The sequence below is a fragment of the Xenorhabdus santafensis genome (genome assembly GCF_033949405.1).
In the GTDB taxonomy this organism is placed as follows: domain Bacteria; phylum Pseudomonadota; class Gammaproteobacteria; order Enterobacterales; family Enterobacteriaceae; genus Xenorhabdus; species Xenorhabdus santafensis.
Genome location: NZ_VCDN01000003.1, coordinates 57,672 through 115,342, shown reverse-complemented (window position 1 = coordinate 115,342; position 57,671 = coordinate 57,672). Strand labels below are relative to the sequence as shown.

Sequence of the window (57,671 nt, the reverse complement as noted above, 5' to 3'; positions counted from 1 at the left end):
AATGAATACAACAATATTGGCATTCGATGAAGCAGTTCGCAGTCGTTTTTCTCCTCGTGCATTTTTACCAACTCCTCTGACAGAGGAACAAATACGTCAAATAATTACGGATGCACAATATTCTCCGTCTAACAGTAATACCCAGCCATGGCATGTACATATTACTTCTGGTGAAACAAAAAATGCACTAGAGAAGGGCATGATGAAAAACAATTCGGCAGGTATTACTACCCCTGATTTCACCTATAACTACGCTGATTTTTATGGAGATTATTTTGATAGAAGTCAAGAGCAGGCTAGGATCTATTATGAGGCTCTGGGCATAGCTCGTGGGGATACGGCTAAAAGATATGAGGCCTATTTAAAAAACTTCAGTTTTTTCGGTGCCCCTCATGTAGCCTTTTTGTTCATGCCTTCATTTGGGGATAACGTACGTGTTGCATCAGACATGGGGATGTATGCTCAGACATTCCTTTTATCACTCGCCGCCAGAGGTTACGCGGGAATTGCGCAGACTTTGCTCGGTTTTCATGCTGATGTAGTCAGGCAAATACTCGGGGTATCAGAGCAATACCGTTTGCTATTCGGTATCTCGTTTGGATACGCTGATCCAAATGTTCCCACATATCATGTTCGTATGGGGCGTGTTACTGTTGACGAAAGCGTGCGTTTTCACAATTAATAACAATGAATACCTTATCCTATTCATCAGATAAGGTTTCAGAACATTCAGTGGATTAAGCCGGTTTTTGCCGGCTTTTTTAAATAAAATAATTTTTATCTATTTAATCGTTTATTTTCCAATACTCAATATTACGTTATCAATCACCTTATTTTCAATAAAGGAGAATATTCCACAGGCACCCAAGAATATCCTTTTTCATCTTTACGAACATTCCCGATACCGGGGAAAGGCAAATGTGCTGAGCCAATTAACCATTTATCTTGTGACACTATTTTGAAAACGTTCTTACGTGCTTCAATCGCTTTTGCATTATCTATATCAAAATCGATGGAAACTTCCGGACGAATAAATTGCACGGTGTGAGAGTGGATAATATCACCTAAAATTAACATGTTGCTGTTATCTGAGTGTATCCGGAATGATGTATGTCCCGGGGTATGGCCAAAAGTAGGCATGGCTTTGATGCCAGTAACGATATTCTCTCCTTTTTTGAAAGTGCGGAATGCATGTTTGGCAATATAGGGAGCGATAGCGTCTTGTACCATTTTTATGGAAGGGAGGTCTTTTTCAGATATAGCGCCACGGTTCTCAGGATTGAGCCAGTAGTTTTCTTCTTCTTCAGCCACATAAACGGTTGCATTAGGGAACGTGGCTTTTCCATCATCTGATTTTAAACCGCAAACATGATCTGTATGCAGATGTGTCAGCAATACAGCTTTTACATCTTCGGGGGTGTAGCCTGCGGCATGGATATTATTAACGATATTGCCCATGGTTGAACCTAAGCATTTGGCACTGCCCGCATCAACTAATACCAACCCCTCTTTTGTATGGGCAAGATAGGCATTTATCGCTGTCTGGACTCCCTCTTTTCCTTCAACGATAAACATGCGTGAAAATAATGCCTGAATATCTTTTTTCGTAATTCCTTGTAATAACGAAGACGGAAGGTAGATATAGCCATCATAAAGCGCCGTGACCATAATATTTCCGACCATTTGGTGATAATAACCCGGTGCCTGGTTAATTTTTGGTTGGTCTGGGGATTTGGCAAAAGCGGCGGGTATTATTGACGTTGTAGCAGTTAATGTGAGTGCTAAGGCAATATGAGAGGCTTTTAAAAGTTTTTTCATTAAATACTCCCGATAGTTTAGAGATAAATAATTCAGTTATCTTCATTTAATATTCAGGCTAATATTTTCTTTATGTTTTTATGCAACATTGAAAATGTTTTTTTGGATATTGATATAATTTCTTGATGGTTAATAAAAAAATTAAAAATGGCAATTTTATCTTTTAAAAAGAGATGAATAAAAAACATTGATATAAGGTGGATTATAATTCACCCCATGAATGATTTATTAAATTATTTGGTATGGGATGAATTATTTTAAATTAGCCTGAAGAACGGTTCAAGATTGGCTTAAGAGCAGTTGTCTCTGGATATTTCGCTGGCAAAATTGCTTTTTATTTTAACATTCGCCTCTTCGCTGACATCAACTTTAGTTCCTGCTGTCAAATTACCTGTGATTTCAGGGATATGGCAAAGAGAAGCCCTCGCTCCCATACTCAACTTGATTTTAGCGGAATCAGCACTGAACTTGGTCGATGTTTGATTAAAAACAGCGCCTGCTTCCAAATTAAGATCCAGATGTTTTGTTTTGCCTTCAATAGTTATTGCACTTCCCATCATACCGCTGACCGTCAGATTTTCGCTGCCAACGGCGCAAGCATCCACATCCATTTTTACACCAGACATAGTGGATAGATTATTCAATGGCTTATTGGTATATAAAGTTATAGTAACAGTTTTAGTTAGTATGTTGTCGTTTTCATTGGATTCATTAGATAAATTAAGTGTATTGGCATCATAACTGATATCGAGTTTATCTATCGCCGATTGTGCGCCTTTGGCTGTTAATGACGATTTTTCAGCGCATTTGATCGTTAGTTTAATGCCTTTTTCTGCACTTAAGGCGGTGAAGTTCTGAAGTTCAACCGTTTTCTCTGCCGCCATTGCGGAATTAAATAAGGCTCCTGAGAATAATGTGGCTAAAATAGCAATCTTTTTCATGAAATACCTTTTGTAGAGTTAATTTTTTTGTGTTCTATACCTATTGAGTTCTTGCATCATTGGGCTTCAATATTCAGCGAATAAAGATACCAACAGGTATAAGGTATGAAAAATATCATGATTCTCATAGGATAATATGAAATTAATGAGAGTCTATACCTAATATAAGATATATCTGACCTTTTAAATGCCTTTTAAAATAATTTCCACCGTTACTTTTTCTCCTGAAATATCGTGCGGATTGCGTAAAAGGCAGTCAGTCAACGAGAGACAGCCACAGCCGATGCGGCTATTCAAATGGTTGCACAGTTTGGTCAGCATATTGATGCATTTATTCAGCGTATCCCGCCATTGAGAAGAGATTACCTGCCATTGTTTCACTGTTAGGTTACTGTTGGGCGGGAATTGGCATAAAGTTTCCTGAATCTCTTTCAGCGGGATCCCTGCACTTTGGGCCACTTTGATAATTGCAAGATCGCACAGGCAAACGCAATAGCAATATAAGATCCTTTCAGGATGTTTTAAGTATGTTAAAAAATATCTAACGTTATATGTCTATTAATAGCCCATATTTCAATATTTTTTATATATGCCTCGGGCACTCCCTTGCCATTTTGGCGAAACTCTAAATCCATAGGGTATAATTCTACTCTGCAACTTGTTCTGAAATATTTCTCAAGATAAAATCAGCTAGCCAATTTTTAATTGAAATATTAAAATATATTAAATAATAATTATATTATCACTATTACTTAATTGTAACATGTCCAAAATTCAGGATTACCTGCATCTTGCAGTACAGTGCCTTTTGGAGGTTGAGTGAGAATAATTTCCCAGCCACTGTCTGATTCACGCATATTACTTGTTCTATAATTGTACATATAATAAAGAGGTGCTGTTGGTATTGGTTTAGAATTAAAAGTCGTTTTGATGAAAGGCGGAGGGGCAGGCTCGTCCGAATCCGGACTCAGCTCGTCCAAACGTACTGGGCAATATTGTTTTTCAAAAAATAATCCATAAAAATAAGAGGGGTCAATATATCCATCTTTTTGCTCTATCATTCCAATTCTGCTGGTCCACAATAGCTTATTGTCCTGTGTGATAAATTTAAAAGATGTAAATTTTTCCTCAAAAAAACAAGAGCTAATATTATCGCTATCCTCCCAGATAAAAACGCCTTTTTTTCTTGGAGGTACAGTTGTAATAGCAGGCTTATTGCCTCCCGGCTTATATGTACATCTTCCCCAAGACGGAGGTGAATAGACGGTTATTGTATAATTTGTTTGATTATCAATAGATATCGGATGTTCTTTTGAAGCAAATGAGTATGGTGAAGTAAATAGAAATGAAAGAAATAAACCGTATAATGAAATAAATCTTGTTTTTATACTTTTCATAGTAATTCCTTGATGTATATATAACTTTTACGAGCTTGGATTTATTTTTATGACTTGTTTAATAGTTATTTAAAAAGTTTTCTGTTGTGAGATTGTTATTAAATGTTTTAGGAGACCTTAAGATGAAATTAATGTTGCTATAAAAGGCACATCTTTTAATTAACTAAGAGATATTTATTTTGAGAATGCCTGGATTCTATTTTTGGTAATATAAATTTTAGTCTAAATAAAATTTTTTTCCATTAATGAATGGCAGATTTTATATTATATTAATTTAGTTTTATTGGCTAATAGGGGGTTGTTAATGAAATTACATAACCATTTATTTTTCAATGTGATTTTTTTAACAAAATTATGTGCAACTAACTCATTAATTGAAAATATTTTAGTTTTCATGGAATGTAAAATGGGTTTTATGATTTTGTATCTGTAGTCTTTCGAATTACAGCTTTGTTAGTTGCACTCACTAATCCCAATCACGAGTTATCTATTCTTCTGGGAATTGTGAGAGGCTTCTGCCTCTCACCGGGGGCTAGCCCTTGGCTGTTCAAATTTGTTCCCGACGAATTTGTCATTCCCTTGCTGTCACACTGCATCCTGAAATCCATCGGGCATAGTGCCTTAAATGTCTTTTAAAATAATTGCCCCCGTTCCTTTTTCTCCCAAAATATCGTTCGGATTGCGTAAAGGGCAGTCAGTCAGCGAGAGACAGCCACAGCCGATGCAGCTATTCAAATGGTTGCGCAATTTGGTCAGCATATTGATGCGTTTATTCAGCGTATCCCGCCATTGAGAAGAGATTACCTGCCATTGTTTCGATGTTAGGTTACTGTTGGGCGGGAATTGGCATAAAACTTCCTGAACCTCTTTCAGTGGGATCCCTGCACTTTGGGCAACTTTGATAATTGCAAGATAACGCAGGACGACGGAAGGAAAACGGCGTTGATTACCGTGGCTGCGCGAACTTGTAATTAGCCCCTTAGATTCATAAAAATGAATAGCTGAAACTGCAATTCCACTACGTTTTGAAACTTCACCAATAGTTAAAGCCCTATTTAAATCAATGCCTTTATCTTTTGCCATGCCTATTGACCTCAAGTTAACTTGAGGTTTTATAGTGCACCACTGTTACGTCTGTCAATTAAAAAATTTATCCGGCTGTTTTGATAGTGAAGAAAAAAGCAGGGTTATTTTTTATTTATTTATCAGGAAAATAGATGATGCAACGTTTTATCGAAAATGCATTGAATAGTAAGTGGTTGGGGTTAAGTGCCTGTCTGCTTCTTCTAGTGATGTTTATTTCTTCCGGACTTGCAAAATTCATTGATTTTGATGGCGGGTTGGCAGAAATGCGTGGATCCGGATTGCATTCGGATTGGTTCTTTAATATCCCCTCTGTAATCGTTTTGTTCACTAAGTCTTCATTGGTTTTATTTGACCACGTTGTTTGGCTCGGTGCCGGAATACTTTCTGTTTTCCTTATTTTGCCTCTCGTTATTGCAACTTCCTGGCTATTTTCAGGAAGGCTCTTCAAAACTTCACTCTATTTTGCGCTTGAACTTATCACCGTTATTAAAGGCCTGCTGGTAGCCGCAATTGCCAGCCATTTTAGAAAAAAAGACAAAGCGTAGTTAAATATTTCACAGTAAAAAAGGTAGAAGTGAATTATGAGAAAAAAAATTCTTATTGGCTTGGGAACTGCCTTGTTGGTGGCTATTATTGGACTGTCTATCTATAACGTGAATGGTTCAACGCCGGATAAACCGGAAAACTCAGCATATCCGCCAGTTAAAGTTGCATTGGCAGAAGTAGAAGAAGCCCATATTCCAAGAATTTTACATGGTGTGGGAGATCTTGAGGCGGCAAAACAGGTTCATGTTGCATCAGAAGCGGGGGGAATGATAACGAAAATTGCCTTTGAATCCGGGCAATATGTTGAAGCAGGCCAATTATTGGTACAACTAAATGATGCAGTTGAGCAAGCTGAACTTATTCGTTTGCAGGCGCAATGGAAAAACGCGGACAGATTATATCACCGCACCAATAAGCTATTTGCCAATAAGATAATTTCCGAAGCTCAGCTCGATAATGTACAGGCGGAACGAGATATGGCACAGGCCTCTATCCGTCAGGTGCAAGCTCAAATCGCCCAGAAAAAAATCCGGGCGCCATTCTCCGGCACTATAGGCATTCGTCAGATCCATGAAGGGCAATATCTGCGGGCAGGCGATCCCATCGTCAGTCTGGTTGATGCCAAGCATCTCAAACTCAATTTTTCATTGGACGAGCAGGAAAGCCCTGAATTGCATATTGGGCAAGACGTCAATGTTTCAGTTGATGCTTATCCAAAACAAATTTTCACCGCGAAGATAAATGCCATCGATCCTTTAGTTGGCAAATCACGCATGGTATCCGTTCAGGCGCTGTTAAATAACAGTGATAATCAGCTAAAAGCGGGGATGTTTGCCAATATTCAGGTTAAACGCTTAGATAATGCGCCAGTATTAACAATTCCAGAAACAGCGGTGACTTATACCGCTTACGGAGATACTGTTTTTGTGGCACAGGCCGGGCCTGATAGCAAGTCCATGATTGCCAAGCGTGTTTCCGTTGAGGTCGGCCAGCGTTGGCAAGGGATGGTTGAAATTAAGAAAGGCGTCGTTCAGGGAGAGCAGGTCGTTACTTCTGGTCAATTGAAGTTGAATGATGGCTCGCCTGTGACTGCGGTCGCGAAGGATACATTAAAAATAACCAAAGCCTCCACCGTGGAGGCAAAAAAATGACCTTTACTGATCTGTTTGTCCGTCGTCCGGTACTTGCATTGGTTGTCAGTGCATTGATCGTATTATTGGGCGCGTTTGCCTTAAGCAAATTGCCCATTCGTCAATATCCCCAACTGGAAAGTTCAACAATTACCGTCTCAACAGAATATCCGGGGGCATCTGCAGATTTGATACAAGGGTTTGTTACGCAACCTATTTCGCAGGCTGTTTCTTCTGTTGAAGGTATCGATTATCTGTTCTCTTCATCGGTACAAGGCAGAAGTAGCGTAACCATCCGTATGGAACTGAACCACGATTCGACTCAGGCATTGACGCAAGTCATGACCAAGGTGAATCAAGTCAGGTACAAGTTGCCGAAAGAAGCCTATGACCCGGTAATTGAATTGTCGTCCGGTGAATCGACGGCGGTTGCGTATGTGGGATTCTCCAGTGATACCTTGCCGATTTCATCGGTCACGGATTATTTATCGCGCGTCGTGGAGCCGATGTTTTCCTCAATCGAGGGGGTATCAAAAGTACAGGTATTTGGTGGGCAGCAATTATCGATGCGCCTTTGGTTGGATGCTGACCGTTTGGCCGGGCGCGGTTTGACGGCGGCTGATGTTGCTGCTGCCGTCAGGAAGAATAACTATCAAGCCGCACCGGGGAAAGTGAAAGGCGAATTTGTTGTTTCAAATATTTATGTCAATACCGATCTTACTAACGTAGAAGAGTTTCGCGATCTGGTGATCCGTAATGACGGCAATGGATTAGTTCGCCTGAAAGATGTAGGAACAGTCGAGTTGGGGGCCGCATCAACCGAAACCAGTGGTTTGATGAATGGCAAGGTCGCGGTTCATTTAGGTGTGTTTTCAACACCAACCGGTAACCCGCTGGTTATTGTCGATGGTATAAAAAGCCAGTTGCCGGAAATCCAAAAAACGTTGCCACCCGGTGTGAAAGCTGAATTGGCCTTTGAAACGGCACACTTTATTCAAGCCTCTATTGATGAAGTGGTCAGCACACTGATAGAAGCCCTGATCATTGTTATTGTGGTGATCTATCTGTGTTTAGGATCATTCCGCAGTGTATTGATTCCCGTTGTTGCCATTCCCTTGTCAATACTCGGCGCTTCGGGGTTGATGCTGGCATTCGGATTCAGCATTAATTTGTTAACCCTGCTGGCGATGGTGTTGGCAATTGGTCTGGTTGTCGATGATGCCATTGTCGTTGTTGAAAACGTACACCGCCATATTGAAGAGGGAAAATCTCCGGTTGTCGCGGCGCTTATCGGAGCCCGGGAAGTTGCGGTACCAGTCATTGTCATGGATATCACGCTTGTGGCTGTTTATGCGCCGATTGGCTTGATGTCTGGCCTGACAGGGGCGCTGTTTAAAGAGTTCGCCCTGACATTGGCCGGAGCGGTTGTGATATCCGGTATTGTCGCCTTAACCCTATCGCCAGTGATGAGCTCCTTTTTGTTGCAACCAAAGCAAAATAATGGGTTCGTGGCACGTAAGGCAGAGGCGTTTTTTGAGGGATTATCACATTATTACTCCCGCGCCCTGGATTTTTCCCTGCACCATCGGTGGGTCACCGGGGGAATCGCTGTACTGGTGTTTATCAGCTTGCCTTTCCTTTACCTGCAAGCCAAACAAGAATTAGCTCCGGTAGAAGATCAGGCAAACTTACTGGCTGCAATTAAATCTCCACAACATGCCAATCTGGATTATGCGGAACGATTTGGCTACAAATTGGATAGCGTGTTCAACACGATCCCTGAAAAGAAAAGCACGTGGATAATTAATGGAACTGATGGCCCTTCATCGAGTTTTGGTGGTGTTGACTTGACTGACTGGGGTGAACGCGAGCGTTCTGCATCAGAAATTCAAGCTGAATTGCAAGCCGCAGTGGGAGATGTTGAAGGAAGCAGTGTTTTTGTGTTCCAGCTTCCTCCATTACCCGGATCAACTGGCGGGCTTCCTATCCAGATGGTATTGCGCAGTTCACAGGATTATTCAGTTTTGTACCAGACAATGGAAGGCATTAAGCAACAGGCACGTGAAAGCGGGTTATTTGCTGTTGTAGACAGTGACCTTGACTATAACAACCCGGTGGTACAAGTACGTATCGATCGCGCAAAGGCCAACAGTCTGGGGATCCGCATGCAGGATATTGGTGAATCTCTGACATTCTTGGTGGGAGAAAGCTATATCAACAGATTTGGCATGGAAGGACGTTCCTATGACGTTATCCCACAAAGTATACGCAGCCAGCGTTTAACGCCGGAAGCCTTGGCAAGGCACTTTGTCAGAGCTGAAAACCAGAGCATGATTCCATTGTCTACCGTTGTTTCTGTTTCAACGAAAGTTGAGCCTAATAAGCTGACTCAATTTAATCAGCAAAACGCGGCAATTTTTCAGGCCATCCCTGCGCCGGGTGTGACATTGGGGCAAGCCGTGTCTTTCCTTGAAAATGTGGCTGAGAGCTTACCGGCGGGATTCAGTTATGACTGGCAGTCAGATTCACGTCAGTATAAAAAGGAAGGGAATACGCTTGTCTTTGCTTTCCTGTCGGCTTTGATCATTATTTATTTGGTGCTGGCGGCTCAATATGAAAGTCTTGTCGATCCCCTGATTATTTTGATTACCGTCCCGCTTTCAATTTGTGGTGCTTTGCTCCCATTGGCAATGGGGCATATTACATTAAACATTTATACCCAAATTGGTTTGGTTACCCTGATTGGTCTTATCAGTAAGCATGGGATCTTGATGGTGGAATTTGCCAATGAATTGCAGGTGATGGAAAAAATAAGTAAACGGGCTGCGATATTAGAAGCAGCGAAAATCCGTTTACGCCCAATATTGATGACGACATCAGCAATGGTTATCGGGTTGATACCGCTATTGTTCGCCAGTGGCGCCGGTGCAAATAGCCGTTTTGGCATTGGCTTGGTGATCGTCTCCGGTATGTTGATAGGAACATGCTTTACATTATTTGTACTGCCAACAATATATACCTTGCTGGCGAGAAACCATTCTGCTGTGACAGCCAGAAAACAGGATCTTATCGAGGCTGACGAGCTAATGAATAAATCAGTTGAGCGTTATTTGAAGTAAAAGCTGATAGTTCCTATATAGTTAATATATAGGAACTTTTTTCTTCACTTGTATAAATCATCGCGTATTAATTTTGAGTTTATTTATCAATAGAGGGAATATCATGGATTACCCAAAACTGTTCGCAACATTATTGCCGTCCCCGCCTCTTCCAGCAGCTTTACTTCCGTTAACGCTGATGACTCTGGATGACTGGGGAATGGTGACTGCGACCGGTGATGACAGCAAAAAATACTTACAAGGTCAGGTGACTGCGGATATCAATTTGCTTGGTGATAATCATCATGTGCTGGCGGCTCACTGCGATGCGAAAGGAAAAATGTTAAGTAACTTACGGTTATTTCACCGTAATGAAGGGTTCGCTTATATTTTGCGTCGTAGCCTGCTTGAAATGCAGCTCAATGAATTAAAAAAATATGCTGTATTTTCCAAGGTTGAATTTGCAGAAGACAATGAAAGCCTGCTGCTGGGGGTAGCCGGCAAAGGGGCCCGTGATGCATTGGCCACGTTTTTCCCCGTTCTCCCTGATGCGGATAACCCTGTCATTCAAGATGGTTCCACGACATTGCTCTATTTCCCATTGCCGGCAGAACGGTTTTTACTCGTCACCGATACAGAGAAGGCAACCAAGCTGGCGGAAAAACTCCAAGCGTCTCTGAATGACAGCCAGCAGTGGCTGGCGCTGGAGATGGAAGCCGGCTTCTCCGTGATTGAAACCGAAACCAGTGCCCGGTTTACGCCGCAAGCGACTAACCTTCAGGCTATTGAGGGGAGTATTAGCTTTGAGAAAGGGATGTATATGGGGCTGGCGACAGTCGCGCGGACTAAATACCGCGGTGTGAACAAGCGGGCAATGTATTGGTTAGCCGGCAGTGCCAGCCATCTTCCTTCGGTCGGCGATGAGCTGGAATGGCGATTAGGAGAGAGCTGGCGCCGAACCGGGGTCGTGCTTTCTGCGGTGAAAATGTCAGGTGATACGGTTTGGATTCAGGTCGTTATGAGCAATGATATGAATGTGGAGAATGTCTTCCGGCTGCATAATGATGAGGGGCATTCACTGGCGATTCAAATGTTGCCTTACTCGCTGGATGAAGATGAATAGCTTGCCCCATCAGGCTATGTTACTGGTCATACAGTGCAATGATTAATTCAATTTCTATCTGTAAATCTGGATGGATAAGATTCGACACTTCAACCAGCGAGCAGGCCGGAAGGTGGTTTCCATAAAAATCAAATAATAATGGGCGAATAAGGGGAAGTTGGCTGATATCTTTAACAAAAATCGTGAATTTAACCAGATCAGATCTACTTCGTTTTTCCTGATCGAGTATTAAATCAATTTGTTGAAGGATGGCGAGGGTTTGCGATTCAACATTATGCTCTTGAGCTGCTGTACCCAGAGCCGTTAAGCCTGAAACATATAGCGAGCCATGATGTTTGGTGGCATGTACGTAAGGGCCTTTGATTTGAGGTAAATCGTCATAATTTATTCGAGTAATCAAAATTAACTCCTTAACGATTAGTATGTTAACTGCTCAGATTGCAGTGTTGCTGCTTGTACTGCAATCTGTAACTTATTGTGCTAATCACATCTTGCGATAAAAAAGCTCTGCTAAAATTAAATCGTATCCGTAGTGAAAACTTGTACGATCTCGGTTAATTCTAAGGACATGTAATATTTCGTATGTTCATACTCAAAAGTGCTTCTTCAAGGCGTCATTATCAATAAATTTTTCCCACAAAATAAATGTGTGAGGGTTTTCTCTGGATTGTTGGATGAAGAAAATTTCACAGCCCGGTTCTAACAGTGTTTTTTGTTGTAGATTTTTAAGTTCTTTAACCACGAAATCGAGGTCTGCATGCTCTTTTGCTTTAATTTCTGCGGTAACGAAATATCCATTTTTATACATAAATATCGCCTTATCATTCCTAATGAAATATTCAGGTGAAGTAATTAACCTGAATATTTGGATAAAAAAATTTAATTCAGTATCTGTTCAAGACTGTGTGAAATACCAGGAGAAGAATGGTGTTTATTGCCGTGATTATTAGATTATTAGTTCGATTAAAATAAGCCACTGAAACTATAATGGCAATGTGTTTAAAAATTTCTCTGATAATAAAAGAGTGATTAAAAATAAAATCACTACGTTTATTATTTGTATCAATCTTAAATTAACTTAAGGTTTTATGATATGTCAACACTGGGTCTGTAAATGCATAAAGATAATCCCCTGTCATTTTGGGGATGAAAAAGGCAAAACTGTTTTTGTTTTATACTCAGGAAAATAGATGATGAAACGTTTTATTGAGAACACCCTTGAAAGCAATTGGTTGTGGTGGGTTGCCCGTTTATTGATTTTGGCTATGTTCATTGCTTCCGGTCTTGCCAAACTTATCGATTTTGAAGGCGGTATGGCAGTAATGCGCGAGGCAGAATTACATCCGGATTGGTTGTTTAATATCGCTACAATCGTTGTATTACTTGCTGGTTCAATCTTAATTTTATCTGATCGCCTTGTTTGGCTTGGCGCAGGAATGCTGTCCGTTTTTCTCATCTTGATTATTTTTCTGGTGCATACTTTTTGGCTTTTCTCGGGAGAAAAAGCTGAAAACGCGCTCAATTTTGTGTTTGAGGATATCGCGGTGATTGGTGGATTAATCGCTGTTGCTATTATCAGCCATTTGAGAAAAAAGCTTAAAGCGTAAGTATGTTTTTCACAGGAAATTGTATATTTTGTCAGAATCCGGCTGTTCCCAATTGTTGGCGTTATAAACCAATAGGTGGAGTCGGATTCTAAAAAATTGCTTTTATTAGTCGAATATACTGCCAGTTAATTCAATTCAATGTTTATATTTCATGATGTAACAACAAATCAAAGTGGCTATTTTTTTCCATCAGGAAATAACATGTTCTTAAATTGGTTGATGGCTGTTTCTGGGTTATCGAGGTTGATAAAACATAGCGATTGCCATTTTTGTGTTTGAATGGCCTGCTTTGCAACAGGAGTGACCCAAGCAGGATAAACGCGCATGGCTCTTTTGCCTTCTTTAGACGGCGTTGAAAAAACGCCTTTCTTCATTAAGGTGTTTGAATCAAATACAAAAAGACCTTTCTGGTTTTCTGTAAAAGTTGCAATTAAACAAAAGTCGATATTATCACTTGGATCAAAAGGCATTATATCTGATTCTGGTGTCGGTCTTTTCCAAAGCGTAACAAATTGCCCCAGTTTATTGGGTGTGGTTTTTGCCTGACGAAAAACTATCAATTTACCATTTAAGATAAATCGCATGGCACTATAATCACGGCTTTCTGCTTCAAAAGAGGGGGGAGTGTCTAAGTTTAGGCCGGAAGGGTGCAGGAGATATGCTTGTATTTCGGTGAATATACTGGGTAATTTGGCGGTATTCGATAATGAGGAATGGTTATTTGAATTTAATGATGACAATTTATATTCCTTTTCTTCTTTTTTAAACATTGTTCTGAAAAATTAATGGAACAATGGCTTTTGGCGATCAATTTACCTCATCAGCAGAAAGTATAAAAATTATTCATCATCAAAATCAGCGAGATTCATGCCGGTAAAATGATTGTATCTTGGGCTATTGGGGTTAATGACCCGAGTGTTTCCTTCAACTATACGTACCCGATATTTATCTGGAATTTTGATGTTAAACCATGAATGAGTAATAGCATCTATTCTTGATGTATATATGTGTTTTCCGCTTGTTGAATGGGTGATTGCACCTCTATATCCCAAGATCCAGCCTACTTTTATCTTATTTTCAGTTAATGCATTTAGAAAGGCGGTTATGAATTCCGGGTTGGCACTGTGACACGCTTTTATAGAAATTAAACCGACTTCTTTAAGCCCATGATTATATAAAAGGTTAGCTAATGCCTGGCCACCTATGTGACGATTGGCATCTATACCAATATAACTACCAGCGGTCTCTCCTGTTCGTGGATCAGCTCTGGTGCCATGGGCAAAAATAAGCAGTTTTGAATCAAGATCACATTTCATAAATGGGGGTGGTATGCTACGTAAAGGCCAGAAATTATCAATGGCACGATAAGCATAACATCTTGATTTTGGGACTCTATAACGCCTTCGAGCCTCATTCGCAGCAAAATAGATGCTATCTTCTATGCTATTGAATAATAATATAAATACCTTTTCCCATTTCATTTGTTAATTACCTATATTTATATTTTCAATAAAATATATAACCATGGTTACTATGTGTGCAATGAAATTATTCCATTTCAATAAAAAAGCTCTCTAACCGATAGGATAGAGAGCCAGCAACATGTTGAATAATTAAGATAATTAGTTGAAATGGTTAGTCGAGATAAAGTGTCAGGGCCATGCCTGGTTTCATCCCTTTAACTTTGATGCTTTTATTCCAGCTCATCAAATCTTTAAGGTTTACGCCGTGATGATTGGCGATGCTGGTAAAGGAATCACCTTTACGTACCCGATAGGTGACAGGGCCGCTGGTATCAACTTTCAATACCTGCCCAATCTTGAGACGATCTGCCATTTTCAGGCCATTTAGCCGCTGTAGCTTTTTGTGCGTGGTATTGAAGCGCTTCGCAATGGCTGACAGTGTATCCCCTGAACGAACGGTGTACTGGCTTTTTTGCTGTAATTTACGGGTATTATTTACCACAGACAGGCGGATGTCTTTCAAGACGCTTTCATCAGCCAGCGACGTTTTAAGCTGATGAACATTCTTCTGTGGCAGCATGATGTAATGCGGGCCATGGGGAGAAGTCATGCCTTGTTTATAACCCGGGTTATATGCCCTGATCGATGTTAATGATAAACCCGATAGCTCAGCCGCTTGCGACAACATAATTTGCTGCCCGATATCAACTTTGGCCAGTGCTTTTTGGGTGTTGGGTTTTGGCAGGGTAAAATTAAATTTTTCGTTGTTGCGGATAATATTCGTCACCGCCAATATCTTGGGAACATAGTTCATGGTTTCCCGCGGCAACGACAATGACCAGAAATCGGTTGGCTTGCCCTTTGCTTCATTGTCCCGGATTGCACGCATCACCCGGCCTTCACCGCTATTGTAGGCGGCGATGGTCAATAACCAATCCCCATTAAAGCGTTTGTTCAAACGCTCAAGCATATCTAAGGCAGCCGTTGTGGATGCCGCAACATCTCGACGGGCATCGTACCACTTATCCTGCGTCAGACCATAATGCTGGCCCGTGCTCGGAATAATCTGCCATAAACCCGCTGCTTTGGCATAAGAGGTAGCATGGGGATTAAAAGCACTCTCCACTATGGGCAGCAGCACCAATTCCATTGGCATATTGCGTTTATCAAGCTGCTCAACTATCCAATAAATATACGGTTCCGCCCGTAAGGTTACATTTTGGAGATAGCTCTTGTGTTTCAGGTAGTAGCTTTGTTGCTTAAGTACCCTGCTATTGTCAGGAATTTCCATCTTCAACTCATCACGGATATGTCCCCATAAATCTTGTTGGGCTGTCGGACTCTCCTTCCGGGTTGCAGAGTTTGCTTGCCCTGCAATACCGTCTGTTTTCTGATTCGTCGAAGACATCTTCTGTGTTTGCTGCGAGGCAGGAGTCTTTAGCTGCAGACCCGATTGACACCCGGCAAGCAAAACAGAAGCGAGTAAAATCGCTTTCGTCTTCATGTTCTCTTTTGATGCTTGTCTAAAAGGTGAGCGATCATACTGGCCTATCACGCAGAAGACAACCCAGAAAAATCAAAATTGGTCTTTATAAGCTCTTAATTGCTGAAAAACAGAAGAAAGTGATATTGAATTAGGTTTAATGCCGATATTTTTTTGTAAATCAATATCGTGACAATTTAAGAAAACATTGATTTTTTTCTCTGTCTGTAAAGTTGTTGGGACGGTTGCCTGTTGGTTTTCCCTCATCTCAATGATTTTTTGATAATAATCGTGAATAGTTTGATTGTTGGGCAATATTGATTTTGCAAAAGCCATATTCGCCGCAGTATATTCGTGTGCACAGCAGATCAATGTGTCATCGGGCAGCGATGAAATCTTTCCAAGAGAGGAAAACATTTGTTCGGCCGTACCTTCAAATAATCGTCCGCAGCCGCCAGAAAATAGTGTGTCACCGCAAAACAGATAAGGTGCCTGATAGAACGCAATGTGACCAAGTGTGTGGCCCGGCAATTCCATGACGTTAAAAGAGAAACCTTTCACGTTTATAACGTCATTCTCATGGACAATATGAGTTGCACCTTTGGTTCGGGTCTCTTCAGGGCCATAGATGGGCAAGTCGGGATATTTGTTGAGTAATCCGGGAACGCCGCCTACATGATCGTAGTGATGGTGTGTCAGCAGGACTGCAGCAGGGATAATTTGATTTGCTGCTAGAATATCAAGCACAGGTTGAGATTCAGCGGGATCGACAATTACACAATGTTTGCTTTCATCACAAAGTAACCAAATGTAGTTATCCGAAAGTACAGGGATCCTGATAAGATTCATTATATGCCTCACTTGGGTAGCCGATTTTATTTTCGTCAGTGATTTCATTTTCGTGATCAATTTACCGTAGGTTGAAAGGAAGATGGCATGCGAGCAGAACATTCAGTCAAGCAAATAATAGCACCTGTGTCTTGGGCTGAGTTACCGTGGGGAGAATATTACCGCGCCGCGTTGGAACGTCAATTAGAACCGTGGTGGCCAAAAATTTTTGGCCTGCATTTATTGAAAATAGGCCACTTAAGTACAGAAATTGATAGCCGTTCCTGTTTAATCAGACATCAGGTCAATATCGGTTTACAAGGGGAAAAAATGAACGTGATAACGGACCCCCATTACCTGCCTTTTGCAACGAAATCTGTTGATGCCTGCCTGTTGTCGCATATGTTGACTTACAGCATTGACCCCCATTGGTTACTGAGAGAAGTAGACAGAGTCCTGATTGATGATGGTTGGTTGATTATCAGTGGCTTTAACCCAATGAGTTTATTGGGCTTAAGAAAAATGATCTCGCCTGCCTACCGCCAGTTGCCCTGCAAAGCTCAAATGTTTTCCATGTTTCGCCAATTGGATTGGCTCAGACTTTTGAATTATGAAGTGCTTCACCATGCTAATTTTCATACTTTACCGTGGCGAGGCGGAAATGATGGGAATAGCGAAAATGGAGAATCCAAACCTGCAACCTCAATATTTGGTTGCTTGAATGTGATTATTGCCCGCAAGCGGACAATACCGTTGACATTAAATCCTATGCGGGCAACCTTGTTGCGGCCGAAGTTCAGCAGGGCATTGGGGGCAGTGAAAAATTTTCATCGGCGTTAATATCTTCCCGGCATGGCGCAGCCAGCAACGAGAGAGAATCAGCGATTAATTTTCACTTTCGGTATAGCCTTCATCGGCTTGGGTTGGGCTGCCGGCGGCTGTGCGGGCCAGTTCATCACATATTTCGTTTTCCCGGTGCCCGGTGTGCCCCTTGACCCAGCGCCAGTCTATGTCATGCTGTGAGATGGCCTTATCAAGTCTCTGCCAGAGATCAACATTGATGACAGGGGATTTGTCTGCTTTTTTCCACCCACGTTTCTTCCAGTTATGGATCCATTGGGTAATGCCTTGGCGTACATATTGGCTGTCAGTTGTCAGGATCACCGTGCAAGGGCGCTTGAGCGTTTCCAGCCCGACAATGGCAGCCATTAATTCCATGCGGTTGTTGGTCGTACGGAAATAGCCCCCGCTCAGCTTTTTTTCATGCTGCTGGTAACGGAGCAAAATGCCATATCCGCCGGGGCCGGGATTGCCGAGGCAAGAACCATCGGTGAAAATTTCTACCTGTTTGTTCATTTTTGGTAGACTCTTCCTATATCATCTTTAATCAAAACTCTAAGTCTGACACAAAAAAACACTATGAGCACTGCAATTACCCGTCAAATCGTTCTCGATACCGAAACAACCGGTATGAATAAGTTAGGTGTTCACTATGAAGGGCACAACATTATTGAAATTGGTGCCGTAGAGGTTATCAACCGTCGTCTGACAGGGCGCAATTATCATATTTATATTAAACCAGACCGCTTGGTTGATCCGGAAGCGTTTGAAGTTCACGGGATCAGCGACGAATTTTTGCAGGACAAGCCAAAATTTGCGGATATCGCGGATGAGTTCATTGAATTTATTCGTGGTGCGGAATTGATCATCCATAACGCAGCGTTTGATATCGGTTTTATGGATTATGAATTCAGTAAGTTAAACAGAGATATTCCGCAAACGGCTGATTTTTGTACTATTACAGACAGCTTGCTGTTGGCAAGAAAACTCTTCCCGGGTAAGCGTAATAACCTCGACGCATTGTGTGACCGTTACCATATCGATAACTCAAAGCGTACCCTCCACGGCGCATTACTCGATGCCGAGATTTTGTCTGACGTTTATTTGGCGATGACCGGCGGTCAGACGTCATTGGCATTTTCGATGGAAGGGGAAACTTCAACTAATGCCTTGGTTTCGGAAATCCAGAAAGTTGCTCGTCCTCAATCCGGGCTGAGAATTATTTATGCTTCTGATGAAGAGCTAATCCAACATGAATCCCGTTTAGATCTGGTGGAGAAGAAGGGAGGAAGTTGTCTCTGGCGCCCAAGCCCGGAAAACCCTGAGCAGTTACATTGAGCAGGCGGTTATTGATAAAACAATCAGCGACAAAACAAATCACCACTAAAACCGTAATCAGCAAAAACAGTAGCAAAATGGGATAAATTCGACGCTGAGGCGAAAAACTGTTCAAACAAATCATTTTGTTATAAAAAGTGATTGACGGATTAAGCGGGTAACCGTATTATCCACCCCGTTCTCAACCAGAACACCATGCGGTGCGGTAGTTCAGTTGGTTAGAATACCGGCCTGTCACGCCGGGGGTCGCGGGTTCGAGTCCCGTCCGCACCGCCAGAATATCTGAGCCCTGAGTCTTTGACTCGGGGCTTTTTCTTTTCTGTTTTTCTTCCTTTCCTGACTTTTTCTATCGCCAATCAAAAACCTTATAGCAATTTATAAAAATAGGTGGTTCCTGCAAGCGTCCCATCGGAATTAATGGCGAAATTAGGGATGTGTCCTGCTTCAATAAAACCACATTTTTTATATAGCGCTGAAGCAGGATCATGAGTACGAGTATCCAATACCAACAAACTGCGCTGATGCTGTTTTGCCAGCTGTTCTAACTCTTCCATCAATATTTTGCCTATTCCTCGTTGTCGGTAGCGGGTGTGTACCATCATTTTTTCCACTTCGGCGCGGTGTAGCCCATTTTTTTCTTACACAGGGAAAGCTGTACCGAACCCGCTATTTCTCCATTTGTCGAGGCAATCAATAGAAGGCGATGACCGGATGCGATATCAGTTTCGACAGCTTGCCAGTATTGTGCCGCTTCGTTTTCTTCCAGCGGTGCAATGAAGCCGACGGAAGCGTCACTTTCGACACAATCACGCAGTAATTTTATAAGTTCATATTGTTCTGTTTGGATAGAATTTAATAGCGTGATGGTTGGGGCGGATACTGAACTTCGGGTTAAACCGGTTGTTGTCATTTATATTGATCCTGAAATTATATTAATTCTGAAACAGTGTTGACCTGAAAACTGATGATGGTTAAATATCATACAGAGGAATCGCTGTCAGGCATATAGAAATGAGAAGGACAAGACGTAATGACGCAGAATAAAATTAATATTATTCAGGGCGATATTACCACTATTCAGGTGGATGCCATTGTCAATGCCGCCAATACTTCACTTTTGGGAGGCGGAGGGGTTGATGGTGCGATCCATCGTGCCGGTGGGAAATCCATTCTGGAAGAATGCAGGCAAATCCGTGCAAAGCAGGGAGGGTGCAATGTTGGCGATGCGGTTATCACCGGAGCCGGGAATTTGCCGGCCCGCTATGTGATCCATACCGTCGGGCCACGGTGGAATGGTGGCTCTTCCAACGAGCCGGAATTGCTGAAAAAAGCTTATCTAAGCTGCTTCAACATCGTTGAACAATACAATATTGAGACGGTTTCTTTTCCTAATATCAGTACCGGTATCTACCGTTTTCCTAAAAAATTGGCGGCTGAAATCGCTTTGTCTGCCATTCATTCGAGCTTGTCCCGCAATCAAAATATATTACACGTGAATCTGGTTTGTTTTGATGATGAAAATTATGAGATCTACCGTTCCCTTAATCAGTGATTGTTTCTGAGTAAGCGTTATTATTACTTTCATATCATCATGTTAAATGAATGGGCTAACTGGCATTTTTAACCTTGATTAACCTATTGAGTATCGTGTTTAATACGTGGCTTTCCATTGCGCAAATCACAATATGAAACTATTTCCTCTTGCGCAAGTTAGCCAGCCCTTGTCTGTACTGGCCTGAAAACTCAGCAAAACAACGGGACAAATCAAAGAATTGATGCTAAATGGAAATTAAGATAGTTTTTCTTATCTGGCATTAATGATTGCGGTTTGTATGCTGCGCTGCGAAAATTAGTTCTTAGTTCACTAACGCTTTTATCCGACTTGGAGTAAAGAATGACCACTCGTAAAACCCTTGCTAATGCTATCCGCTTCTTAAGCATGGACGCTGTGCAGAAAGCAAAATCAGGGCATCCTGGCGCACCGATGGGAATGGCTGACATTGCTGAAGTGCTGTGGCGCGACTATCTGAATCATAACCCTTCCAATCCTGACTGGGCTGATCGTGACCGTTTCGTGTTGTCCAATGGTCACGGTTCCATGCTGATTTACAGCTTGCTGCACCTCACGGGTTATGATCTTTCCATTGACGATTTGAAAAGTTTCCGTCAACTGCACTCCAAAACTCCCGGCCATCCAGAATATGGCTATGCTCCTGGCATCGAGACCACAACTGGCCCATTGGGGCAGGGTATCGCCAATGCAGTAGGTTTTGCGATCGCAGAGCGTACACTGGCAGCGCAGTTCAACCGCCCAGGCCATGACATTGTCGATCACTACACGTATGTGTTCATGGGTGACGGCTGTATGATGGAAGGCATCTCCCATGAAGTTTGTTCTTTGGCTGGCACGCTGAAACTGGGCAAACTGATTGCTTTCTATGATGACAATGGCATCTCCATTGATGGTGAAGTAGAAGGCTGGTTTACCGATGACACCGCAGCGCGTTTCGAAGCATACGGCTGGCATGTTATCCGTGGCGTAGATGGCCATGATTCTGACGCTATTGCCGCAGCTATTGAAGCAGCGCGTAAAGAAACCGGCAAGCCATCTCTGTTGATGTGCAAAACCATCATTGGTTTTGGTTCACCAAACAAAGCAGGCAAAGAAGAGTGTCACGGTGCTCCTCTGGGTGACTCAGAGATCGAAGCAACTCGCAAAGCACTGGGCTGGGAATACCCTGCGTTTGAAATTCCTCAGGATATTTATGCTGGCTGGAATGCGAAAGAAGCGGGCAAAACTAAAGAAAGCGCGTGGGATGAAAAATTTGCTGCTTATGCAAAAGCTCATCCGGAACTGGCTGCTGAATTTAGCCGTCGCACCAGCGGTGAACTGCCAGCAAACTGGGAAGCGGAATCTAAGGCATTCATCGAAAACCTGCAACAAAACCCAGCTGCTATCGCCAGCCGTAAAGCATCACAAAACGCATTGGAAGCATTCGGTAAAGTCCTGCCTGAATTCATGGGTGGCTCTGCTGACTTGGCACCAAGCAACCTGACCATGTGGTCTGGTTCCAAGCCATTGAATGAAGAGCTGGACGGTAACTACATTCATTACGGTGTGCGTGAATTCGGTATGTCTGCAATCATGAACGGTATCGCTTTGCATGGCGGTTTTGTGCCTTATGGCGCAACCTTCCTGATGTTCGTGGAATATGCTCGTAACGCAGTACGCATGGCAGCCCTGATGAAGATTCGCAGCATCTTTGTTTATACCCATGACTCAATCGGTCTGGGTGAAGATGGCCCGACCCATCAGCCAGTTGAACAAATTGCCAGCCTGCGCGTAACACCAAACATGAGCACATGGCGCCCATGTGATCAGGTTGAATCTGCGGTCGCGTGGAAATATGCGATTGAGCGTAAAGATGGCCCGACTTCTTTGATTTTCTCTCGCCAGAATCTGGCTCAGCAGGAGCGTACTGCTGAACAATTGGCGAATATCGAGAAAGGGGCTTACATCCTGAAAGATTGTGCAGGCCAGCCTGAGCTGATCCTGATTGCAACGGGTTCTGAAGTTGAACTGGCTGTGAAAGCGGCAGAACAACTGAGTGCCGAAGGCCGTCAGGTTCGTGTGGTTTCCATGCCATCAACCGATGCTTTCGACAAGCAGGATGCAGCCTACCGTGAAGCGGTACTGCCTGCGGCAGTGTCTGCCCGCGTTGCTGTAGAAGCGGGTATCGCGGATTATTGGTTCAAATACGTTGGCATTAACGGTGCAATCGTTGGTATGAATACCTTCGGTGAATCAGCACCTGCTGATGCCCTGTTCAAAGAGTTTGGTTTCACTGTTGAAAACGTAGTAGCCAAAGCGACTTCTCTGCTGAAATAATCGGCAAACAAGACTATAAGCGCATTCGCATCAATTCTTGAGCGAGTGCGCTCTTTTTTTATTCAATTTTTGCTTCATGATGTGATGGATGATGCTTGCCATCCCACTTTTTTTCTCGTAATCTGCTTTTGTATTGGCTGAACCGTTTCAGTAAGATGTGTTAATCCAAGTGCAAAATGTCTTCTCTGTCACAATATAGTTAATTTTTTGATGAATCATCAGTACAAGGCGTTACAGCTCAGTTATCCTAAGCGGTTGCATGACTACAGTGAAATTCAGGGAGTAACATGGCAATCAGAATAGCGATTAACGGGTTTGGGAGAATAGGGCGAAGTGTCTTGCGCGCACTCTATGAATCCGGGCGTCGAGCCGAAATTTCAGTAATTGCTATTAATGAGTTGGCTGGTGCAGAAGGCATCGCTCACTTATTAAAATATGATTCCAGTCATGGGCGTTTTGCGTGGGATGTACGCCTGAATAATGATTTATTGCAAGTAGGAGATGACAGTATTCGATTGTTTCACCAACCGGATATTTCAGCTTTGCCCTGGAAAGAATTGGGCATTGATATCGTGCTTGATTGTACGGGTACACATGGCGAGAGATCTGATGGGGAAGCCCATCTTGCCAGTGGTGCCAAAAAAGTTTTGTTTGCTCATCCGGGAGGAAATGATCTGGATGCAACCATAGTATATGGTGTTAATCACCATTCATTGGTGGCAGAAGATCGTATAGTTTCCAATGCATCCTGTACAACAAACTGTATCATTCCCATCATTAAAGTGTTGGATGATGCATTCAATATTGAGTCCGGTACGGTGACAACCATTCATGCATCCATGAATGATCAACCAGTGATTGATGCTTATCACCATGATTTACGCCGGACTCGGGCAGCCAGTCAATCTATTATTCCAGTTGATACAAAACTGGCTGCGGGGATCTCGCGTATCTTCCCCAAATTCAGTGATAGGTTTGAAGCAATCTCTGTGCGGGTTCCGACCATCAACGTGACAGCAATTGATTTGAGTGTGACAGTCAGTGCATCGGTCAATGTTGAAGATGTGAACCAACTCCTGCGAAAATCAGCGTCCAGAGAGTTTCATGGTATAGTGGATTATACTGACTTACCGTTAGTTTCAACGGATTTTAACCACGATCCCCATAGCGCTATTGTGGATGGCACACAAACGAGGGTCAGCGGGCATCACCTGATTAAAACCCTTGTTTGGTGTGATAATGAGTGGGGCTTTGCCAACCGCATGATTGATACGACGTTGGCAATGGCTGCAACTGGTTTTAATTAATCATCTGTTGTGTCGGATTATCTGTTGTATCAAGTGTTATACCCTATGGATTTCAAGGTGCGTCGCGGCTAACAAAGAGGCAACTTGTAAGATGATGGGTATATTGATAAACAGACACAGCAGAAGAATAAGTATTTTATAGAAGAATCAATGAGAGGATTCACCATGTCTGTAATTAAGATGACTGATTTAGATCTGGCGGGTAAACGCGTACTGATACGTGCTGATCTGAATGTGCCTGTAAAAGATGGCAAAGTTACTTCTGATGCGCGTATCCGTGCATCCTTGCCGACGATTGAGGCTGCGTTGAGTCAGGGAGCCAAAGTCATGGTTACTTCTCACCTGGGACGCCCTACTGAGGGAGAATACAACGAAGAGTTTTCATTGCAACCTGTCGTTGATTATCTGAAAGATGCAATTTCTTCTCCTGTTCGTCTGGAAAAAAATTATCTGGATGGCATTGAAGTGGCGGAAGGCGAATTGGTTGTATTGGAAAACGTTCGCTTCAACAAAGGTGAGAAAAAAGACGATGAAACGTTGTCGAAGCAATATGCAGCGTTGTGTGATGTGTATGTGATGGATGCCTTTGGTACTGCTCACCGTGCACAGGCATCAACTCACGGTGTTGCCAAATTTGCCCCGATTGCTTGCGCAGGCCCGTTGCTGTCTGGTGAACTGGAAGCTCTGGGTAAAGCGCTACGTAATCCTGCTCGCCCGATGGTGGCGATTGTGGGTGGATCTAAAGTTTCTACTAAACTGACTGTGCTTGACTCACTGTCTAAAATTGCTGACCAGCTGATCGTCGGCGGTGGAATTGCCAATACATTTGTTGCCGCAGAAGGGCATAATGTTGGTCGCTCCCTGTATGAAGACGATTTGATTCCAGAAGCAAAAAAACTGCTGGAATGCTGTAATATCCCAGTTCCTACCGATGTTCGTGTTGCGACTGAATTCTCTGAAACTGCGGAAGCGACACTGAAATCCACCAGTGAAATCAAAGACGAAGAGCAAATCCTTGATTTGGGTGACGAATCTGCTGAGCGTTTGGCTGCCATCCTGAAAGATGCCAAAACCATTCTGTGGAATGGCCCGGTTGGTGTTTTTGAATTCCCTAATTTCCGTAAAGGAACTGAAATTATTGCCCGTGCGATTGCTGAAAGTGATGCATTCTCTATTGCAGGTGGTGGTGATACTTTGGCTGCAATCGACCTGTTCGAAATTGCCGACAAGATCTCATACATTTCTACTGGCGGCGGTGCTTTCCTGGAATTTGTTGAAGGCAAGAAACTGCCAGCCGTTGTCATGCTGGAAGAGCGCGCTAACAATAACTAAGCTTTGCTGCAACTATAAACAGGCGGCAAAGGCTGCCTGTTCAATGTCAATACAGGACCACGTAACATGTCTAAAATTTTTGATTTCGTAAAACCGGGTGTCATCACTGGTGATGATGTTCAAAAAGTCTTTGCTGTCGCTAAAGAAAACAACTTCGCGTTACCTGCTGTTAACTGTGTCGGTACTGATTCCATCAACGCAGTGTTGGAAACGGCGGCAAAAGTACGTGCTCCGGTCATTATCCAGTTCTCTAACGGCGGCGCATCTTTCGTTGCAGGCAAGGGACTGAAAGCTGAAGGTCAACAAGCAGCAATTCTGGGTTCCATTTCTGGTGCTTATCATGTTCATCAGATGGCAGAACATTACGGTGTACCTGTGATCCTGCATACTGACCACTGTGCTCGCAAATTGTTGCCTTGGATTGATGGCCTGCTGGATGCGGGTGAAAAACATTACGCACAAACAGGCAAGCCACTGTTCTCTTCCCACATGATCGATCTGTCAGAAGAATCTCTGGAAGAAAACATCGAGATTTGCAGCCAATATCTGGCACGCATGGCGAAAATCGACATGACGCTGGAAATTGAATTAGGTTGTACTGGCGGTGAAGAAGACGGCGTTGATAATTCACATCTGGATAGCTCTTCTCTGTACACTCAACCAGAAGATGTGGCTTATGCTTATGAAAAACTTAACGCCATCAGCCCACGTTTCACTATCGCGGCTTCCTTTGGTAACGTTCACGGCGTATACAAGCCAGGTAACGTTAAACTGACGCCAAAAATTCTGCGCAACTCACAGGACTACGTTTCTGAGAAATTCAACCTGCCGCACAATAGCCTGGATTTCGTCTTCCACGGTGGTTCCGGCTCTACAGCAGAAGAGATTCAGGAAGCTGTCAGCTATGGTGTAGTGAAAATGAATATCGATACTGATACCCAGTGGGCAACGTGGGAAGGTATCCTGAATTACTACAAAAAGAACGAAGGCTACTTGCAAGGCCAGTTAGGTAACCCAGAAGGGGCAGACAAGCCTAACAAGAAATACTATGATCCACGCGTTTGGTTGCGTGCAGGTCAGGCTTCCATGGTTGTTCGTCTGGAGCAGGCCTTTAAAGAATTGAATGCGGTTGACGTGCTGTAAATCAAATCGTTATTCATGGCCCTATTTATAGTTTTTTATAATTCTATCTGACGGGCCCTTATAAAAAAATTCTCCGCCAATTCCTCTTGGGAATAGACGGAGAATTTTTTTACCGAGAACAGTTTTTAACTAAAACTGTTTTTAACGAAAAATAACTGGCCTGATTATGCCTTCGTTTCGCTTTTAATAATGCGATTCAGCCAAGGTACCATTATGGCCATGATAATAGTGACTATCAGGGTTGCCAGCCCGATTTTACCAAACACCCCGGTATACAGCGGTAAGGTTTGCAGCGGATTCGTCACACCTTCTGGTGCCGCAGTAAACGTAGCTACATAGCTCCCCAGAATGGAAGCTGCCGCTTGTGACAAGAACCACATACCCAGAATAAAGCCAGTCAGGTAGCTGGGAACAAATGCAGCGACCATTGCCAGCCCAAGCGCACTAATCATTAACTCCCCAACACTCTGGAACAAATAGACCAGTACGATAAACCACGGGGATGTAATGCCATTTTCATCTGCAAACAAACCGGAAGCAGCAGCAGTCAGAAAGCCCAGAGAGCACAGGAACATGCCGAAAGTAAATTTCGTTGGCATGGAAAAATCTTTACCTTTCGCCCCCAGTTTGGTGTAAACCAACGCCAGAATGGGGCTGACAACGATAATCCAGAAAGGGTTCAGGGCCTGAAAGCTGATGGGATTGACATTAAATCCCAAAATCTGGTGGTGGACGTTGTTGATGGCAAAGAAGTTAAGGGAGGTCGGCATCTGGTTATACAGGATATAGAACACAATAGCCTGAAGCATCAGAATAAAGGCCACAAACATTTTATTGCGGCCGACTTTGTCTTGCTTAAATGCCTGCCAGAAGAAAATGGCAACGACAACGACAGAAATTGTGGCGAGCACGATATTGGCAATTTTGATGTTGTGCAATAACCAGGCACAAATGCCAACCATCGCCACTGAACCCACTAGAACTAAAAACAAGGTCATATAGTTCAGAGGGGCATGATCCGGCTCTGAACCAATATTAGTGACCATACGGCGACAGGCTAAATAGACCAGCAGGGCAATAATCAGGCCAATACCACAGATATTGTAGGTAACAGCATAGCCGTACTTTTCCGCAATGATAGGGGCAATGGAGAGAGATACTAAGGAGCCAAGGTTAATCGACATGTAAAAGAGGGTAAATGCACCGTCTAAACGAGGATCTTGCGGTTTGTAGCATTTGGCCAACAAACTGGCAGGGTTGGCTTTGAAAAGGCCATTACCGACAGCTACGGTTCCCAATGCATAAAAGATCAATTCAGGCTCCATGATGGAAAGACCAATCATGAAATAGCCGATTGCCATGACTATCGCACCCAGAACGATAGTTCTCTTTGTTCCCAATAAATGATCACCAACATAGCCGCCGATGGAAATGAGGCCGTAGACTAATGCAGTAAATGCACCAAAAGTAATAAATGATTGTGTTTCTGAAAATCCAAGTTGTTTTACGAAATAAACGGCAAGGATACCTTGGACGCCGTAGAAACCAAAGCGCTCCCATAATTCCACAAAAAAGATCATGAAAAAGGGTCTTGGTTGATCCATTAAACCGGCCGGGGCGGCTTTATTCATAGTGAATGCCTCTGTTAGCTGTCATTCTGGTAGGCAATACATTTCAGATGATTATACCTCTGTTAACATTTTGGTAACATATTGTATTGCGCAGGTTGTGATTTTGTTTGTTTTTTCAGAGTGATCGTGAAGCGAGGGAGGTTAATATACTGGAATGGTATCTTCTCAACGATTGATCACACTAATACGAAAAAGTAATACCAGATCTGAAAGAATATTCACTAAATTAATATCAAAAAATATTAATATGATAGCTGTATGTTCGCAATTAAAGCAATTTGAATGATATTTAATCTTGTTAATTTATTGTTGGTTGAGAAGTAATCAAGAAAATAATAATAGTAATGATATTCAATCAATAAGGTATATATATTAAATTTTTGTTATTCATGATTGGATGATTGTGGGTTCTGAAACAATAATTGATTGATTTTGATGAAGGCCCTGTGATTAAAGAACCTTCATATTAGGCGTGTCTATTTACGCAGGATTTTAGTAGGTTGCTGTTTTAAAAAGATTTAAATGAAACGTTGTTTTAGGCACAGTCTGCCATGCTTTTATCCATGACTGGATGGAAATCGCGCTTAAAGTAAATTAATCCATGCCCCTCTTCGCGAACGATAATCTGCTTTATTTCTACCAGATAAACATAGTGAGTACCGACTTCCTGTACTTGCCCAATACTCCCTTCCAAGCTGGCAAGTGTCCCTTTCAACAAAGGCTGGCCCAATGCCCCTGAATTCCAGACATTTCGCTTAAAGCGTTCTTCCATGCTGATTCCAGTCATGCCAGCGAAATGACGAGCTATCAACTCTTGTTCATGACTCAAAATATTGACACACAGATGACGATTGTCCTGCAGCATGGCATTCATGGTACTTTTGCGGTTGATACATACCATTAAAGTAGGAGGCGTATCTGTCACAGAGCATACAGCTGTTGCAGTCATGCCACTCCGTCCGGCGGGGCCGTCCGTGGTAACGATATTCACCGCAGCGGAAAGGCTTGCCATCGCATTTCTGAAATGCAAGCTACGTTCATTTTCTACAGACATAATAGTCCTCCATGCTGCCGATTTATTTCAGCAGCTTATCTAACAGATTAATATCGTGGTTATTGTGTAGATGAGGCTGAGTCCAACCATTTAAATCATAGTCTGAAAGGCAGTTATCTACTAATTCCATCATCTTTTTCATATTGCCGGAGCCATGTGCATGACGCAGACATTGCAGTCGAATTTCATCCTGACTGCCTGCATAGTTGATCTCATATAATTCATGACGACCACCAAATTCACTGCCAATAGCATCCCACATTAATTTCAAAATCTTAATTCGCTCAACGTGGTCAATACCATTGGAGCCCCGCACATATTTTTCCAGATACTTGTTGATTTCTGGATTATGCATATCCCGTACACTGGATGGCAAATAAATCAAACCGCTGGTGACATTACTTTCAATAATGTTTTTGATTTTTGTATAAGCCATTGGAGCCATGACGCGATAAGTTTGTATTGCTTGAGTATCCGGCAGATAAGCACCATTTTCCCACGGCTTGGCTTCAGCCCACATGGCATCTGTCAGTGACCAGAACAAGTTGCGCCATGCGACAACTTCACCCAAATCGGCCTGAACTCCGCGAAAATCCACCACACCAGTACATTCAAGGCTCTTTTGTAACAGAGCTGTGATGAAATCCAGCTTTACGGCAAGGCGCACACAGGCTTGCATTGGAAACAGGCGTGCAAAACCACTTTGTACTGCCCAATTACGGGCGCGGTCAAAATCGCGATAAATTAGCACGTTTTCCCACGGAATTAATACCTTATCCATTACCAAAATGGCGTCATTTTCATCGAATCGGCTGGAAAGGGGGTAATCAAAAGGTGCTCCGGTAGCTCCGGCCACGAGTTCATAAGATGCGCGGGAGATTAATTTCACCCCATCGGCATCCATAGGCGCGACAAACATCAGGGCAAAATCCGGGTTATCCCCCATAACTTGAGCAGAGCCAAAACCGATAAAATTATAGTGGGTCAGTGCTGAATTGGTTGCGACAACTTTAGCGCCACTGACAATAATGCCGGCATCTGTCTCTTTTTCTATTTGGATAAAAACATCTTTTACCTGATCGGCGGGTTTGTGGCGATCAATGGGAGGGTTAACAATAGCGTGATTAAAATAGATAGCGCTTTCTTGAATGCGCTTATACCAAAGGCGGGCATTGTCAGCGAATTGCCCATAATACTCAGGATAGGCTCCCAATGAACAACAAAACGCGGCCTTGTAGTCGGGAGAACGCCCCATCCAGCCATAATTCAGGCGTGACCACTGTGCGATGGCATCGCGTTGTTGACGGATGTCATCCGAACTGGTGGCGAAACGGAAAAATTTGTGAGTATAGCCACCATTGCCGGTATCGGTATTCCAGCAGAGTACATCATGAGTTTCCGGGGCATGAAGGGCATCATACAGTTGCCCGACAGAAGCCGCCGCATTGCGGAACGCCGGATGTGTTGTGACATCCTTGACTCTTTCACCATAGATGTAAATTTCGCGGCCATCTTGAAGTGAACTCAGATATTCTTTACTGGTAAATGGACGTTTATCATCTGCACGCAAATCTTCTAGTTTCATGGCTACCTCATTATTGACATAATCCCCGATTTGACCTTGTTATTTATATGGGAATTAAATGTTAATTTAATGTTTCTTTATTTTAAATAATTGAAGCATTAAATAGATTTTATTGAAGAGATAATTAGAAGATTAGTGAGTACTTTTCGTTGATTTTTGGTTGGTTATAACAGAAATGTGATCTCCTTCGTGTTGTATATTCTATATGTACACGAAGAGGGATGAATTTCGGTTTTCTGCTTGCTCTATTTTAATGTCATTCAAGTATGAATATTAGTCGTATCGATAACGTAAGGTTAATGTTCCTGTTAATGGGATTTTTTCATAGTAAAGATAACTTGGGTAAGCTTGATTAGTCCAAGCATCACAAATAGTAGCTTCATGATCCCATGTGCTGGGATCATGAAGAATGCCTTTCGTTCTGCCTATAACGACAAATGAGTGATTATTTCTTGTTTCATGCTCGTCAGTTAATAAAAAAATATCAAGGGGTTTTGCTCCTAAAAATTTTAAGCGAGAGAAAGAAACGGCGGCTTTTTCTGCACAATTACCAAGATGGAATTCAGATGAATAGGCAGTGCGAGCCATTATTGTATGTAACATATTGTTGTTTGATAATTCACCTGTATCCACAAAATGATGAAACCCCCTCCTTTTAATAGTATCAGTGATAATGTTGCGCATATTAACCATGGAATCTTTATAATATTCATAAGTTAGAAAATCTCCATATGACTCAACGTTTACCCTATTCAGAGACATGACACCTATTTCTTTATTCACATAATTAATGGCTCTTCTAGCTAATAATATATTTCTGGCTAATGACATATCTATATATTCCTATGATTAGGAGAATTAATTTATTTTCATTAAACATTCGGCAAAAACCCCACCAATCGATTAAAAAACGGGAGAAATAAGCGGGGTCTCTAAATCCAAGTCGATAGGTTATTTCAAATTTCGGACTATTAATATACCTTATGGATTTCTATTCGCTTCTCATAGCTGGCGATCGAAGATTAATCGTTTTACCAGACTATACGCGATGCAACTTGAAATCAATTGGAAATAAATTGTGTAGGGAAAAATCCTTGTCCCAACAGGACTCCAGCAATAGTTATTGTGATTCCAGTGAGTTGTGCTGGGCGTATCACCTAGAGTTATTTGTATACCAAGAGCGAAAATTGGCACAAAATTGAAAAATATTGCTGATTTTTTGTCTGAGATGGTATTTTTAAACAGGGAAAACCTTTTAGGAGCCAGATAAGATGGTATTTTATATATTTATAGTAAAATATCAATAGTAATTAATTAGAGGGCAATTTATATACGATTAAATATTCGGAATATAGAATAATAATTTTGATGTAATAGTGGACACATTCATTACGAATTGTAGTAATATATTTCTGGCTAATGACATATCTATACGCAATGAATTTCAAGTTGCATCGCGGCGGCAAGGGAATTCATCCCCGGGAGCACAAATAACTATGTGACTGGGATGAATGAGTGTAGCCAACAAAGATGCAACTTGAAAGACGAAGGGTATATGACTAAGCAACGCTGAGATTATTGTAGATTTCGCAGATCTTCCTTTATAAGTTCTAAGCGATGAAGGGCACCATACAGTTGCCCGATTGAAGCCGCTGCATTACGGAACGCCGGGTGCGTTGTGACATCTTTGACGCGTTCACCATAGATATAAATTTCGCGACCATCTTGAAGTGAACTCAAATATTCTTTGCTGGTAAAAGGGCGTTTATGATCGGCTCGCAAATCTTCTATTTTCATGGCTACCTCATTATTGACATAATTCCCTTAATTAACCTTGTTAATAGTGCGAGAATTAAATGTTACTTTAATGTTTCTTTATCTTAAATAATTGAAGCATTAAATAGATTTTATTGAAGAGATAATTAGAAGATTAGCGAGTACTTTTCGTTAAAAATTGCTTATTTGTCTTTTAAATGTGATTAAGGATGTGCTTTTGTGGCGGCAATAATAATGGCAATTCTCTTTTTTATAATAAATTACAGGAATTATACCAATGAGTTTTAGGTGGATAACGATAGCGTAAGATTAGTTTACCCACGAATGGTGCTTTTTGACCATAAAGACTACAGGGATAGATCTGATTAGCCCATGGATCGCAAATTACAGATTCGTAGTTCCATGTAGTGGTTTTTGTATCCTTTCCTGTAACTCTACCAATAACTACAATTGTATGACCATTTTGCTCCTCGTTATCGGTATCAACGATATCAAATAGATCAATAGGTTTCGCTCCCTGTGTCATAAGATAAGAAAATGCGAGCATTGCTTTCTCTCCACAATTCCCCAACTTAAGTTCTATGGCCGCTATGTTAGTAAGAAGAATATACTTTCTCCAATAGTCATCAGAGCGTCTATTTCCAACAAGATTTTGTTCAATTGCTCCTCTTCTGCATTGTAACTCGTAATTGCGGTCACTTTTCTCATTTCTTTGCTCAGGGGTTTGGGTAGGAAGTTGATTCGGCGAGACAATACCGAGCTGAATATTCACATGATTAATGGCTTTTCTGGCTAAAAAAATATTTCTGGTTAATGTCATATCTAAACTTGCCTATGATAAAGAGAATTAATTCATTTCCCGACAACCACTTGGCGAACACCCCACCAATCGATTAAAAAACGGGCAAAGTAAACAGGGTCTTTAAACTCAAGTTGGTAGGCGATTTCAAATTTCAGACTACCACTATACCCTATGGATTTCGATTTGCTTCCCGTAGCTGGCGATCGAAGATTAACCGTTTTACCAGGCTATACGCAATGGATTTCAAGTTGCATCGCGTGACAAATTCGTCGGAAACGAATTTGCCCAGCCAAAGGCTGAGCAAAGGTCGAGAGGTTGGAGTCTTTCATTAATCCCCAAGAGCATAGAAACCGTGTGTTTATCGAAAAGGTGACTAGGATGAATGAGTACAGCCAACAAAGAGGCAACTTGAAAGACGAAGAGTATAAATGCATCTTGAAGTACGACGAGTATAGATAATTTCTGTGGCATAAAACGGGCGTATATCTCAGTGACTCATTGATTTCTTTCCCGCCAAACACTCGGCGAACATCCCACCAGTCGATTAAAAAAACGGGCAAAATAAGCGGGATCTTTAAATCCCAATTGATAGGCTATTTCAAACACCGGACTATCGCTAAACAGCAGCAACCGTTTTGCTTCCCGTAACTGACGATCGAAGATTAACCGTTTTGGCGGACGGTTGGCAAAGCGTCGGCACATATCTTTTAGGCGTGATTCTGTGATGCCTAATTTTTCTGCATAATCCGGCACGGTAAGATGTTGGTGAAAATGTTGATCAACCAATTGGTTAAAACGCTGGAATAGCTTTAATTCTCCCCGTAGCCCGCCAGTATGCTGATCTTCAAGGGGAATATTGCGCAATAGAAAAGTGAATAAGGATTGGGCCAGAAATGCCAGAGATTGCTCACGACCGGCAAATTGGTTCACGGATTCACGCTGAATCAGTGCCCAATAGTGATTGAATGTTTCCAGTTCATCGGATTTATCTGCCACAGAAAGGCAGATGGCAGGGATTTCAACTAATTCCCGATGGGTGGGATACAGTGAACTGAGCAATGGTGTAATCAATTCCTGACGGATCGTCAGTACATGGCCGTCAGTATCTTCCTGAGTAAAAAAAGCATGGGGAACGGAAGGCGGTGTCAGGATAAACAACGGTGCCTGAACAGAGTAGCGTTGTTCATCTAGTTGCAGCTCAATCCGCCCAGTCACCAGATAATGCAATTGGAAGAAATTATCATGTCGATGTGCCTGCATATCACGACCAAAAAATGCAGCCAGACGACCGAAAGTTTGATAGTGAACATCATCCGAGCCCTGTGTTTCATCATAATCTTTGCTGATATCGATATTGGCAATAATGGGCTTGGTCGCATTTATGGGTTTGGTAACATTGGATGCAGACATCGATTTTTCCTTTCCATATTTTGCTGGTGGTTAAGGTATTTTCTCGCCAGTTACGGTGTTTTTTGTGATCTTGTGTGCTTCATGGGGATCGCATAAACCACTAAAGCACCGATGATCAACAAACCTGCGATAAAATAGAGTCCCGCATTAAAGCTGCCGGTCAGATCTTTCAACCAGCCGATCAACAGGGGGCTGACAGCAGATCCGATATTTCCCGTTGCATTGATCACCGCAATTCCGACTGCACGGGCACGCAAGCTGATGGATTGATCCGGCGTTGTCCAAAAGACAGCCATGGCTGTAAACGATCCGGTTGAAGCCATGATGATCCCCAGCAGTTGCACCATGCTGTTATCGGTCAGGGAAGTTAAAATCCAGCCTGCGGCCGCAAACAGATAGGGAAGGGTTATGTGCATTTTGCGCTCTTGCAGGCGGTCAGAGCGCCGGCTCCAGTAAATCATGCCTAAGATTGTGCAAAATTGCGGAATGGCTGTGAGAATACCAATAACTACGTGGCTGCTGCCCTGATTAAAACTTTGCATGATCTGGGGCGTCCAGATGTTAATGGCGCTCAGGGTGTTAGTCAGGCAAAAATAAGCGAAGGTATACATCAGGACGATTGGGGTAAAAACTTCACGCCATAAACTGACTTTTTGCTCGGGGAGATCATTGGCCTGTGCCGGAGAAAGCCTGTCATTTTCCATCATTTCCCGAAGGCATTGCTTATCCTCACGGGTGAGCCATTTGGCTTTATCCGGAGAGTCAACCAGATAGAACCACACCAAGAAGCCAAGCAAAACAGAGGGAAAGCCTTCCAGTAAAAACAACCACTGCCAGCCATGCAGGTTCCAGATGCCGTCCATTTCCAGAATATAACCGGAAATCAGAGAGCCGAATGCCATGGTTACAGGCATGGCTATCATAAACAGGGCATTGGCGCGGGCGCGGTAATAGGCTGGAAACCAATAAGTCAGGTAAACCAGAATTCCCGGCAAAAAGCCCGCTTCCGCAATGCCTACCAGCATACGCAGGATATACAGGCTGGTGGGGCCGGTTGCAAACATCGTCGCTGTTGAAGCAATGCCCCATAACACCATAATGATCGCAATCCAACGACGGGCCCCCACAATGCCGAGCATGATATTGCTGGGAATGCCGAAAATCACATAGGTGGCATAAAACAGAGTAGCTGCCAGCCCAAACATGGTGGAAGTCAGGCCAAGATCTTTGCCCATGGTTAAACCGGCAAAACCAATATTGATGCGATCGAGAAAAGAAAAGACAAATAGGACGAAGAGAAAGAGGATCAGGCGGCGAAATAATTTATTGATGACTTGTTGTTGCTGGGCAGTGAATTTTTGATGTTGATGAGGCGAATGGTTTAAATCTGGTGGACTGCCCGATTGTGGTACGGTGTCAGGTGAAGTGCTCATTGTCGTTTCCTTTTTATTGTTATATCCCCTGCGTTTTTCAAATTGTCTCTTTGTTGGCTGTGTTCATTCATCCCAGATACCGTTTTTATAAACATACGGTTATTTATGCTGCCGGGATTTAATGGAAGGCTCCTGCCTTTTGCTTATTCTCAGCCTTGCGTCGGGAAAATTCGTTTCCGACGAATTTGTCGTTCCCTCTGCCATAGCGATGCAACTTGAAATCCATTGGGTATGAAAAATGTTGTTTGGAAAACTGTTATCAGGAACTTCAATTGCAATGACGGGCGCCGTGTTAACACCCGCCTTTTATATTGTCTGTATCGGGCCTTAATAAACATCAGATGATGGTTTCTGTCCTGACTTGGATTTGTCGAACTGTTTTGCCAGAGCGGTGGCTCCGCTGACCAGCAACGTAGTATCAACCCCCACGGCAATGAACAGTACGCCCATATCAAGATAATGTTTGGCGATATCAATATTGCTCATCAAAATGCCGGCTGCTTTGCCTGATTTCTTAATCTGGTTAATGGCTTGTTCAATGGCTGCTTTAACGTCAGGGTGTTGGGGATTATTAATATGCCCCATGTCTGCACTGAGATCTGAAGGGCCAATAAATACGCCATCAACACCTTCGACTGCGGCTATTTCCGCTATATTTTTTAATGCTTCACGGGTTTCTACCTGCACTAACACGCACATTTCATCATTCGCGCGAGAAAGATAATCAGGAATGAGATTCCAACGTGCGGCCCGAGCCAATCCACTGCCAACGCCGCGAATGCCGGCTGGGGGATAGCGAGTGGCCTGAACCGCTTGGCGTGCTTGTTCCGCATTCTGAACCATCGGAATCAACAATGTTTGCGCACCAATATCCAGCAATTGCTTGATGATCACCGGATCATTCCACGGTGGGCGAACAACGGGCTGGCTCGGATAAGGTGCAATGCTCTGTAATTGGGAAAGGATGGTTGGAATATTGTTAGGGGCATGTTCACCATCAATCAATAGCCAGTCAAATCCCGCTCCAGCCAGAATTTCTGCGGTGTATCCACTGCATAGCCCAAGCCATAATCCAATCTGGGGATCTCCGGCTTTCAGGGCTTGCTTAAATTTATTCGTTAATTGATCCATGAGATTTCCTCTTCATTTCCGTCGTTTTTCCAGTTACCTGTTTGCTGGCTGTATTTATCATTGATTCCGGACATTATTTTTATAGCCACATGTTTATAACCACGTGACTATCTATGTTCCCGGAGGGCCATTTCCTTGCCACTCAGCGCAACTCGAAATCCATAGGGTACAGATCTTAAAATTGAAAAATGCGTTAAACAAAATGGCAGCTAATTGTGCCAAGGACGCCATAATCCACATGAAAGGTATCCCCCTTGCGAGCGGGGATCGGTCGGGTGAAAGAGCCGGACAGAATGATTTGGCCTGCTTCAAGTTGGACATCATGTTGAGCCAGCTTGTTGGCAAGCCATGCAACCCCATTGGCAGGGTGATTGAGAACTGCGGCGGCAACACCGGATTCTTCAATCACACCATTGCGATAGAGCAGGGCGCTGACCCAGCGCAAATCCAGCTCATCCGGTTTTATTGGGCGCCCTCCCATAATGACACCGCCATTGGCGGCGTTGTCAGAAATCGTATCAAACACTTTGCGCGGGCGCTGCGTTTCAGGATCGATGTTGTGACAACGGGCATCAATAAGTTCCAGCGCCGGAATAACGTAATCTGTCGCATTATAAACATCAAACAGCGTACAACCCGGGCCGCTCAGTGGTTTTGCCAGCACAAACGCGAGCTCAACTTCAATGCGTGGCACGATAAAACGTCCACAAGGTATGTCACTTCCGTCTTGAAAGAACATATCATCCAGCAAGGAGCCATAATCAGGTTCATTAATCTGTGAACTGGCTTGCATGGCCTTGGACGTCAAACCAATCTTGTGCCCTTTGAGGACCCGGCCTTCCATGATTTTCAAATTGACCCATTCACTTTGGATAGCGTAAGCATCCTCAAATGTTATCTCTGGATAATCCAATGAGATTTGGCGGATTTGCTCACGATTTTTTTCTGCCTGGTGTAAACGGTGTGCAACCTGTGATATGACTTCTTGCTGTAGCATAGAATCCTAAGCTCCTTTAGTGCCTAATCAACCAAAAGCGTTTGATTAACCAAAAGTGTCTAATCCGCCAAAGCAGAGGTATTTCACTTCCAGATAATCTTCAATGCCGTAACGTGAGCCTTCGCGCCCCAGCCCAGATTGTTTTATACCGCCAAATGGTGCGATTTCGTTAGAAATTAAGCCCTCATTGATGCCGACCATACCGCTTTCCAGCGCTTCTGCCACCCGATAAATCCGGCTAATGTCACGAGAATAGAAATAGGCGGCCAGACCAAATTCGGTGTTGTTGGCAATGCGGATGGCTTCATCTTCATCACGGAATTTAAACAAGGGCGCCAGTGGGCCGAATGTTTCTTCATGGGCGACTTGCATCGTTTCGGTGACATTTGCCAACACAGTTGGCTCAAAGAACAGCCCTCCCAACGAGTGGGATTTGCCGCCAGTCAGGATGCTGGCACCGTTGGAAACAGCATCGCTGATGTGTGCCTGTATTTTATCCACCGCAGCCTGATTGATCAGTGGCCCCTGTTGTGAGGCTTTTTCACTGGCTGGGCCGACTTGAAGCTGTTTTGCTGCGTTTGCCAGACGTTCGGCAAATGCATCGTAAATACCTTCCTGAACCAGAATGCGGTTGGCACAGACACAGGTTTGCCCGCTGTTGCGGAATTTTGCGGCCATTGCCCCCGCTACAGCGGCATCAATATCTGCATCATCAAATACAATAAAAGGTGCGTTGCCACCCAGTTCGAGGGAGAGTTTTTTTACCGTATCGGCACTTTGTGCCATCAATAACTTGCCGACACGGGTAGAGCCGGTAAATGAAAGTTTGCGTACAATAGGACTTGCTGTCAGGACTCCACCAATCGCTTTGGCATCCATTCCTGTCACAATATTCAAAACACCAGCCGGAATGCCGGCCTGTTCCGCCAATGCCGCCAGTGCCAATGCGGAAAGCGGTGTCTCCGCTGCAGGTTTCAGCACAACTGTACAACCCGCAGCCAGTGCCGGGCCAACTTTACGGGTGATCATGGCATTGGGAAAATTCCACGGAGTAATGGCAGCCACAACACCAATCGGTTGTTTGATGGTGGAAAGGCGGCGGCCTGGCATCGGGGATGGCATGGTTTCACCATAAATGCGTTTGCCTTCTTCTGCAAACCACTCAATAAAATTGGCTCCGTAAGCGACTTCTCCCATCGCCTCAGCGTGGGATTTACCTTGCTCGGTACTTAAAATGGCGGCTAAAGCGGTTTGGTTTTCCATAATTAAATGGAACCACTGCATTAGTTTTTGACTGCGCTGCTTTGCGGTCAGTGCCCGCCATGCAGGCAGGGCACTCTGTGCGGCGTCAATGGCACATTGAGTCTCTTTGGCACCCATATCACTGACATTGGCTATTACTTCACCGTTGGCGGGATTGGTCACTTGAAAGGTCGTTTTGCTCTCTGCATCAACCCATTGACCATTGATATAAGCCTGTTGGCGCAGCAATGATGTATCCAGATGACTTGTCATGGTTTCCTCTTTAACTTACAAAAAAGTGAACTTTAGTGTGCCAAATTATGCCACCTATCATTGTGGTTCTTTTGTTTTAAACAGGCTATGAACGTTATTGGATTTATAATTAAGCACAGGATCGAGTTCTTCCATGCTGAAAGATAGGCCAAGATACCGCTGTGCCATTAAATCGGCAAAATGTGCCTTGATTAAGGCGAATAACATTTCCCCCACTTTTTGTTGGTCTTCAAGGCTGCGTCCGGCACCAATTTTCAATGTCATGTGAACAAAGGCATAGTCGTGCTTACCATCAGCCATTTGCCATGTATCCAGCCAAATGGCACGGCTGCGGATGCCGCCCACGGGGAAAATCCCGGTCTCTGCCAGTGCTTGATTTACTTTGGCAAACAACACCGGCAGGTTTGCATCAGCACGTATATTGTCAGTACATTCAGCATAAAAATGTGGCATGGTTTGTTCCTGTCAAAAGTGAGTTAAAGGCGATGCTCATTGGCAGTATAGTCCGGCAATGGGAAAACAGCATTGACCTGTCCGGTGCCTGAACTGGCAAATAACTCCGTTAAAAATTCCACCTTGCCGTCATAGCGATCCCAGCCAAGCAGGCCGATCAGCATCACCGTATCGTGCATATTGCCTTCACCCCGACAATATTGCGCATATTCTGGCAGCATTTTGCAGAATTCTTTGAACTTGCCTTCTTTCCAAAGTTGTACAACCCGGCGATCCATTTGCTCATCAAATTCACGGGTATAGCTGTTCATGCCTTCTTCAGCACGTTGATCATCAATAAAGCTGTGTGAAAGCGATCCGCTTGCCAGCACGGCAACTGTACCATCGTATTTCTCAATGGCCCGGATAATCGCTTCACCCAGTTTACGGCTGTCTTCAAAAGCGTGAACGGTACAAAAGGCGGAAATTGAAATGACCTTGAAATGGCGGTCGCTGTTCATGTAACGCATGGGAACCAGCGTGCCATATTCCAGTGTCAGGCTGGGAATTTCATGGGATTGGGCCCGAACTCCCATCTGGCGGGCTTCTTCCGCAATCATTCTGCCCAGTTCAGGGTTGCCGTCGTATTCATAGGTCATATCGCGGATGAAATGTGGCAATTCATTGCTGGTGTAGGTACCGGAAAAATGGTCGGAACAGTTAATGTGATAGGCGCTGTTAACCAACCAGTGAGTATCAAATACGATAATGGTATCGACACCCATTTCACGACAACGGCGGCTTATTTCTTTGTGCCCGTCAATTGCGCCTTGCCGGCAGCCGTGGTGCTTGCCGGGTAATTCAGACAGATACATCGAAGGTACATGTGTAATTTTTGCTGCTAACGCTAACTTTCCCATAAATCCTCACTTGATATCAGGGTCGAGAACGATGGTTAACGCTGAGATTGCCCGTATTCCTGATGCGTTTTGATGAGCTAAATTCCCCAACGAGGAATAGGATGCTCTCCCATTGAAATGCAAACATTCTTCACTTCAGCAAAGACTTCAAAGCTGTACTCTCCACCTTCGCGACCAACCCCGGAGGCTTTTATGCCGCCAAATGGCTGGCGCAAATCACGAACATTCTGTGAGTTGACAAACACCATGCCCGCTTCAATGCCACGGGCCAGCCGCAGGACTTTGCTGACATCTTGCGTCCAGATATAGGAAGCAAGGCCATATTCCACATCATTGGCCATCCGCAATCCGTCCTCTTCACTCTTGAACGGCAGCAGGCAGGCGACAGGGCCGAAAATCTCTTCTTGTGCCACGCGCATGCGGTTATCGACATCCGCCAAAACAGTAGGGCGCAAGAAATTGCCGTTCTTCAAATGATCAGGCAAATCGATCGGCTTGTCGGGGCCACCTGCCAGCAGCGTTGCACCTTCCTCGATTCCCAATCGAATATAGTTGGAAACTTTTTCCCAATGCTGACGAGTGATAAGGCTACCGACCTGCGTATTGGGATCTTGTGGATCACCAACACGCAGGCGATTGGCGCGCTCTGCAAAACGTTTGACGAATTCGGGGTAAATGCTTTCTTGAATGAAAATGCGGGAACCTGCGGTACAGCGCTCTCCATTGAGGGAGAAAATAGTGAACAAAGCGGCATCCATAGCGCGCTCGATATCGGCATCTTCGAAGATAAGGACTGGGGATTTTCCTCCCAATTCCATGGAATATTTTTTCAGCCCGGCATTTTGCATGATCAGGCGGCCGGTTGCCGTTCCCCCGGTAAAAGAAATGGCACGTACATCATGGTGCTTCACCAGTGCATCGCCTGCGGTATTGCCATACCCTTGCACCACATTCAGTACCCCAGCCGGGATGCCTGCTTCCAGCGCCAGTTCTCCCAAGCGGTTGGCACTCAATGGAGAAAGCTCAGACATTTTCAGGACGGCGGTATTTCCCAGAGCCAGGCAAGGGGCGACTTTCCATGTTGCAGTCATGAACGGCACGTTCCAAGGAGAAATGAGCGCACAAACTCCGACTGGCTGGACCAACGTATAGTTGAGCATTTTGTCATCGACGGGATAGGTGTGCCCGTTCATCTGCTGGCAAACTTCAGCGAAAAACTCAAAGTTATGGGAAGCCCGGGGGATCAATACATTTTGTGTCTGGTGGATGGGCAGGCCGGTATCTTTGGTTTCCATCGCAGAAATATCAGGAACATTTTGGTCAATCAACTCACCCAGACGGCGCATCAGGCGTGCACGTTCCTTCATTGGCATGTTTGCCCATTTGGGAAAAGCCTCTTTGGCGGCGGCGACAGCCTGATTTATCTCTTCCTGCCCACCAGAGGCAACACGGGCCAGCACTTCACCCGTTGCGGGATTTGTAGTTTCGAAATACTCTTTGCTGGCGATGTTTTTGCCGTTTATCCAATGATTGATGGTATTCATGACAAACTCTCCTCATATTCTTGCTGGCTGACAATGTGATTGACCAAGCGCCCCACACCTTCAACTTCCACAATGACTTCATCCCCCGGCACAACATCGGACAGCCCTTTGGGCGTACCAGTGGCGATCATATCCCCGGGCTGGAGCGTCATAAAATCACTGAGGTAGGCTATTAGGAAAGGAATATCAAAGATCAAATCGGCGGTTGATCCCTGTTGGCGAAGTTCACCGTTTACCCACGTTTTCAAGCAAAGATCATGGGGATCGGAAACCTGATTTTTGTCGACGATCCACGGGCCAATCGGAGTCAGGGTATCGCGGCTTTTTACACGTAAATTGGGTCGGTAATAATTTTCCAGATAATCGCGGACAGCATAGTCATTGCATACGGTATAACCGGCAACATAATTCATGGCATTTTCTGTGGAAACCTTGTAGGCAGGCTTGCCGATAACAACAACCAGCTCAGCTTCATAATGCATGTATTCCACATTATCGGGGCGCACGGAAACCTGACGATGCCCTGTTAAGCTATTGGCGGCCTTGATGAACACGAGGGGTTCTTCCGGTGGCTTGAATTCCAGCTCCGTAGCGTGGTCGGCATAATTCAGCCCTAATGCGAACAGGGTTCCGTTGGCTGGGGGCAGCCATATAACTTGCTCACCGTGTACTGTACTTCCGTCAGGCAGAATGACATTTTCCTGCTCATCAACAGTGACATCCAAATCCTGGCCTTGATAATGAATTTTTGCCTGTTTCATGCCCGGCCTCCTGCTAATACAACAGTATTGTCCAGATTGGGAAAACCCTTGGCCTTGACGGTAATTTTATCGGTTGGGCGAAGTGTCACGCGTTGATGGGGAGTGCCCAATAAAATAATATCTCCTGCTTTCAAGGTCGCGAATTCACTCAACGCGGATAACAATTCAGGTGCGGAGCGGACAAGATCAACGGTTGACCAACGATCGACTTCATAGCCATTGATTTCAGTCACGATATCAAGCGATTCTATCGCGCTGGTTTTGATCATTTGACCTATCGGGCAAAAACCATCCCGGCATTTTGCTTTAATGGCCGGACGGTAAAATGAGGTTTCTGGTAAGCTGACTTCATTTGCCAATGCATAACCGGCGATATACTGATTGGCATCCTGCACAGATATCTTGCGTGAAGTTTCGCCAACGAAAAGTGCCAGAGTTGCACCGCTTTGTACCGTTTCACCAATGGGGTGGGGGATCACATCTCCAGAGCCGATGACGGTATTGCGTGGTTTGATAAACCAAATTGGAGTTTTTGGGGGGGTCTTATAAGGTGCTTCGTGAAATGCCTCATGCCAGAAATCGAGCTGGCTGTTATGATTGAGGGCTACGGCAAAAACAGTACCTTTCATTGATAACTCCCTGATAGCTGTACGACGTATCACAAGACTATTTGTTAACATATTAATAAATCATATGTCGGCAATCTTCAATATGTTAATTTGATTGTTAATTTTAATTGTGATCTGTGTAACAACACGCTGTTTGTGATTGTTTTTATCAAATAAAGATCAAGCTGTTATATTTTAGGAGAGGTCATTTGGGTTTGAATTTAACTTTTTTTTAACTTTTTTTCTGCCCGATAATTTTATTTATTTGTTAATGTTGAAGTCTTTTCCCTTTGTGGATAAATATGAGCGTGTTAGTCTTTTTGATGTTTATGTTGTCTATAATAAGTAGCGCGTGCGTTAGATTTATAGAGAATGACTGGTAATTAACTAAAGAGTCACTTTTACTTATGCATGAATCCCTGACAATTGCATTACTTCAAGCGCGGGAAACCGCAATGGGTTTTTTCCGTCCCATTTTGAAGAGCTATAATTTAACAGAGCAGCAATGGCGTATTATCCGTGTATTGGCGAGCAGCCGTTCAATTGATTTTCACGATCTGGCTTGCCTTACCTGTATTTTACGCCCAAGTCTGACTGGCATTTTGACGCGCATGGAGCGTGACGGCCTTATATTCCGTCTTAAGCCCATGAATGATCAGCGTAAGCTGTATGTCTCTTTGACACCAACAGGCCAAGAACTTTACGAACAGGCAAAAGGGGAGATTGAAGAGGGTTACAAAGCGATTGAGCAAGCCTTCTCTCCAGAAAAATTAGACCAACTTTTAAGACTGTTGGATGAATTTATAGCTATTGGCAGCCATTCTCAAGAAGACTTAGATGAAGAAAATGAAGTGTAACTTGATGGTTTTATTAATGTGTTAATTAGCTGACTGTTCAAATAACACAATAAAGACCGCCGGAATGAATTGCATATAGATATTATGCAGTATATTGCGGTGGTTTTTTTGTATTTATTGATATTATCTTGGGAAGAATAACCCAAATTAAACTTTATTTTTAGTAAAAAAATTAAAGTATTTTAAATTATAGGACGCATACGAACTGTCATAGTGCTTTTGCAATTTAAACTAATGGAATTGCAATTTTCTCGATTAGTTAACATCTATATCCCTTAATATACTATTCATAAAACGAATTGAATTTATTTTTCTTATTCACTCGATGAATATTGATTGGTGTTTGTAATCATTCCAAATATGAATATATAGAATGCAATCATTCCCATATTTTATAAATTGGAATGCGATAATGATGACCCAATAAGCTAAAAATAATAGAAATGTCTACGTATGATGGCTTTCTCAACAACAAAGAAACAATTCCTCAGCCAGCTTTGTCACTGATATAAGGAAAGCCAAGATAATGTTTAATCAAGTCAATGAGTCGAGCAAGTTGAAAGGTAAACGCGTTGTAGTAACCGGTGGCGGTCGAGATTTTGGGCAAGCGGTTTCTGTTTGGTTGGCTCGTGAAGGCGCACATGTTGATCTTTGTGCCCGTCAGTTATCCAGTGCTGAAGCGACATGTGAAATCATTCGCAGTGAAGGCGGCTTGGCGAGGGGGTATCAATGCGATATGAATGAGCCCAACTCTGTGAGTAAATTTGCCAGTCAATTACAACAAGATCAGAAACCGATCGATATTTTGATCTTGAGTGCTGCTCAATGGCTGGAAGGGTATTTGGGGGAAAATGACAGCGATGCTGATATCGTCAGTACAATCAATTCAGGAATAACCGGCTCTATCTTGCTAACCAAAGCGTTATTGCCGAGCCTGCGCCAATCTCAAGGCGCTGATATTGTTGCAATGGTATCTAGTTGTGGCATCCCTCAGTTTCACGACTCCGTTGCCCATCCTGCATTTTTCGCAGCCAAACATGCAATGAGCGGCTTCAGTCAGAACTTGGCCCATAATCTGAGTAAAGAAAATATTCGTGTCACGGGGCTTTATCCACCTGATTTCCAAACCAACGGATTTGATGAAGTATTGGATGAAAACCAAAAAATGGGTGAACAAATGCTGAATGCGCGCTCAGTGTGGGAAACCTTAAAGTTTGTTATCACCCAACCCCGTAGCTGCCACATTAAAGCGATTTATTTCCAAGGCCCGTCGTTTAAGGATTTTGAATAACCTTGATAGAACCATTGCGGTAATAATTCTGTGTGATAACTGAATATGTTAGCGTGGCAGTTATTCTGACTGCCACGCATTGTCTGACCTTAATCTCCCTGTCGATATGCCAAAGCTACTGCCAATGATTGCACCAGACACAAGGTTGCAGATTGAGAGCGAAATGCATCAACTTGTGCTTCTTTCACCACAAAACAGACATCACTGAAACTCGCCAGTGGACTAATTTGGCTGTCAGTAATCACGATTTGTTTTGCCCCTGCTTTGGCTGCCCTCTCACTAACCATCACTGTTTCTTCCGCATATGGTGTAAAACTGATAGAAACCACGACATCATTTGAGCCGATCATATTCATCTGCTCACGGAACATGCCACCTAAACCATCAATCAACATTGGGCGGCATTCCAAATGGCTGAGTGCATAAGCAAAATATGACGCCACACTAAAAGAGCGACGCAATCCAATAATGTAAACATTGCGTGCTGTTGCCAGCAGATTGACGGCCGTATTTAAATCTTCTGCTGAAGCGCGGGCAGCAAGTTGCTGCATCGCTTGTGCATTGGAATGGGCAAATTCCTGCAAAATATGCAGTGGTTCTTCCGGTATGTGATGGTCTTTGTCCAACTCCTTGAACAGCCGTGCCCGATCGGTATAACTGGCTGTCTCCTCCACCAAATTCATGCGAAACAACTGTTTCATTTCATTGAACCCACTGAAATTAAAGGCATTGGCAAAACGAATTAAAGTGGAAGGAGGGACGTCGGCTTCTTTGGCGATAACAGCAACAGTGTCAAATGCGACACTATTCGTATTATCCAGTACATATCTTGCAACTTGTTGTAATCTTTTACTCAACTCACCATAACGTGAGCGTACTTGATCTTGCAGTTCATTCAGGTTAGATGCTGTAGGCATAATCCCCCCATAGGAAATTGTAATGAAATAGATAATTCATTCACCATCAGGCAATTATGCTTGATACGAGCGAAGATATTCACAAGTTGCCACTGTGTAATGAATGTAATTGCGTAAAAATAGCGTGTTGATCACATTAATTAAAGTGCATTTCAATTTTTATTGAAAATGAAATATATATTTCATATATCTGTAGCCATCATGATTCAAATCTTAGTGATCCTAATCGTCATCGTATTTAGAGAGGCTCAGAATGGAACAGGTTAAAAATTTTATTGGCGGTCAACTCATTGATAGTAAAAGTAATCGCACTTCACCTATCTTTAATCCGGCGACAGGGCAAAAGATCCGGCAGGTTGCTTTAAGTACGGCTGATGAGACGAAACATGCGATTGAATCTGCCCATCTGGCCTTTCAAAAATGGTCAAAAAACTCCCCGCTAAAACGTGCCAGAATTATGTTTAAATTCAAATCATTGCTTGAAGAAAACCACGATAGGCTGGCACGCCTGATTTCAGAAGAACACGGGAAAATTTATTCTGATGCGGTAGGGGAGCTGACCCGTGGTCTGGAAGTGGTTGAATTTGCATGCGGAATCCCGCATCTGCAAAAAGGGGAACATTCAGCGAATGTAGGGACGGGCGTTGACAGCCATTCACTGATGCAACCCTTGGGGGTTTGTGTTGGTATCACGCCATTTAACTTTCCTGCGATGGTTTCAATGTGGATGTTTCCGATAGCATTAGCGACAGGAAATACTTTTGTTCTGAAACCGTCAGAAAAAGATCCCTCCCTTTCCATTGAACTGGCGAAATTATTGCAACAGGCAGGCTTGCCGGATGGGGTATTTAATGTTGTGCAGGGCGATAAAGAAGCTGTGGATGTATTACTGACTGACGCGCGTGTTCAGGCCGTGAGTTTTGTGGGTTCAACACCAGTTGCGGAATATGTTTATACCACCGCATCGGCACATGGAAAACGCTGTCAGGCATTGGGGGGCGCGAAAAACCACAGTATTTTGATGCCAGATGCGGATATGAATATGGCTGCAAATGCCATCATCGGGGCAGCCTTTGGTGCGGCGGGGGAACGCTGTATGGCTTTGTCTGTCGTTTTGGCCGTTGGGGATGAAATTGCGGATGAATTGGTCGGAAAGCTCCAGCAACAAATTGCCCATATGTCAGTTGGTGCTGGGATTACCGAAGGCAAAGAAAATGATATGGGGCCGGTCATTTCTGAACAGCATAAAGCAAAAATCTGTGACTATATTTGTAGTGGTGTCGAGCAGGGGGCAACACTCTTGGTTGACGGGCGTGGGTATCAAGTTTCTGGCGGTGAGAACGGTTATTTCGTAGGGCCGACGTTATTTGATTATGTGACACCGGACATGAAAATCTATAAAGAAGAAATTTTTGGCCCTGTACTTGTTGTTGTCCGGGTGCCGGATTATGACACCGCCTTAACTTTGATCAATCAACATGAATATGGCAATGGAGCGGCCATCTTTACCCGTGATGGTGAAACTGCCCGCCAATTCAGTGAAGATGTTCAGGCTGGCATGGTAGGCATCAATATTCCCATTCCCGTGCCAATGGCATTCCACAGTTTTGGTGGCTGGAAACGTTCCATCTTCGGGCCACTCAATACTCATGGCAATGATGGCGTACGTTTTTATACCCGGATGAAAACAGTCACCAGCCGTTGGCCTGCCAGCGTGCGTCTGGAACACCACGAGAGCCATTTCGTGATGCCAACAATGGAGTAACGATTGCCATGACGAACCTATCAATGAATACGCAAAAAATGACGATGGCCCAAGCGTTGGTCAAATTCCTCAACCAGCAATATGTACATGTGGATGGAAAAGAATATCCCTTTATTCAAGGGGTATTCACGATATTTGGTCACGGTAATGTGGTTGGGCTGGGGCAGGCATTGGAACAGGAACCGGGCCATCTGCGCATTTATCAGGGCTGTAATGAGCAAGGAATGGCGCACATTGCGACAGGGTTTGCCAAACAGAAAAAGCGTCAACAAATATTCGCGGTTACCTCTTCGGTAGGGCCGGGTGCGGCTAACATGGTAACGGCCGCAGCCACAGCAACCGCTAACCGGATCCCATTATTATTACTGCCGGGAGATACGTTTGCATGCCGTCAGCCAGATCCTGTTTTACAGCAAGTGGAACAATATGGTGACGGTACCATCAGCACCAACGACTGTTTTCGGCCGGTATCCCGTTATTGGGATCGAATATCCAGGCCAGAACAACTGATGGCGGCGATGATACATGCCATGCGGGTATTGACCGATCCCGCAGACACCGGCGCGGTGACTATTTGCCTTCCACAGGATGTACAAGGGGAAGTCTGGGACTATCCTGATTATTTCTTCCAGAAACGGGTTCACCAAATTGAACGCCGCCCGGCATCTCAGTCTCGCATCCAAGATGCGTTGGCACTTCTTCAACGTAAGAAAAAACCGTTGTTGATTTGTGGTGGTGGCGTACGTTATTCAGGTGCCCACGATGCTTTCCGTCAGTTTGCTGAAACATTCAATATTCCATTTGCAGAAACCCAGGCAGGAAAAAGTGCGATTGTGGCAGCACATCCGCTGAATTGCGGTGGTATCGGCACGACGGGTTGTCTGGCTGCCAATCTATTGGCAAAAGAAGCTGATTTGATTATCGGTGTCGGGACGCGTTTCTCAGATTTTACCACCGCCTCAAAATCGCTGTTTCAGCACCCGGAGGTAGAATTTCTCACCATTAATGTCGCAGAGTTTGACGCTTGTAAATTGGATGCAGTGGGAGTGTTGGCGGATGCCCGTGAAGGGCTGAATGCTATTGCGGATAGGCTGGCAAAAACGACATGGCATTCGGGGTGGCAGGACGAAATTGCTCAGGCCAAAGCCGCTTGGCAGCAGGAGTTGCAGCGCTTGTTTTCCATTCAATATCAGCCCGGATTCCGGCCCGAAATAGCAGGGCATTGTGATGATAAGTTAGCCGAATACAGTGAAGTATTGCAGACTGATTTAACGCAAACACGCGTGCTCGGCTTGATGGATCAATATCTGGAACCGGATGCCATCATTGTCGGTTCGGCTGGTTCCCTGCCGGGGGATTTACAGCGTGTTTGGCAACCCAAAGAACCTGATACTTACCACCTTGAATACGGCTATTCCTGCATGGGCTATGAAATTGCAGCATCACTGGGAGCAAAGCTTGCCAGCCCAGAACAGCCGGTTTATGCCATGGTTGGAGATGGTTCTTACCTGATGCTTAACAGTGAGTTGCAAACGGCCATTCAAGAAAATATCAAGATTACTGTATTGCTGTTCGATAATGCCGGATTTGGTTGCATCAATAACTTACAGATGAGCCAAGGGATGGGAAGTTTCGCGACAGAAAACCGTTACCGCAATCCACAAAATGGGCGTTTGGATGGGGCATTGATGCGGGTGGACTTTGCAAAAAATGCAGAAAGTTACGGCTGCAAGAGTTATCGGGTGCACAATGAACAACAATTGATAGCGGCTTTGCAGGATGCGAAAACGCAGTCATGTGCAACGTTAATTGATATTAAAGTACTGCCAAAAACGATGACTCATGATTATGAATCATGGTGGAGAATAGGCACCGCACAAATCGCTGATAACCCGGTAATTACAGCATCGGCGGAGAAGATTAAAGAATATGTTGAGGGAAAAGTTCGCCAATATTAATCCCTTACTGTCTTGATATAACCCGAGATTCATCGGGAATCATTTTATATGGGTAAATTAAGCGGAATATGAGGAAGTTGATTACTTTCCCTATTTCGCTTATTTAGCCACGAAATTTATTTTCCATGATTTATTTTTCATGGCCGTTATTCCTTACCGCATTACGCTTTGAAAAACACAAAAACCTAACAATTTGAAGCAACAAAGAAAATTATCAGAAAGCAAGGCCGCTGAATGGTAGTTATATGAGCTGGCTCTAAAAAATAAATTTTTCAAATAAAACAAAATTGAAATAAATATTTTGTTTGATATATTTTTATCCACACCAAAAGCAGATACTAAGGTATCAAGGAGCATTCATGTTCAATATTGCGTTATTTGGCGCTGGGCGAATTGGGCAGGTTCACGCTGTTAACATAGCAGGCCACAAAGAAACATGTCTTTATTCCGTAATAGATCCCAATCAAGCAAATGCGGAAGCATTGGCACAAAAATATCAGGCTAAAATACAATCTATTGAAGAAGCGATGGCAGATCCTCATGTTCATGCAGTCTTAATCGCATCAGCGACAGACACACACGCGGATTTAATAGAGCTTGCTGCTCGGCACAACAAAATGATTTTCTGCGAGAAACCGGTTCACCTTGATCTTGAGCGGGTTCGTCAGTGCCTTGCGGCTGTGAAAGAATATCAGGTTCCTCTCTTTGTCGGGTTTAACCGTCGTTATGATCCTCAATTCCGTCGGCTGAAAAACCTGTTCAACGCAGGTACAGTGGGTAAGGCAGAATCTTTGCTCATTACTTCCCGTGATCCTTCTCCCCCTCCAGCGGAATATGTCCGGGTATCTGGCGGCATGTTCAGGGACATGACCATTCATGATTTTGATATGGCTCGTTTTATCATTGGCGAAGAGCCATGCGCCATTTATGCCCAAGGAAGCAACCTTGTTGATCCGGCCATTGGTCAGGCTGGGGATATTGATACCGCGTTTATTGTCTTGAAATTCCCGTCAGGGGCGATGGCAACCATTACCAACAGCCGTCGTTCAGGCTATGGCTATGATCAACGTCTTGAGTTGCATGGTGAAAAAGGTTTGCTGACCGCCGGCAATATCAAGGAAAACAGCGTTGAGTTTTGGGGCGAGGATGGTTGTGTTGCCGCGAAGCCAGAATACTTTTTCCTGCAACGTTATCGCGAAGCATATATTGCAGAATGGAACCATTTTGTTGATGTCATGGCTGGCAGAGCTGTTCCTGAAACCTGTGGCACTGATGGAGAACAAGCGCTTTACCTTGCAGATAAGGCTTTAGAATCTTTGCATTCAGGTAAAGAAATCAAATTATAACAAATTACTATAACGAATTTTTATACCCGGTCTTTATGAAAAGTACAGTCGGAACATCCATACCCATAGGATTTCAAGTTGTCGCTTGATTGGCTGCATTTTGAAAGTTGACCGGTATATTTCATCAAAATACCGTGCCTGTTCCGGCAACCATAACTATGGCAAACAAATTTTATAAATGTTTCGTCATTTCCACAAATAAGAATAGGAAGACTGTTTTTATAAACCAATAAATAGGAATTGGTTTTCAGAAATTATCTTTCCTGTTAACTCGTTATTGCCTGAAACCGTTAATCAGGGTGGAGGATCACATGTTAGCTTTTCTTTCTTTTATCGGTTTTACTCTATTGGTGGCAGGGACTGCTTATTACAAAACACGAAACAAACACTTAAGTGATTCTACAGAGGGTTATTTTCTTGGCGGGCGTTCCCTGACAGGAATATATATTGGCAGCTCCATGTTATTAATGAATCTGTCCACAGAACATTTAGTTGGCTTAAATGGTTTGGCATTCAGGACGGGGTTTATTGTTATGGCTTGGGAAGTTATTGCAGCATTAACAATAGTCTTATTTGCTACTTACTTTCTGCCTAAATATTTAAAATTGGGTATTTCAACGATCCCGGAATATCTTGAACGTCGATTTGATAAAAATACTTTACTGATAACATCAATTCTATTTTTGGCGATGTATGTCATTTCACTTTTACCCATTGTGTTATATACCGGTGCCATCGCACTGGAAAGTTTATTTCAGGTCTCACAGGTTTTTCAGGTCGATAAAACAACTGCACTTTGGATTATGGTTTGGGGTGTTGGCGGGCTTGGGGCAATCTACGCCATTTTCGGAGGAATCAAAGCAATAGCCGTTGCAGATACCATCAATGGCGTTGGTTTAATTGTCGGTGGTTTGATGGTTACTGCTTTCGCTTTATTGTATGTCGGGAATGGCGATGTGTGGAAAGGGCTGACTGATGTTTATCAAGCCCATCCGGATAAATTCAATTCCATTGGCAGTGAGGATTCACTGGTACCATTTTCAACGTTATTTACAGGGTTGATTGTCTCAAACATGTTTTTCTGGTGCACCAACCAATCCATCGTACAAAAATCATTGGGAGCCAAGAATCTGGCGGAAGGGCAAAAAGGTGTTCTGTTGTGTGCCCTGTTCAAGCTCATCATTCCTTCCATCATTATTCTGCCGGGGATCATTGCATTCCACATCTTCAATGGTCAAATTGATAACCCTGACAACGCTTACCCGGCATTAGTACAATTGGTACTGCCTAAAGTTTTGGTTGGTTTTTTTGCTGCCGTGGTTGTAGGTGCCGTCTTTTCGACATTCAGCGGCGGGCTGAACTCTTCCGTGACATTGTTTACCGTGAATATCTATAAGCCTCGCATTAATCCGAATGCAACTGAAGCCCAGACTGTGGCAGTCGGCAAATTCTTGGGGATTGGGCTGGCGTTGGCAACCATGATTATTGCCCCGCTCGTTGCCAATGCCCCTGATGGCCTGTTTTATCTGATTCAGCAACTGCAAGGGATTTTCAATGCCCCAATCCTGAGTGTGGTACTGGTTGGATTGATGACAAAACGTGTTCCAGCGATTGCAGCAAAATTGGGGCTTCTGTTCGGTATGTCTGCGTATATTATTTGTAATTTCGTCCTGAAAATCGATATTCATTTTTTCCACTTGGTTGGCATTCTCTTCGTCTTAAATGTCATTTTCATGCTGATCATCGGGCATTTCTTCCCGGCTGAATCCTATCAAGAAGTCTATACCGAGCAGGTAGACATCACGCCGTGGTCAATGGTTAAACCTATGGGATTGCTAATTACTTTGGCTGCGATTTCTATGTATGTTTTCCTCGCCCATAACGTGCCGACTTATGCGATGGCAATTTATTATCTCTTCGCTGCGGGTATCTTGGGCTATGTTTTCTTTCAAATGGGCAAGGTTCTGTTTAAAAGGCCGATTGCAGCAAATTCACCGGGAAAATAAGCCAGCAAAGTAATAGAGAAAGGAGCGGAAATGGAAGCATCACTGATCCCCAATGTGCGGGAATTCCTTGTTAAACGAGATCCTTTTGACAAGCTGCCTGAATCACTGCTGGATATGATTACCAGACAGGTAGAGATCAGTTACTTGGTACAGGGAGAAACTTTGTCAGAGACAGATATTGTCGGCAAGGGGTTGTATTTGGTGCGTACCGGCGCTGTTGAACAACGTCATGCCGATAAAACCCTGCGGGCAAGGTTGGGAGCAGGAGATGTTTTTGGTTTCAGTGTCCTTGATAAAATGCCGGGGCAGGCGGGGCTTTATTATGTAACAGCGATAGAAAACACATTGCTGTACTGTATTCCCCGTGCAACGTTAAAACAGGCGATGACAGAAAATGAGACTGTCCGCCATCATTTTGCCTGTGAAGAAGGGGAACGTCTGGCTTTCCGGTATCAGGACAACGCCCTTTCTGCCAATAACGTTCTGTACTTAAAGCCGATTTCCACCATTCAAAATACCGTAATGGTTATCGTTACGCCGGATGCCTCTATTCGATCGGTCGCCGAGAAAATGGTGGCGCAACACCGTTCATCCGCATTGGTTATGTCACAGGGAAAATTGCTCGGCATTGTCACGGACAGAGATTTAACCAAGCGGGTTGTTGCACAAGGCGTAGATATACGAAACCCCATCTTTTTGGTCATGACTAAAAATCCGGTTACGGTATCGGTCAATGAGCCGATTATCAGTGCGATTGAGCTGATGATGCAGCATAACATCCGCAGCTTGCCGGTCATGGATAACCAGCGGGAGCGGGTCACGGGGGTACTGACCGCAACGAGTCTGGTACAGAAAAACAGTATTCAGGCGGTTTACCTCATTAGCCGGATTTATCGGCAGGAGAGTGTATCGGAATTGAAGGCACTGGCATTTCAGCGGCAAACTGTTTTTGAATCACTGGTGGATGCCAACGTTCCTGCTTTGACTATTCAGTTGATGATGTCGATGATTGCTGATGCCTTTACCAAGCGACTGCTGCAATTGGCAGAGAAGCAGCTTGGCGCTCCTCCTTGTGGATATTGCTGGTTTGTCGCAGGTTCGCAGGCTCGGCAGGAAATGCATTATCTATCAGATCAGGATAGTGGTTTGATCTTGGCGCGTGATGTCAACGAACAGGAAATCAACTGGTTTCGTCAATTCAGTGATTTTGTTTGCTATGGCTTGGAGGATTGCGGCTATGCGCTCTGCCCGGGGCACATGATGCCGACTAATCCTAAATGGTGCCAGCCGCTTGCCCGCTGGAAGGAAAATTATCGGCAATGGTTGCGGCATCCAGAAAGTGAATCATTGCTTCATTTCTCTGTTTTTCTGGATATTCGCTTTCTTTATGGTCAGTCCAGCCTGTTTGAATCACTTGTCTTTGAAGTAAAACAGAATTTACAGGATCACCGTCGCTTTTTATCCATTTTGGTGGCGAATTCATTGCGAGTTAGCCCGCCACTTGGCATATTCCGCCAATTCGTGCTGGTTAAAAATGGTGAGAATCACAGTGTATTCAACATTAAAAAACAAGCGATTAATTTATTGATTGAATTGGCACGTGTTTATGCCTTGGATGCTGGAGAATTACTTTCATCTACTGCCGAGCGGCTGAAAGTGGCAGAAAATGCAGGGATCATCAGTTCTGCCAGCCATAAAGAGTTATTGGAAGCTTATACTTTTATCAACCAAGTGCGTTTCAACTACCAGCGCCAGTCCCTCAATCATAGGCAGGTTTTCAGCAACCAAATAGCGCCAGGATTATTGACTCAATTTGAGCGCAATCATTTAAAAGATGCGTTTCGCATAATCTCCCGTACCCAAGAAGCAGCATTGCAGCGTTATCATGCCAAGGGAATATTGCAATGATTGGTCGCTTAATATCCCTGAATGATCCCTTGAATGCATTGCATAAACGACATCGGAAAATGCGTCAGGCAGAAGGAATAATGCCGATTTTGAAGACCTTGCTGGCACCGCCATTGGCAAAAGGAAGCAGTGAATTGCCAGATCTTGATATTTTGGTGGTGGATCTTGAAACATCGGGATTAGATCCAGATCGAGATCAGATCTTAAGTATTGGCATGGTCACCATCCACCAGCTAAAGATACCGCTCAGCAGTGCGAGGCATTGCTTTTTACTCAACCCCTCATCAGTTCGGGCCGAATCAGCGGTTATTAATCACATTACCCCTGAACAACTCGATGCTGGGCTGACATTGGCACAGGCGCTGGAACAGTTTGTAGAGCAGGCCCGGGGCAAACTCTTGCTTGCACATGGGGCGGCCATTGAAAACACCTTTCTTGCCCAAGCATTCGGGGTTAAATCATTGCCACTGGTCTGGCTGGATACAATGATGATCGAAAAGTCGCTATCGCATAACCGGGGAAATGTTTTAGGAAATTACACTCTCAGCCATGTACGTGAGCATTACGGATTACCCTCGTATACTGCCCATAATGCGTTGAGTGATGCCATCGCTACTGCCGAATTATTTCTCGCCCAAGTAAAACTCATCTTCCCCGATACACCGCCTGTGCTAGCACCGATTTACCGTCGTTCAGTAAAGGCAACGGCATAAATGACAAGTGAATTTGAGCCTGAAGGAATGCAATTGTTTTCATATCGTTAATGCAAAAATTCCTACCGGATCACGAATTGAAACTTACGTTTCTTTTTAAATTGAAAATGAAATAAATGTTTCGTATAAAGAATGAAAGTGATAGGGAATGGATAATTAATAGCATGAAAGAAATTCGAATCGGGTTGATTGGTACTGGCTATATTGGCCGGGCTCATGCCATTGCTTACGCACAGGCTCCGACAGTATTTCCGTTAAAAGGACAGTTAATACGTGAAATGGTGGCTGACATTAACGCAGAGCGGGCTTGTGAGCAGGCAAAATTACTTGGTTTCAGACGCTCATCAGGCGACTGGCGCGAATTGGTCGCTGATCCGAATATTGATGTTGTTGATATTTGTACACCTAATTACCTGCATAAAGAGATGGTGTTGGAAGCCATTAAACATGGGAAACACATCTACTGCGAAAAGCCTCTGGCACTGAACTCACTTGATGCAAAACAGATGGTGGAAGCCGCCGCACGAGCAGGTGTTAAGACATTGGTTGGCTTTAACTACATGAAAAATCCGACGGCACAATTGGCGAAAGAGATTATTGCCAATGGTGAGATTGGTGATGTTGTGCACTTTTACGGTACTCACAACGAAGATTACATGGCGGATCCTCTCAGCCCGATCCACTGGCACTGCTTTAAAGAGCAGGCAGGGTTAGGGGCATTGGGTGATCTGGCCGCCCATATCATCAATATGGCGCAGTATCTGGTGGCCGACATCATGACTGTATGTGGTGATATGGAAACCGTAGTGAAAATGCGCCCTGAACAGGTGGGTTCTTCAACTTTGGTAGCGGTAGAAAATGAAGATCAAGCTCATGCAATGGTGCGTTTTAATACCGGGGCGATGGGTGTCATTGAAACTTCCCGCATCGCCTGTGGCCGGA

General features: G+C 43.7%; 52 protein-coding genes, 1 tRNA gene and 1 pseudogene (1 of these 54 only partly in view). 23 read left to right on the top strand and 31 right to left on the bottom strand.

Going from position 1 to position 57,671, the window contains the following annotated elements; genetic code table 11:
* Position 1 precedes the first annotated feature (1 nt).
* Entirely contained in the window at positions 2-682 is a 681-nt protein-coding gene (locus FE392_RS01065) for a nitroreductase (RefSeq protein WP_319928380.1), read from the top strand.
* A gap of 143 nt (positions 683-825) precedes the next feature.
* Here FE392_RS01065 and FE392_RS01060 read toward each other — a convergent pair whose 3' ends face one another.
* The 5 genes from FE392_RS01060 to soxR all read right to left on the bottom strand — a co-directional run bounded on the left by FE392_RS01060 (position 826) and on the right by soxR (position 5,239).
* Positions 826-1,818, bottom strand: a complete 993-nt coding sequence (locus FE392_RS01060; protein WP_319928379.1) for an MBL fold metallo-hydrolase — start codon at positions 1,816-1,818, stop codon at positions 826-828.
* A gap of 290 nt (positions 1,819-2,108) precedes the next feature.
* Positions 2,109-2,759, bottom strand: coding sequence for a GIN domain-containing protein (locus tag FE392_RS01055; RefSeq protein ID WP_319928378.1), 651 nt, complete (start codon positions 2,757-2,759; stop codon positions 2,109-2,111).
* Positions 2,760-2,942: 183 nt separating this feature from the next.
* Positions 2,943-3,224: a MerR family DNA-binding protein gene (locus FE392_RS01050; protein WP_319928386.1), complete on the bottom strand. Its 282-nt coding sequence runs from the start codon at positions 3,222-3,224 to the stop codon at positions 2,943-2,945.
* A gap of 287 nt (positions 3,225-3,511) precedes the next feature.
* Positions 3,512-4,156: a hypothetical protein gene (locus FE392_RS01045; protein WP_319928377.1), complete on the bottom strand. Its 645-nt coding sequence runs from the start codon at positions 4,154-4,156 to the stop codon at positions 3,512-3,514.
* Between the two features lie 621 nt (positions 4,157-4,777).
* A complete protein-coding gene (soxR, locus tag FE392_RS01040; RefSeq protein ID WP_319928376.1) occupies positions 4,778-5,239 on the bottom strand; it encodes a redox-sensitive transcriptional activator SoxR in 462 nt (153 codons plus the stop codon).
* 134 nt (positions 5,240-5,373) lie between these two features.
* On the opposite strand from soxR, the gene FE392_RS01035 reads away from it, so the two are divergent.
* The 4 genes from FE392_RS01035 to ygfZ all read left to right on the top strand — a co-directional run bounded on the left by FE392_RS01035 (position 5,374) and on the right by ygfZ (position 11,139).
* Positions 5,374-5,787, top strand: coding sequence for a DoxX family membrane protein (locus tag FE392_RS01035; protein ID WP_319928375.1), 414 nt, complete (start codon positions 5,374-5,376; stop codon positions 5,785-5,787).
* A 36-nt stretch (positions 5,788-5,823) separates the two neighbouring features.
* On the top strand, positions 5,824-6,939 hold the full coding sequence (locus tag FE392_RS01030; RefSeq protein WP_319928374.1) for an efflux RND transporter periplasmic adaptor subunit: 1,116 nt from the start codon (positions 5,824-5,826) through the stop codon (positions 6,937-6,939).
* The gene (locus FE392_RS01025; protein WP_319928373.1) at positions 6,936-10,037 is read left to right on the top strand and encodes a MexW/MexI family multidrug efflux RND transporter permease subunit; all 3,102 of its coding nucleotides are present in this window, start codon (positions 6,936-6,938) and stop codon (positions 10,035-10,037) included. The genes FE392_RS01030 and FE392_RS01025 overlap by 4 nt, the downstream gene beginning before the upstream one ends.
* Before the next feature lie 103 nt (positions 10,038-10,140).
* Positions 10,141-11,139: a tRNA-modifying protein YgfZ gene (gene ygfZ, locus FE392_RS01020; RefSeq protein ID WP_319928372.1), complete on the top strand. Its 999-nt coding sequence runs from the start codon at positions 10,141-10,143 to the stop codon at positions 11,137-11,139.
* Between the two features lie 19 nt (positions 11,140-11,158).
* On the opposite strand, the gene FE392_RS01015 is transcribed toward ygfZ, so the two are convergent.
* Together FE392_RS01015 and FE392_RS01010 are read right to left on the bottom strand one after the other, a co-directional pair.
* Positions 11,159-11,539, bottom strand: a complete 381-nt coding sequence (locus tag FE392_RS01015; RefSeq protein WP_319928371.1) for a RidA family protein — start codon at positions 11,537-11,539, stop codon at positions 11,159-11,161.
* Between the two features lie 192 nt (positions 11,540-11,731).
* Positions 11,732-11,947, bottom strand: coding sequence for a putative quinol monooxygenase (locus tag FE392_RS01010; RefSeq protein WP_319928370.1), 216 nt, complete (start codon positions 11,945-11,947; stop codon positions 11,732-11,734).
* Positions 11,948-12,329: 382 nt separating this feature from the next.
* Here FE392_RS01010 and FE392_RS01005 point away from each other — a divergent pair, with 382 nt between their 5' ends.
* The gene (locus FE392_RS01005) at positions 12,330-12,746 is read left to right on the top strand and encodes a DoxX family protein (RefSeq protein WP_319928369.1); all 417 of its coding nucleotides are present in this window, start codon (positions 12,330-12,332) and stop codon (positions 12,744-12,746) included.
* 176 nt (positions 12,747-12,922) lie between these two features.
* Here FE392_RS01005 and FE392_RS01000 read toward each other — a convergent pair whose 3' ends face one another.
* From FE392_RS01000 to gloB, 4 genes are all read right to left on the bottom strand, one after another.
* Positions 12,923-13,516 (bottom strand): MepB family protein, encoded by a 594-nt coding sequence (locus FE392_RS01000; RefSeq protein WP_319928368.1) that lies wholly within the window; start codon positions 13,514-13,516, stop codon positions 12,923-12,925.
* 69 nt (positions 13,517-13,585) lie between these two features.
* Positions 13,586-14,227: a type 1 periplasmic-binding domain-containing protein gene (locus tag FE392_RS00995; protein WP_319928367.1), complete on the bottom strand. Its 642-nt coding sequence runs from the start codon at positions 14,225-14,227 to the stop codon at positions 13,586-13,588.
* Between the two features lie 154 nt (positions 14,228-14,381).
* A complete protein-coding gene (mltD, locus tag FE392_RS00990) occupies positions 14,382-15,713 on the bottom strand; it encodes a murein transglycosylase D (RefSeq protein WP_319928366.1) in 1,332 nt (443 codons plus the stop codon).
* Between the two features lie 72 nt (positions 15,714-15,785).
* On the bottom strand, positions 15,786-16,541 hold the full coding sequence (gene gloB, locus FE392_RS00985; protein ID WP_319928365.1) for a hydroxyacylglutathione hydrolase: 756 nt from the start codon (positions 16,539-16,541) through the stop codon (positions 15,786-15,788).
* Positions 16,542-16,628: 87 nt separating this feature from the next.
* Here gloB and FE392_RS00980 point away from each other — a divergent pair, with 87 nt between their 5' ends.
* On the top strand, positions 16,629-17,360 hold the full coding sequence (locus FE392_RS00980; RefSeq protein ID WP_319928364.1) for a class I SAM-dependent methyltransferase: 732 nt from the start codon (positions 16,629-16,631) through the stop codon (positions 17,358-17,360).
* A gap of 45 nt (positions 17,361-17,405) precedes the next feature.
* Here FE392_RS00980 and rnhA read toward each other — a convergent pair whose 3' ends face one another.
* Positions 17,406-17,876, bottom strand: coding sequence for a ribonuclease HI (rnhA, locus tag FE392_RS00975; protein WP_319928363.1), 471 nt, complete (start codon positions 17,874-17,876; stop codon positions 17,406-17,408).
* Positions 17,877-17,939: 63 nt separating this feature from the next.
* Between rnhA and dnaQ the strand changes: the two genes are divergently transcribed.
* Both dnaQ and FE392_RS00965 read left to right on the top strand, forming a co-directional pair.
* The gene (dnaQ, locus tag FE392_RS00970) at positions 17,940-18,698 is read left to right on the top strand and encodes a DNA polymerase III subunit epsilon (RefSeq protein ID WP_319928362.1); all 759 of its coding nucleotides are present in this window, start codon (positions 17,940-17,942) and stop codon (positions 18,696-18,698) included.
* 199 nt (positions 18,699-18,897) lie between these two features.
* Positions 18,898-18,974 (top strand) — tRNA-Asp (locus FE392_RS00965).
* A gap of 89 nt (positions 18,975-19,063) precedes the next feature.
* On the opposite strand, the gene FE392_RS00960 is transcribed toward FE392_RS00965, so the two are convergent.
* Entirely contained in the window at positions 19,064-19,300 is a 237-nt protein-coding gene (locus tag FE392_RS00960; protein WP_319928361.1) for a GNAT family N-acetyltransferase, read from the bottom strand.
* A complete protein-coding gene (locus FE392_RS00955) occupies positions 19,297-19,608 on the bottom strand; it encodes a hypothetical protein (protein ID WP_319928360.1) in 312 nt (103 codons plus the stop codon). Before FE392_RS00955 ends, FE392_RS00960 begins: the two co-directional genes overlap by 4 nt.
* Positions 19,609-19,728: 120 nt before the next feature.
* Here FE392_RS00955 and FE392_RS00950 point away from each other — a divergent pair, with 120 nt between their 5' ends.
* The 5 genes from FE392_RS00950 (at position 19,729) to fbaA (ending at position 26,369) form a co-directional block, all read left to right on the top strand.
* Positions 19,729-20,250, top strand: coding sequence for an O-acetyl-ADP-ribose deacetylase (locus FE392_RS00950; protein ID WP_319928359.1), 522 nt, complete (start codon positions 19,729-19,731; stop codon positions 20,248-20,250).
* A gap of 342 nt (positions 20,251-20,592) precedes the next feature.
* A complete protein-coding gene (gene tkt / locus FE392_RS00945; protein ID WP_319928358.1) occupies positions 20,593-22,587 on the top strand; it encodes a transketolase in 1,995 nt (664 codons plus the stop codon).
* A 287-nt stretch (positions 22,588-22,874) separates the two neighbouring features.
* The gene (gene epd / locus FE392_RS00940) at positions 22,875-23,894 is read left to right on the top strand and encodes an erythrose-4-phosphate dehydrogenase (RefSeq protein ID WP_319928357.1); all 1,020 of its coding nucleotides are present in this window, start codon (positions 22,875-22,877) and stop codon (positions 23,892-23,894) included.
* Between the two features lie 165 nt (positions 23,895-24,059).
* On the top strand, positions 24,060-25,226 hold the full coding sequence (gene pgk, locus FE392_RS00935) for a phosphoglycerate kinase (RefSeq protein ID WP_319928356.1): 1,167 nt from the start codon (positions 24,060-24,062) through the stop codon (positions 25,224-25,226).
* Between the two features lie 66 nt (positions 25,227-25,292).
* Complete coding sequence (gene fbaA / locus FE392_RS00930) at positions 25,293-26,369, top strand: class II fructose-bisphosphate aldolase (protein ID WP_319928355.1); 1,077 nt, start codon at positions 25,293-25,295, stop codon at positions 26,367-26,369.
* Positions 26,370-26,533: 164 nt separating this feature from the next.
* On the opposite strand, the gene dtpB is transcribed toward fbaA, so the two are convergent.
* The 16 genes and pseudogenes from dtpB to FE392_RS00850 all read right to left on the bottom strand — a co-directional run bounded on the left by dtpB (position 26,534) and on the right by FE392_RS00850 (position 43,989).
* Positions 26,534-28,000, bottom strand: coding sequence for a dipeptide/tripeptide permease DtpB (dtpB, locus tag FE392_RS00925; RefSeq protein WP_319928354.1), 1,467 nt, complete (start codon positions 27,998-28,000; stop codon positions 26,534-26,536).
* Positions 28,001-28,535: 535 nt separating this feature from the next.
* On the bottom strand, positions 28,536-29,054 hold the full coding sequence (hpaC, locus tag FE392_RS00920) for a 4-hydroxyphenylacetate 3-monooxygenase, reductase component (RefSeq protein WP_319928353.1): 519 nt from the start codon (positions 29,052-29,054) through the stop codon (positions 28,536-28,538).
* Positions 29,055-29,076: 22 nt separating this feature from the next.
* The gene (gene hpaB, locus FE392_RS00915; protein ID WP_319928352.1) at positions 29,077-30,639 is read right to left on the bottom strand and encodes a 4-hydroxyphenylacetate 3-monooxygenase, oxygenase component; all 1,563 of its coding nucleotides are present in this window, start codon (positions 30,637-30,639) and stop codon (positions 29,077-29,079) included.
* Positions 30,640-30,912: 273 nt separating this feature from the next.
* Positions 30,913-31,470, bottom strand: a complete 558-nt coding sequence (locus FE392_RS00910; RefSeq protein ID WP_319928351.1) for a hypothetical protein — start codon at positions 31,468-31,470, stop codon at positions 30,913-30,915.
* A gap of 774 nt (positions 31,471-32,244) precedes the next feature.
* A pseudogene (locus FE392_RS00905) lies at positions 32,245-32,436 on the bottom strand (4-hydroxyphenylacetate 3-hydroxylase N-terminal domain-containing protein); the annotation flags it as partial.
* Between the two features lie 229 nt (positions 32,437-32,665).
* Positions 32,666-33,235, bottom strand: coding sequence for a hypothetical protein (locus FE392_RS00900; RefSeq protein ID WP_319928350.1), 570 nt, complete (start codon positions 33,233-33,235; stop codon positions 32,666-32,668).
* A 477-nt stretch (positions 33,236-33,712) separates the two neighbouring features.
* Positions 33,713-34,627 (bottom strand): 4-hydroxyphenylacetate catabolism regulatory protein HpaA, encoded by a 915-nt coding sequence (gene hpaA / locus FE392_RS00895; protein WP_319928349.1) that lies wholly within the window; start codon positions 34,625-34,627, stop codon positions 33,713-33,715.
* 50 nt (positions 34,628-34,677) lie between these two features.
* On the bottom strand, positions 34,678-36,060 hold the full coding sequence (gene hpaX, locus FE392_RS00890) for a 4-hydroxyphenylacetate permease (protein ID WP_319928348.1): 1,383 nt from the start codon (positions 36,058-36,060) through the stop codon (positions 34,678-34,680).
* Positions 36,061-36,387: 327 nt separating this feature from the next.
* Positions 36,388-37,191, bottom strand: a complete 804-nt coding sequence (gene hpaI / locus FE392_RS00885; protein WP_319928347.1) for a 4-hydroxy-2-oxoheptanedioate aldolase — start codon at positions 37,189-37,191, stop codon at positions 36,388-36,390.
* Between the two features lie 193 nt (positions 37,192-37,384).
* Positions 37,385-38,188: a 2-oxo-hept-4-ene-1,7-dioate hydratase gene (gene hpaH, locus FE392_RS00880; RefSeq protein WP_319928346.1), complete on the bottom strand. Its 804-nt coding sequence runs from the start codon at positions 38,186-38,188 to the stop codon at positions 37,385-37,387.
* Between the two features lie 45 nt (positions 38,189-38,233).
* The gene (locus tag FE392_RS00875; protein ID WP_319928345.1) at positions 38,234-39,703 is read right to left on the bottom strand and encodes an NAD-dependent succinate-semialdehyde dehydrogenase; all 1,470 of its coding nucleotides are present in this window, start codon (positions 39,701-39,703) and stop codon (positions 38,234-38,236) included.
* 57 nt (positions 39,704-39,760) lie between these two features.
* Entirely contained in the window at positions 39,761-40,156 is a 396-nt protein-coding gene (locus FE392_RS00870) for a 5-carboxymethyl-2-hydroxymuconate Delta-isomerase (protein ID WP_319928344.1), read from the bottom strand.
* 23 nt (positions 40,157-40,179) lie between these two features.
* Positions 40,180-41,055, bottom strand: a complete 876-nt coding sequence (gene hpaD / locus FE392_RS00865) for a 3,4-dihydroxyphenylacetate 2,3-dioxygenase (RefSeq protein ID WP_319928343.1) — start codon at positions 41,053-41,055, stop codon at positions 40,180-40,182.
* Positions 41,056-41,132: 77 nt separating this feature from the next.
* Entirely contained in the window at positions 41,133-42,599 is a 1,467-nt protein-coding gene (gene hpaE, locus FE392_RS00860; protein WP_319928342.1) for a 5-carboxymethyl-2-hydroxymuconate semialdehyde dehydrogenase, read from the bottom strand.
* Positions 42,596-43,360 (bottom strand): fumarylacetoacetate hydrolase family protein, encoded by a 765-nt coding sequence (locus FE392_RS00855; RefSeq protein ID WP_319928341.1) that lies wholly within the window; start codon positions 43,358-43,360, stop codon positions 42,596-42,598. Before FE392_RS00855 ends, hpaE begins: the two co-directional genes overlap by 4 nt.
* The gene (locus tag FE392_RS00850) at positions 43,357-43,989 is read right to left on the bottom strand and encodes a fumarylacetoacetate hydrolase family protein (RefSeq protein WP_319928340.1); all 633 of its coding nucleotides are present in this window, start codon (positions 43,987-43,989) and stop codon (positions 43,357-43,359) included. The genes FE392_RS00855 and FE392_RS00850 overlap by 4 nt, the downstream gene beginning before the upstream one ends.
* Positions 43,990-44,375: 386 nt before the next feature.
* Here FE392_RS00850 and hpaR point away from each other — a divergent pair, with 386 nt between their 5' ends.
* Complete coding sequence (gene hpaR, locus FE392_RS00845; protein ID WP_319928339.1) at positions 44,376-44,825, top strand: homoprotocatechuate degradation operon regulator HpaR; 450 nt, start codon at positions 44,376-44,378, stop codon at positions 44,823-44,825.
* Between the two features lie 526 nt (positions 44,826-45,351).
* Positions 45,352-46,116 (top strand): SDR family oxidoreductase, encoded by a 765-nt coding sequence (locus FE392_RS00840; protein ID WP_319928338.1) that lies wholly within the window; start codon positions 45,352-45,354, stop codon positions 46,114-46,116.
* 89 nt (positions 46,117-46,205) lie between these two features.
* Here the strand turns inward: FE392_RS00840 and FE392_RS00835 are convergent, their stop codons facing one another.
* On the bottom strand, positions 46,206-47,033 hold the full coding sequence (locus tag FE392_RS00835; RefSeq protein ID WP_319928337.1) for a MurR/RpiR family transcriptional regulator: 828 nt from the start codon (positions 47,031-47,033) through the stop codon (positions 46,206-46,208).
* 253 nt (positions 47,034-47,286) lie between these two features.
* Here FE392_RS00835 and FE392_RS00830 point away from each other — a divergent pair, with 253 nt between their 5' ends.
* The 7 genes from FE392_RS00830 to FE392_RS00800 form a co-directional block, all read left to right on the top strand.
* On the top strand, positions 47,287-48,798 hold the full coding sequence (locus FE392_RS00830) for a CoA-acylating methylmalonate-semialdehyde dehydrogenase (RefSeq protein ID WP_319928336.1): 1,512 nt from the start codon (positions 47,287-47,289) through the stop codon (positions 48,796-48,798).
* 23 nt (positions 48,799-48,821) lie between these two features.
* A complete protein-coding gene (iolD, locus tag FE392_RS00825) occupies positions 48,822-50,756 on the top strand; it encodes a 3D-(3,5/4)-trihydroxycyclohexane-1,2-dione acylhydrolase (decyclizing) (protein ID WP_319928385.1) in 1,935 nt (644 codons plus the stop codon).
* A 359-nt stretch (positions 50,757-51,115) separates the two neighbouring features.
* Positions 51,116-52,102: an inositol 2-dehydrogenase gene (gene iolG, locus FE392_RS00820; protein WP_319928335.1), complete on the top strand. Its 987-nt coding sequence runs from the start codon at positions 51,116-51,118 to the stop codon at positions 52,100-52,102.
* 311 nt (positions 52,103-52,413) lie between these two features.
* Positions 52,414-54,108 (top strand): solute:sodium symporter family transporter, encoded by a 1,695-nt coding sequence (locus FE392_RS00815; RefSeq protein WP_319928334.1) that lies wholly within the window; start codon positions 52,414-52,416, stop codon positions 54,106-54,108.
* Between the two features lie 30 nt (positions 54,109-54,138).
* Complete coding sequence (locus FE392_RS00810; RefSeq protein ID WP_319928333.1) at positions 54,139-56,016, top strand: DUF294 nucleotidyltransferase-like domain-containing protein; 1,878 nt, start codon at positions 54,139-54,141, stop codon at positions 56,014-56,016.
* Entirely contained in the window at positions 56,013-56,729 is a 717-nt protein-coding gene (locus tag FE392_RS00805; protein ID WP_319928332.1) for a 3'-5' exonuclease, read from the top strand. The genes FE392_RS00810 and FE392_RS00805 overlap by 4 nt, the downstream gene beginning before the upstream one ends.
* Positions 56,730-56,893: 164 nt before the next feature.
* Positions 56,894-57,671: the 5' portion of a Gfo/Idh/MocA family protein gene (locus FE392_RS00800; RefSeq protein ID WP_319928331.1), read on the top strand. It continues 356 nt past the right edge of the window; only the first 778 of its 1,134 coding nucleotides appear in the window; its start codon is at positions 56,894-56,896; the stop codon falls past the right edge of the window.

What these genes read in the sequence shown, in the direction of transcription:
- FE392_RS01065 (WP_319928380.1), top strand. Translation starts at nt 2, where the DNA reads ATGAATACAACAATATTGGCATTCGATGAAGCAGTTCGCAGTCGTTTT.
- FE392_RS01060 (WP_319928379.1), bottom strand. Translation starts at nt 1,818, where the DNA reads ATGAAAAAACTTTTAAAAGCCTCTCATATTGCCTTAGCACTCACATTA.
- FE392_RS01055 (WP_319928378.1), bottom strand. Translation starts at nt 2,759, where the DNA reads ATGAAAAAGATTGCTATTTTAGCCACATTATTCTCAGGAGCCTTATTT.
- FE392_RS01045 (WP_319928377.1), bottom strand. Translation starts at nt 4,156, where the DNA reads ATGAAAAGTATAAAAACAAGATTTATTTCATTATACGGTTTATTTCTT.
- soxR (WP_319928376.1), bottom strand. Translation starts at nt 5,239, where the DNA reads ATGGCAAAAGATAAAGGCATTGATTTAAATAGGGCTTTAACTATTGGT.
- FE392_RS01035 (WP_319928375.1), top strand. Translation starts at nt 5,374, where the DNA reads ATGATGCAACGTTTTATCGAAAATGCATTGAATAGTAAGTGGTTGGGG.
- FE392_RS01030 (WP_319928374.1), top strand. Translation starts at nt 5,824, where the DNA reads ATGAGAAAAAAAATTCTTATTGGCTTGGGAACTGCCTTGTTGGTGGCT.
- FE392_RS01025 (WP_319928373.1), top strand. Translation starts at nt 6,936, where the DNA reads ATGACCTTTACTGATCTGTTTGTCCGTCGTCCGGTACTTGCATTGGTT.
- ygfZ (WP_319928372.1), top strand. Translation starts at nt 10,141, where the DNA reads ATGGATTACCCAAAACTGTTCGCAACATTATTGCCGTCCCCGCCTCTT.
- FE392_RS01010 (WP_319928370.1), bottom strand. Translation starts at nt 11,947, where the DNA reads ATGTATAAAAATGGATATTTCGTTACCGCAGAAATTAAAGCAAAAGAG.
- FE392_RS01005 (WP_319928369.1), top strand. Translation starts at nt 12,330, where the DNA reads ATGATGAAACGTTTTATTGAGAACACCCTTGAAAGCAATTGGTTGTGG.
- FE392_RS01000 (WP_319928368.1), bottom strand. Translation starts at nt 13,516, where the DNA reads ATGTTTAAAAAAGAAGAAAAGGAATATAAATTGTCATCATTAAATTCA.
- FE392_RS00995 (WP_319928367.1), bottom strand. Translation starts at nt 14,227, where the DNA reads ATGAAATGGGAAAAGGTATTTATATTATTATTCAATAGCATAGAAGAT.
- mltD (WP_319928366.1), bottom strand. Translation starts at nt 15,713, where the DNA reads ATGAAGACGAAAGCGATTTTACTCGCTTCTGTTTTGCTTGCCGGGTGT.
- gloB (WP_319928365.1), bottom strand. Translation starts at nt 16,541, where the DNA reads ATGAATCTTATCAGGATCCCTGTACTTTCGGATAACTACATTTGGTTA.
- FE392_RS00980 (WP_319928364.1), top strand. Translation starts at nt 16,629, where the DNA reads ATGCGAGCAGAACATTCAGTCAAGCAAATAATAGCACCTGTGTCTTGG.
- rnhA (WP_319928363.1), bottom strand. Translation starts at nt 17,876, where the DNA reads ATGAACAAACAGGTAGAAATTTTCACCGATGGTTCTTGCCTCGGCAAT.
- dnaQ (WP_319928362.1), top strand. Translation starts at nt 17,940, where the DNA reads ATGAGCACTGCAATTACCCGTCAAATCGTTCTCGATACCGAAACAACC.
- FE392_RS00960 (WP_319928361.1), bottom strand. Translation starts at nt 19,300, where the DNA reads ATGATGGTACACACCCGCTACCGACAACGAGGAATAGGCAAAATATTG.
- FE392_RS00955 (WP_319928360.1), bottom strand. Translation starts at nt 19,608, where the DNA reads ATGACAACAACCGGTTTAACCCGAAGTTCAGTATCCGCCCCAACCATC.
- FE392_RS00950 (WP_319928359.1), top strand. Translation starts at nt 19,729, where the DNA reads ATGACGCAGAATAAAATTAATATTATTCAGGGCGATATTACCACTATT.
- tkt (WP_319928358.1), top strand. Translation starts at nt 20,593, where the DNA reads ATGACCACTCGTAAAACCCTTGCTAATGCTATCCGCTTCTTAAGCATG.
- epd (WP_319928357.1), top strand. Translation starts at nt 22,875, where the DNA reads ATGGCAATCAGAATAGCGATTAACGGGTTTGGGAGAATAGGGCGAAGT.
- pgk (WP_319928356.1), top strand. Translation starts at nt 24,060, where the DNA reads ATGTCTGTAATTAAGATGACTGATTTAGATCTGGCGGGTAAACGCGTA.
- fbaA (WP_319928355.1), top strand. Translation starts at nt 25,293, where the DNA reads ATGTCTAAAATTTTTGATTTCGTAAAACCGGGTGTCATCACTGGTGAT.
- dtpB (WP_319928354.1), bottom strand. Translation starts at nt 28,000, where the DNA reads ATGAATAAAGCCGCCCCGGCCGGTTTAATGGATCAACCAAGACCCTTT.
- hpaC (WP_319928353.1), bottom strand. Translation starts at nt 29,054, where the DNA reads ATGTCTGTAGAAAATGAACGTAGCTTGCATTTCAGAAATGCGATGGCA.
- hpaB (WP_319928352.1), bottom strand. Translation starts at nt 30,639, where the DNA reads ATGAAACTAGAAGATTTGCGTGCAGATGATAAACGTCCATTTACCAGT.
- FE392_RS00910 (WP_319928351.1), bottom strand. Translation starts at nt 31,470, where the DNA reads ATGTCATTAGCCAGAAATATATTATTAGCTAGAAGAGCCATTAATTAT.
- FE392_RS00900 (WP_319928350.1), bottom strand. Translation starts at nt 33,235, where the DNA reads ATGACATTAACCAGAAATATTTTTTTAGCCAGAAAAGCCATTAATCAT.
- hpaA (WP_319928349.1), bottom strand. Translation starts at nt 34,627, where the DNA reads ATGTCTGCATCCAATGTTACCAAACCCATAAATGCGACCAAGCCCATT.
- hpaX (WP_319928348.1), bottom strand. Translation starts at nt 36,060, where the DNA reads ATGAGCACTTCACCTGACACCGTACCACAATCGGGCAGTCCACCAGAT.
- hpaI (WP_319928347.1), bottom strand. Translation starts at nt 37,191, where the DNA reads ATGGATCAATTAACGAATAAATTTAAGCAAGCCCTGAAAGCCGGAGAT.
- hpaH (WP_319928346.1), bottom strand. Translation starts at nt 38,188, where the DNA reads ATGCTACAGCAAGAAGTCATATCACAGGTTGCACACCGTTTACACCAG.
- FE392_RS00875 (WP_319928345.1), bottom strand. Translation starts at nt 39,703, where the DNA reads ATGACAAGTCATCTGGATACATCATTGCTGCGCCAACAGGCTTATATC.
- FE392_RS00870 (WP_319928344.1), bottom strand. Translation starts at nt 40,156, where the DNA reads ATGCCACATTTTTATGCTGAATGTACTGACAATATACGTGCTGATGCA.
- hpaD (WP_319928343.1), bottom strand. Translation starts at nt 41,055, where the DNA reads ATGGGAAAGTTAGCGTTAGCAGCAAAAATTACACATGTACCTTCGATG.
- hpaE (WP_319928342.1), bottom strand. Translation starts at nt 42,599, where the DNA reads ATGAATACCATCAATCATTGGATAAACGGCAAAAACATCGCCAGCAAA.
- FE392_RS00855 (WP_319928341.1), bottom strand. Translation starts at nt 43,360, where the DNA reads ATGAAACAGGCAAAAATTCATTATCAAGGCCAGGATTTGGATGTCACT.
- FE392_RS00850 (WP_319928340.1), bottom strand. Translation starts at nt 43,989, where the DNA reads ATGAAAGGTACTGTTTTTGCCGTAGCCCTCAATCATAACAGCCAGCTC.
- hpaR (WP_319928339.1), top strand. Translation starts at nt 44,376, where the DNA reads ATGCATGAATCCCTGACAATTGCATTACTTCAAGCGCGGGAAACCGCA.
- FE392_RS00840 (WP_319928338.1), top strand. Translation starts at nt 45,352, where the DNA reads ATGTTTAATCAAGTCAATGAGTCGAGCAAGTTGAAAGGTAAACGCGTT.
- FE392_RS00835 (WP_319928337.1), bottom strand. Translation starts at nt 47,033, where the DNA reads ATGCCTACAGCATCTAACCTGAATGAACTGCAAGATCAAGTACGCTCA.
- FE392_RS00830 (WP_319928336.1), top strand. Translation starts at nt 47,287, where the DNA reads ATGGAACAGGTTAAAAATTTTATTGGCGGTCAACTCATTGATAGTAAA.
- iolD (WP_319928385.1), top strand. Translation starts at nt 48,822, where the DNA reads ATGAATACGCAAAAAATGACGATGGCCCAAGCGTTGGTCAAATTCCTC.
- iolG (WP_319928335.1), top strand. Translation starts at nt 51,116, where the DNA reads ATGTTCAATATTGCGTTATTTGGCGCTGGGCGAATTGGGCAGGTTCAC.
- FE392_RS00815 (WP_319928334.1), top strand. Translation starts at nt 52,414, where the DNA reads ATGTTAGCTTTTCTTTCTTTTATCGGTTTTACTCTATTGGTGGCAGGG.
- FE392_RS00810 (WP_319928333.1), top strand. Translation starts at nt 54,139, where the DNA reads ATGGAAGCATCACTGATCCCCAATGTGCGGGAATTCCTTGTTAAACGA.
- FE392_RS00805 (WP_319928332.1), top strand. Translation starts at nt 56,013, where the DNA reads ATGATTGGTCGCTTAATATCCCTGAATGATCCCTTGAATGCATTGCAT.